General features: G+C 38.9%; 59 protein-coding genes, 6 tRNA genes, 1 rRNA gene, 2 pseudogenes and 2 riboswitches (1 of these 70 running past the window's edge). Of the genes and pseudogenes, 11 read left to right on the top strand and 57 right to left on the bottom strand.

Going from position 1 to position 57671, the window contains the following annotated elements:
- Window positions 1–634 carry the 3' end of an ABC transporter ATP-binding protein gene (locus tag KQI66_RS02495; protein WP_216427126.1) on the top strand. Its footprint begins 1130 nt before the window's first position, so the window shows 634 of its 1764 coding nt (coding positions 1131–1764); the start codon falls outside the window, past its left edge; its stop codon occupies window positions 632–634.
- Between the two features lie 52 nt (window positions 635–686).
- A riboswitch (FMN riboswitch) is annotated at window positions 687–799 on the top strand.
- Window positions 800–936: 137 nt separating this feature from the next.
- Window positions 937–2325 carry an MATE family efflux transporter gene (locus KQI66_RS02490; protein ID WP_216427125.1) on the top strand — a complete coding sequence of 463 codons (1389 nt, stop codon included), beginning with the start codon at window positions 937–939 and terminating at the stop codon, window positions 2323–2325.
- A 67-nt stretch (window positions 2326–2392) separates the two neighbouring features.
- Here the strand turns inward: KQI66_RS02490 and KQI66_RS02485 are convergent, their stop codons facing one another.
- The 3 genes from KQI66_RS02485 to KQI66_RS02475 form a co-directional block, all read right to left on the bottom strand.
- The gene (locus KQI66_RS02485) at window positions 2393–2647 is read right to left on the bottom strand and encodes a heavy-metal-associated domain-containing protein (RefSeq protein WP_216427124.1); all 255 of its coding nucleotides are present in this window, start codon (window positions 2645–2647) and stop codon (window positions 2393–2395) included.
- Window positions 2648–2670: 23 nt separating this feature from the next.
- A complete protein-coding gene (locus tag KQI66_RS02480; RefSeq protein ID WP_216427123.1) occupies window positions 2671–2985 on the bottom strand; it encodes a metal-sensing transcriptional repressor in 315 nt (104 codons plus the stop codon).
- Between the two features lie 227 nt (window positions 2986–3212).
- Window positions 3213–5147: an oxidoreductase gene (locus KQI66_RS02475; RefSeq protein WP_216427122.1), complete on the bottom strand. Its 1935-nt coding sequence runs from the start codon at window positions 5145–5147 to the stop codon at window positions 3213–3215.
- A gap of 149 nt (window positions 5148–5296) precedes the next feature.
- Here KQI66_RS02475 and KQI66_RS02470 point away from each other — a divergent pair, with 149 nt between their 5' ends.
- Window positions 5297–5668, top strand: coding sequence for a winged helix-turn-helix transcriptional regulator (locus KQI66_RS02470; RefSeq protein ID WP_216427121.1), 372 nt, complete (start codon window positions 5297–5299; stop codon window positions 5666–5668).
- Window positions 5669–5688: 20 nt separating this feature from the next.
- Here KQI66_RS02470 and KQI66_RS02465 read toward each other — a convergent pair whose 3' ends face one another.
- The 20 genes and pseudogenes from KQI66_RS02465 to KQI66_RS02370 form a co-directional block, all read right to left on the bottom strand.
- Window positions 5689–6357, bottom strand: a complete 669-nt coding sequence (locus tag KQI66_RS02465) for a YoaK family protein (protein ID WP_216427120.1) — start codon at window positions 6355–6357, stop codon at window positions 5689–5691.
- Window positions 6358–6454: 97 nt separating this feature from the next.
- Entirely contained in the window at window positions 6455–6973 is a 519-nt protein-coding gene (locus KQI66_RS02460; protein ID WP_330654970.1) for an HAD-IC family P-type ATPase, read from the bottom strand.
- 38 nt (window positions 6974–7011) lie between these two features.
- On the bottom strand, window positions 7012–7248 hold the full coding sequence (locus tag KQI66_RS11475; RefSeq protein WP_330654969.1) for a hypothetical protein: 237 nt from the start codon (window positions 7246–7248) through the stop codon (window positions 7012–7014).
- A 132-nt stretch (window positions 7249–7380) separates the two neighbouring features.
- A pseudogene (locus KQI66_RS02455) lies at window positions 7381–7651 on the bottom strand (metal-sensing transcriptional repressor).
- A gap of 163 nt (window positions 7652–7814) precedes the next feature.
- On the bottom strand, window positions 7815–8909 hold the full coding sequence (locus KQI66_RS02450; RefSeq protein WP_216427119.1) for an iron-containing alcohol dehydrogenase family protein: 1095 nt from the start codon (window positions 8907–8909) through the stop codon (window positions 7815–7817).
- A 164-nt stretch (window positions 8910–9073) separates the two neighbouring features.
- Window positions 9074–10147 carry a branched-chain amino acid aminotransferase gene (locus KQI66_RS02445; protein ID WP_216427118.1) on the bottom strand — a complete coding sequence of 358 codons (1074 nt, stop codon included), beginning with the start codon at window positions 10145–10147 and terminating at the stop codon, window positions 9074–9076.
- Window positions 10148–10550: 403 nt separating this feature from the next.
- The gene (locus tag KQI66_RS02440; RefSeq protein WP_216427117.1) at window positions 10551–11126 is read right to left on the bottom strand and encodes an alpha/beta hydrolase; all 576 of its coding nucleotides are present in this window, start codon (window positions 11124–11126) and stop codon (window positions 10551–10553) included.
- Window positions 11098–11289 carry a hypothetical protein gene (locus tag KQI66_RS02435; RefSeq protein ID WP_216427116.1) on the bottom strand — a complete coding sequence of 64 codons (192 nt, stop codon included), beginning with the start codon at window positions 11287–11289 and terminating at the stop codon, window positions 11098–11100. Before KQI66_RS02435 ends, KQI66_RS02440 begins: the two co-directional genes overlap by 29 nt.
- 53 nt (window positions 11290–11342) lie before the next feature.
- Window positions 11343–12347: an asparaginase gene (locus KQI66_RS02430; protein ID WP_216427115.1), complete on the bottom strand. Its 1005-nt coding sequence runs from the start codon at window positions 12345–12347 to the stop codon at window positions 11343–11345.
- A gap of 114 nt (window positions 12348–12461) precedes the next feature.
- Window positions 12462–14122: pseudogene (locus KQI66_RS11545) on the bottom strand (acetyl-CoA carboxylase carboxyltransferase subunit alpha).
- Window positions 14123–14137: 15 nt separating this feature from the next.
- Window positions 14138–15484, bottom strand: a complete 1347-nt coding sequence (locus KQI66_RS02415; protein WP_216427112.1) for an acetyl-CoA carboxylase biotin carboxylase subunit — start codon at window positions 15482–15484, stop codon at window positions 14138–14140.
- A 59-nt stretch (window positions 15485–15543) separates the two neighbouring features.
- Window positions 15544–15966 (bottom strand): 3-hydroxyacyl-ACP dehydratase FabZ, encoded by a 423-nt coding sequence (gene fabZ, locus KQI66_RS02410; protein WP_216427111.1) that lies wholly within the window; start codon window positions 15964–15966, stop codon window positions 15544–15546.
- A 10-nt stretch (window positions 15967–15976) separates the two neighbouring features.
- Complete coding sequence (gene accB, locus KQI66_RS02405; RefSeq protein ID WP_216427110.1) at window positions 15977–16444, bottom strand: acetyl-CoA carboxylase biotin carboxyl carrier protein; 468 nt, start codon at window positions 16442–16444, stop codon at window positions 15977–15979.
- 2 nt (window positions 16445–16446) lie between these two features.
- Complete coding sequence (gene fabF / locus KQI66_RS02400) at window positions 16447–17691, bottom strand: beta-ketoacyl-ACP synthase II (RefSeq protein WP_216427109.1); 1245 nt, start codon at window positions 17689–17691, stop codon at window positions 16447–16449.
- 10 nt (window positions 17692–17701) lie between these two features.
- Window positions 17702–18433 carry a 3-oxoacyl-[acyl-carrier-protein] reductase gene (gene fabG, locus KQI66_RS02395; RefSeq protein ID WP_216427108.1) on the bottom strand — a complete coding sequence of 244 codons (732 nt, stop codon included), beginning with the start codon at window positions 18431–18433 and terminating at the stop codon, window positions 17702–17704.
- A gap of 15 nt (window positions 18434–18448) precedes the next feature.
- Window positions 18449–19378, bottom strand: a complete 930-nt coding sequence (gene fabD / locus KQI66_RS02390; RefSeq protein WP_216427107.1) for an ACP S-malonyltransferase — start codon at window positions 19376–19378, stop codon at window positions 18449–18451.
- Between the two features lie 61 nt (window positions 19379–19439).
- Window positions 19440–20384: an enoyl-[acyl-carrier-protein] reductase FabK gene (gene fabK, locus KQI66_RS02385; RefSeq protein ID WP_216427106.1), complete on the bottom strand. Its 945-nt coding sequence runs from the start codon at window positions 20382–20384 to the stop codon at window positions 19440–19442.
- A gap of 21 nt (window positions 20385–20405) precedes the next feature.
- Window positions 20406–20627: an acyl carrier protein gene (locus KQI66_RS02380; protein ID WP_216427105.1), complete on the bottom strand. Its 222-nt coding sequence runs from the start codon at window positions 20625–20627 to the stop codon at window positions 20406–20408.
- A 70-nt stretch (window positions 20628–20697) separates the two neighbouring features.
- Window positions 20698–21678, bottom strand: a complete 981-nt coding sequence (locus tag KQI66_RS02375) for a beta-ketoacyl-ACP synthase III (protein WP_216427104.1) — start codon at window positions 21676–21678, stop codon at window positions 20698–20700.
- Window positions 21678–22139 (bottom strand): MarR family winged helix-turn-helix transcriptional regulator, encoded by a 462-nt coding sequence (locus KQI66_RS02370; protein WP_216427103.1) that lies wholly within the window; start codon window positions 22137–22139, stop codon window positions 21678–21680. The genes KQI66_RS02375 and KQI66_RS02370 overlap by 1 nt, the downstream gene beginning before the upstream one ends.
- A 695-nt stretch (window positions 22140–22834) precedes the next feature.
- Here KQI66_RS02370 and KQI66_RS02365 point away from each other — a divergent pair.
- Both KQI66_RS02365 and KQI66_RS02360 read left to right on the top strand, forming a co-directional pair.
- Entirely contained in the window at window positions 22835–23614 is a 780-nt protein-coding gene (locus KQI66_RS02365) for a sensor histidine kinase (protein ID WP_216427102.1), read from the top strand.
- 5 nt (window positions 23615–23619) lie between these two features.
- Window positions 23620–24432 carry a response regulator gene (locus KQI66_RS02360; RefSeq protein WP_216427101.1) on the top strand — a complete coding sequence of 271 codons (813 nt, stop codon included), beginning with the start codon at window positions 23620–23622 and terminating at the stop codon, window positions 24430–24432.
- Window positions 24433–24973: 541 nt separating this feature from the next.
- On the opposite strand, the gene KQI66_RS02355 is transcribed toward KQI66_RS02360, so the two are convergent.
- The 8 genes from KQI66_RS02355 to KQI66_RS02320 all read right to left on the bottom strand — a co-directional run bounded on the left by KQI66_RS02355 (window position 24974) and on the right by KQI66_RS02320 (window position 32284).
- Entirely contained in the window at window positions 24974–26260 is a 1287-nt protein-coding gene (locus KQI66_RS02355) for a DUF4317 domain-containing protein (protein WP_216427100.1), read from the bottom strand.
- 79 nt (window positions 26261–26339) lie between these two features.
- Window positions 26340–26567 carry a PspC domain-containing protein gene (locus KQI66_RS02350; protein ID WP_216427099.1) on the bottom strand — a complete coding sequence of 76 codons (228 nt, stop codon included), beginning with the start codon at window positions 26565–26567 and terminating at the stop codon, window positions 26340–26342.
- On the bottom strand, window positions 26560–27264 hold the full coding sequence (locus KQI66_RS02345) for a JAB domain-containing protein (RefSeq protein ID WP_216427098.1): 705 nt from the start codon (window positions 27262–27264) through the stop codon (window positions 26560–26562). The genes KQI66_RS02350 and KQI66_RS02345 overlap by 8 nt, the downstream gene beginning before the upstream one ends.
- Window positions 27265–27286: 22 nt before the next feature.
- Window positions 27287–27766 (bottom strand): DUF402 domain-containing protein, encoded by a 480-nt coding sequence (locus tag KQI66_RS02340; protein ID WP_216427097.1) that lies wholly within the window; start codon window positions 27764–27766, stop codon window positions 27287–27289.
- Between the two features lie 17 nt (window positions 27767–27783).
- On the bottom strand, window positions 27784–29229 hold the full coding sequence (locus KQI66_RS11470) for a tetratricopeptide repeat protein (RefSeq protein ID WP_216427096.1): 1446 nt from the start codon (window positions 29227–29229) through the stop codon (window positions 27784–27786).
- 6 nt (window positions 29230–29235) lie between these two features.
- Window positions 29236–29397 (bottom strand): hypothetical protein, encoded by a 162-nt coding sequence (locus tag KQI66_RS02330; RefSeq protein ID WP_216427095.1) that lies wholly within the window; start codon window positions 29395–29397, stop codon window positions 29236–29238.
- Entirely contained in the window at window positions 29397–30695 is a 1299-nt protein-coding gene (locus tag KQI66_RS02325) for a bifunctional folylpolyglutamate synthase/dihydrofolate synthase (RefSeq protein WP_216427094.1), read from the bottom strand. The genes KQI66_RS02330 and KQI66_RS02325 overlap by 1 nt, the downstream gene beginning before the upstream one ends.
- A gap of 269 nt (window positions 30696–30964) precedes the next feature.
- Entirely contained in the window at window positions 30965–32284 is a 1320-nt protein-coding gene (locus tag KQI66_RS02320; RefSeq protein WP_216427093.1) for a lactate racemase domain-containing protein, read from the bottom strand.
- 433 nt (window positions 32285–32717) lie between these two features.
- Between KQI66_RS02320 and KQI66_RS02315 the strand changes: the two genes are divergently transcribed.
- The 3 genes from KQI66_RS02315 to KQI66_RS02305 are packed head-to-tail and all read left to right on the top strand — an operon-like array spanning window position 32718 to window position 34313.
- Window positions 32718–33314, top strand: a complete 597-nt coding sequence (locus tag KQI66_RS02315; RefSeq protein ID WP_216427092.1) for a chromate transporter — start codon at window positions 32718–32720, stop codon at window positions 33312–33314.
- Complete coding sequence (locus KQI66_RS02310; RefSeq protein ID WP_216427091.1) at window positions 33311–33862, top strand: chromate transporter; 552 nt, start codon at window positions 33311–33313, stop codon at window positions 33860–33862. Before KQI66_RS02315 ends, KQI66_RS02310 begins: the two co-directional genes overlap by 4 nt.
- Before the next feature lie 40 nt (window positions 33863–33902).
- Window positions 33903–34313, top strand: a complete 411-nt coding sequence (locus KQI66_RS02305; RefSeq protein WP_216427090.1) for a peptide deformylase — start codon at window positions 33903–33905, stop codon at window positions 34311–34313.
- A 44-nt stretch (window positions 34314–34357) separates the two neighbouring features.
- On the opposite strand, the gene KQI66_RS02300 is transcribed toward KQI66_RS02305, so the two are convergent.
- From KQI66_RS02300 to sdaAB, 5 genes are all read right to left on the bottom strand, one after another.
- A complete protein-coding gene (locus KQI66_RS02300) occupies window positions 34358–35074 on the bottom strand; it encodes an SAM-dependent methyltransferase (RefSeq protein ID WP_216427089.1) in 717 nt (238 codons plus the stop codon).
- A gap of 125 nt (window positions 35075–35199) precedes the next feature.
- Entirely contained in the window at window positions 35200–35580 is a 381-nt protein-coding gene (locus KQI66_RS02295) for a flavodoxin domain-containing protein (protein WP_253287633.1), read from the bottom strand.
- A complete protein-coding gene (locus KQI66_RS02290) occupies window positions 35580–36191 on the bottom strand; it encodes a TetR/AcrR family transcriptional regulator (protein WP_216427088.1) in 612 nt (203 codons plus the stop codon). The genes KQI66_RS02295 and KQI66_RS02290 overlap by 1 nt, the downstream gene beginning before the upstream one ends.
- Before the next feature lie 179 nt (window positions 36192–36370).
- Window positions 36371–37252 (bottom strand): L-serine ammonia-lyase, iron-sulfur-dependent, subunit alpha, encoded by an 882-nt coding sequence (gene sdaAA / locus KQI66_RS02285; RefSeq protein ID WP_330654965.1) that lies wholly within the window; start codon window positions 37250–37252, stop codon window positions 36371–36373.
- An 11-nt stretch (window positions 37253–37263) separates the two neighbouring features.
- Window positions 37264–37923, bottom strand: a complete 660-nt coding sequence (sdaAB, locus tag KQI66_RS02280) for an L-serine ammonia-lyase, iron-sulfur-dependent subunit beta (RefSeq protein WP_216427086.1) — start codon at window positions 37921–37923, stop codon at window positions 37264–37266.
- A gap of 131 nt (window positions 37924–38054) precedes the next feature.
- Here sdaAB and KQI66_RS02275 point away from each other — a divergent pair, with 131 nt between their 5' ends.
- Window positions 38055–39683 carry a hypothetical protein gene (locus KQI66_RS02275; RefSeq protein WP_216427085.1) on the top strand — a complete coding sequence of 543 codons (1629 nt, stop codon included), beginning with the start codon at window positions 38055–38057 and terminating at the stop codon, window positions 39681–39683.
- 60 nt (window positions 39684–39743) lie between these two features.
- Here KQI66_RS02275 and KQI66_RS02270 read toward each other — a convergent pair whose 3' ends face one another.
- The 13 genes from KQI66_RS02270 to KQI66_RS02210 form a co-directional block, all read right to left on the bottom strand.
- Window positions 39744–41258 carry a glycosyltransferase gene (locus tag KQI66_RS02270; protein WP_216427084.1) on the bottom strand — a complete coding sequence of 505 codons (1515 nt, stop codon included), beginning with the start codon at window positions 41256–41258 and terminating at the stop codon, window positions 39744–39746.
- A 138-nt stretch (window positions 41259–41396) separates the two neighbouring features.
- The gene (locus KQI66_RS02265; RefSeq protein ID WP_216427083.1) at window positions 41397–42170 is read right to left on the bottom strand and encodes a type III pantothenate kinase; all 774 of its coding nucleotides are present in this window, start codon (window positions 42168–42170) and stop codon (window positions 41397–41399) included.
- A complete protein-coding gene (gene coaBC, locus KQI66_RS02260) occupies window positions 42154–43368 on the bottom strand; it encodes a bifunctional phosphopantothenoylcysteine decarboxylase/phosphopantothenate--cysteine ligase CoaBC (RefSeq protein ID WP_216427082.1) in 1215 nt (404 codons plus the stop codon). The genes KQI66_RS02265 and coaBC overlap by 17 nt, the downstream gene beginning before the upstream one ends.
- 32 nt (window positions 43369–43400) lie before the next feature.
- A complete protein-coding gene (gene panC / locus KQI66_RS02255) occupies window positions 43401–44249 on the bottom strand; it encodes a pantoate--beta-alanine ligase (protein WP_216427081.1) in 849 nt (282 codons plus the stop codon).
- Window positions 44246–45091, bottom strand: coding sequence for a 3-methyl-2-oxobutanoate hydroxymethyltransferase (gene panB / locus KQI66_RS02250; protein WP_216427080.1), 846 nt, complete (start codon window positions 45089–45091; stop codon window positions 44246–44248). Before panB ends, panC begins: the two co-directional genes overlap by 4 nt.
- Window positions 45066–45941 carry a Rossmann-like and DUF2520 domain-containing protein gene (locus tag KQI66_RS02245; protein WP_216427079.1) on the bottom strand — a complete coding sequence of 292 codons (876 nt, stop codon included), beginning with the start codon at window positions 45939–45941 and terminating at the stop codon, window positions 45066–45068. The genes panB and KQI66_RS02245 overlap by 26 nt, the downstream gene beginning before the upstream one ends.
- 261 nt (window positions 45942–46202) lie before the next feature.
- Window positions 46203–47306, bottom strand: a complete 1104-nt coding sequence (locus KQI66_RS02240; RefSeq protein ID WP_216427078.1) for an iron-containing alcohol dehydrogenase family protein — start codon at window positions 47304–47306, stop codon at window positions 46203–46205.
- Between the two features lie 21 nt (window positions 47307–47327).
- Window positions 47328–48605: an AAA family ATPase gene (locus tag KQI66_RS02235; RefSeq protein WP_216427077.1), complete on the bottom strand. Its 1278-nt coding sequence runs from the start codon at window positions 48603–48605 to the stop codon at window positions 47328–47330.
- Between the two features lie 41 nt (window positions 48606–48646).
- Complete coding sequence (locus tag KQI66_RS02230) at window positions 48647–49228, bottom strand: ATP-binding cassette domain-containing protein (RefSeq protein ID WP_216427076.1); 582 nt, start codon at window positions 49226–49228, stop codon at window positions 48647–48649.
- The gene (locus tag KQI66_RS02225; RefSeq protein WP_216427075.1) at window positions 49209–49985 is read right to left on the bottom strand and encodes an ABC transporter permease; all 777 of its coding nucleotides are present in this window, start codon (window positions 49983–49985) and stop codon (window positions 49209–49211) included. Before KQI66_RS02225 ends, KQI66_RS02230 begins: the two co-directional genes overlap by 20 nt.
- Complete coding sequence (locus KQI66_RS02220; protein ID WP_216427074.1) at window positions 49972–50988, bottom strand: ABC transporter substrate-binding protein; 1017 nt, start codon at window positions 50986–50988, stop codon at window positions 49972–49974. Before KQI66_RS02220 ends, KQI66_RS02225 begins: the two co-directional genes overlap by 14 nt.
- A complete protein-coding gene (locus tag KQI66_RS02215) occupies window positions 50985–51668 on the bottom strand; it encodes a Crp/Fnr family transcriptional regulator (protein ID WP_216427073.1) in 684 nt (227 codons plus the stop codon). Before KQI66_RS02215 ends, KQI66_RS02220 begins: the two co-directional genes overlap by 4 nt.
- Window positions 51669–51787: 119 nt before the next feature.
- On the bottom strand, window positions 51788–52351 hold the full coding sequence (locus KQI66_RS02210; protein WP_216427072.1) for a manganese efflux pump MntP: 564 nt from the start codon (window positions 52349–52351) through the stop codon (window positions 51788–51790).
- A 185-nt stretch (window positions 52352–52536) separates the two neighbouring features.
- On the opposite strand from KQI66_RS02210, the gene KQI66_RS02205 reads away from it, so the two are divergent.
- Complete coding sequence (locus tag KQI66_RS02205; protein ID WP_216427071.1) at window positions 52537–53943, top strand: APC family permease; 1407 nt, start codon at window positions 52537–52539, stop codon at window positions 53941–53943.
- Window positions 53944–54063: 120 nt separating this feature from the next.
- Window positions 54064–54163: riboswitch (SAM riboswitch) on the top strand.
- Window positions 54164–54228: 65 nt separating this feature from the next.
- Window positions 54229–55401: a methionine adenosyltransferase gene (gene metK, locus KQI66_RS02200; RefSeq protein WP_216427070.1), complete on the top strand. Its 1173-nt coding sequence runs from the start codon at window positions 54229–54231 to the stop codon at window positions 55399–55401.
- Between the two features lie 43 nt (window positions 55402–55444).
- Here metK and KQI66_RS02195 read toward each other — a convergent pair whose 3' ends face one another.
- From KQI66_RS02195 to rrf, 8 genes are all read right to left on the bottom strand, one after another.
- Window positions 55445–56809: an 8-oxoguanine deaminase gene (locus KQI66_RS02195; RefSeq protein ID WP_216427069.1), complete on the bottom strand. Its 1365-nt coding sequence runs from the start codon at window positions 56807–56809 to the stop codon at window positions 55445–55447.
- A gap of 98 nt (window positions 56810–56907) precedes the next feature.
- Window positions 56908–56980 (bottom strand) — tRNA-Val (locus KQI66_RS02190).
- A 3-nt stretch (window positions 56981–56983) separates the two neighbouring features.
- A tRNA-Asp gene (locus KQI66_RS02185) sits at window positions 56984–57060 on the bottom strand.
- A gap of 15 nt (window positions 57061–57075) precedes the next feature.
- Window positions 57076–57149, bottom strand: a tRNA-Ile gene (locus KQI66_RS02180).
- Between the two features lie 17 nt (window positions 57150–57166).
- A tRNA-Thr gene (locus KQI66_RS02175) sits at window positions 57167–57239 on the bottom strand.
- 9 nt (window positions 57240–57248) lie between these two features.
- Window positions 57249–57320, bottom strand: a tRNA-Glu gene (locus KQI66_RS02170).
- Between the two features lie 18 nt (window positions 57321–57338).
- A tRNA-Asn gene (locus KQI66_RS02165) sits at window positions 57339–57410 on the bottom strand.
- A gap of 15 nt (window positions 57411–57425) precedes the next feature.
- Window positions 57426–57543 (bottom strand): 5S ribosomal RNA (gene rrf, locus KQI66_RS02160).
- Between the last annotated feature and the right edge of the window lie 128 nt (window positions 57544–57671).

Below are 57671 nucleotides of genomic sequence, written 5' to 3'. Positions count from 1 at the left end.
AGTAGCCATTGTAGGTCCTACCGGCTGCGGAAAAACTACATTAATAAATCTGCTTATGCGATTCTACGATGTCGACGACGGAAGCATAAAGGTCAGCGGAACAGATATACGTGACATAACAAGAAAAAGCCTGCGTTCAAACTACGGTATGGTTTTGCAGGACACCTGGCTCAAAACAGGAACAATACGTGAAAACATAGTAATGGGCAAGCCGGACGCTACCGACGAAGAAGTTATTGCCGCCGCAAAGGCATCACACGCCGACAGCTTTATAAGAAGACTTTCGGACGGTTACGACACATTTATAACCGAGGACGGCGGAAATCTTTCACAGGGACAGAAACAGCTTTTGTGTATTACAAGAGTTATGCTTTGTCTGCCTCCAATGCTCATACTTGATGAAGCAACCTCATCAATAGATACACGAACAGAGTTAAAAATACAGCATGCCTTTTCAACAATGATGAAGGGCAGAACAAGCTTTATAATAGCTCACCGACTTTCCACAATACAGGACGCAGATGTCATTCTGGTTATGAAGGACGGACACATTATAGAACAGGGCAACCACGAAGAGCTGCTTGCCAAAAACGGCTTTTATGCAAAGCTTTATAACAGCCAGTTCTCATTATAAAGACATTGACAATTTTGTCCAAACTGCTATAATCAAAATATAATTAAATATTGTTTTTCTTCGGAAATGAGAATTATCTCTACTGGCAGTAACAGCCTGCGAGCGTTAAGCTAATCCGTTGCAAGCACGGAGCCAACAGTTTTGTCTGGATGGGAGAAGAAAGCTTTGCAAGGCTGAAAGCTCCTTTATATTTCTGAATTATTTAAACGCAGTCAGCATTCAATCTTGCATATTAAGATTTATGACTGCGTTTTTGTTTTGCACAAATATTCGGAAACCAATTAAAAAAGGAGGTAATTTTCATGAAAGAATCAAATCAGACAAATAATGAACAAAATAACCCGCTGGCATCTGCACCGCTAAAGTCACTGCTGCTTAAATACTCAATACCGACAACAATTACTCTCATGGTAAACTATCTTTATAATATCGTTGATCAGATTTTTGTCGGTCAGGGTGTAGGTGTAACCGGAATGGCGGCAACAAATGTGGCATTTCCTTTGGTTATTCTTGTAAATGCCATTGCACTTCTTCTCGGTGACGGCTGTGCCGCAAACATGAGCTTATGCCACGGCGCAGGAAACAAAGAAGAAGCCGACAAAACTGTCAGCCATTCTGTTACGCTTATCATATTAAGCGGTTTATTAATCTTACTGTTATGCAAAATATTTGCATCGAAAATAGTTATACTGTTCGGCTCGACAGCAACAGCCTACGAACAATCTCTTTCTTATCTTAATATAATTGCTTTCGGTATACCCTTCCAGCTTATGTGTCCGGCCTTTACCGCAATCATTCGTGCCGACGGTTCACCAAAATATACAATGAAATGTATGATAATAGGTGCGGTTATAAACCTTATTCTTGATCCTATATTCATATTTAATTTTAAATTAGGTGTAGCAGGTGCGGCTATTGCTACCGTTATCGGTGAAGTTGTTTCCGGTTTAATGTGTCTGCTTTATTTAAGAAATATGAACACCGTTACAATAAATAAGCAGGATTTGTTACCTACACCGAAGCTGACAAAAAAGATATTATCCCTCGGATTTCCGAGCCTGCTCACCCAGTCACTTACAGCATTTGTACAAATCATAATGAATAATCTCATGCGTAAATACGGTTCGGCTTCAATTTACGGTAGCGACACCGCTCTTTCTGTATATGGAATGATAGTTAAAGTATATCAGATTTCACATTCTATGTTTGTCGGAGTATCTTCTGCGATACAGCCTATAAACGGCTTTAACTACGGTGCAAAAAATTATAAGCGTGTACACGACTGCTATAAGCTCGCCGCAAAAACAGCATTAACAATATCCACAGTATGGTTTATTATATTTATAGTATTCCCTAAATTTATAGGGAGCTTATTTGTATCGGATGATTTAATTTATCTGGATTGTGCAGAGCATTTCTTCAGAATTTATATGGGCGCTTTCTTTTTATACGGAATAAATATGACAACGGCCTCATTTTTCCAAGGGATAGGCAAGCCAAAACGTGCGCTTCTTATCCCTCTGTCACGACAGGCATTGTTTTTAATTCCGTTATCATTGATTTTATCTTCACGTTTCGGGCTTTACGGTGCATTGTTGGCTGTTCCTATAGCTGATATATTGGTTTTTATTGTAAGTATACTTCTTATAAAATCTGAATTTAATTCATGGAGAAAAAGCGATTTATTATAATCAAAAGTCCACAGTAGTTGATATTTTTTATCAATGACTGTGGACTTAATTTATTTTATGTTAATTTTTATCTTCCGAAAAGTGAAAATCCTTTTTTCTTATAGGGTTCTGTCTTTATTGAAAGTACTCTGTAACCTGTATCGTCAATTGCTTTTTTGAGTCCTTCCTCATCAAGCGGCTCTTCCGTAATTATTTCCGTTGTTCCTTTGCTGTGCGATGATGATACCTTTTTTACATCAGCAAATTTTCTTACAGCGTCATTAACATGGCTTTCGCACATACCGCACATCATTCCGTCGATTTCCAAAGTTGTCTTAATCATAAAAATTACCTCTTTTCATAGAATTATTTCATAAGCTTACGAAGCGTATCCACAAGCTCATCAACAATTTCCTCATTGCCGTTTTTAATATCTCTTGTTACACAGCCCTTTATATGATAGGAAATAAGCTCTCTGTTAAAGGCGTTTATTGCCGCATTGGCCGCTGACGACTGCTGAAGAATGTCGTTGCAATAAGCATCATATTCAATCATAGATTGAAGGCCTCTTATCTGCCCTTCAATTCGCTTAAGGCGGTTAAGCAAAGCTTTTTTCTGTGCATCTGTACGCATTGTTTTCTTTTCTTCCTTGCAACACATACAGCACTCTTTTTCTTCCATACCATTCCTCCTTAATACTCCCTCCGAGTATATTTTGGATTATATACCCCCATAGAGTATATGTCAATACATACGAAACAAAAATTAATCATAGCCAATAGTAAATGGTTATGATTCTGAATATTAATCGTCAATTATTAAAAAAATAAAATATTATTTCTGACCAATTTACCTATTTTAAAGCCAAAAGGGCGGCAAACGCCGCCCCAAGATTTTTTATTATTCAATTACATATCAAATGCGTAAGCCTTAGTAAATCCGTCCTTTGTTGCATTGTGGATTCTTCCTCCCTTATTTGCGTCGCCTATAACAACTACGTTTGCAAATTCTTTTTCGTATTCCTCAACAAGTCCCTTGACGGGTGCAACTCCGAGAGAAACAACAACATTGTCACAAGGTATTTCCTTAACCGCACCGTCAGCAAGGCTTTCAACAACAACAACCTTATCCTTAATTTCGATAAGCTTATGAGCTGTGTATGTTTCGGGTTTATGAGACATTATGTCAGCAACAATGTATTTTCTGATAGGCGGAAATACACCGGGGCCGATGTCGGCAAGCATTTCAACTGCCGCAAGCTCTGAACCTTCATCGCCAAGCTTTTCAAGAACCTCAAGACCTGTAAGTCCTGTTCCGACAACAACTGTTTTTCCTGTAAGCTTAACCTTATTGAGAAGCACATCTTCGGGAAGATATACATTTGCTCCGTCAATGCCCTTTATAGGAGGAACAACCGGTTTTGCACCGCAGGCAATAAATACTCCGACAGGATTGTATTTATGGATATTTTCGGGAGTAGCCTCTGTGTTAAGCACAACATTTACGCCGGCTTTTTTCACAAGGATTTCCATTGTCTTTACATATTCGGTAATAACCTGCTTGCCCTTTGCTTTGTCGGCAACATTTAATGTACCGCCGAGCTTATCGGATTTTTCGATAAGTGTTACATTATAGTTATTCTTAGCAAGCATCATAGCCGCTTCCATACCGCCGGGGCCTCCGCCGATAACAACAACCGATTTTCTCTTGCCGTTCTTTTCGATATTTTTATAGATATATTCAACGCCAAGCATAGGGTTAAGTGAACACTCGATAGGCATATCTGCCATAAGTCTTTCACGACAGTACATACAGCCGATACATTTAACGATTTCTTCGGGGCGGCCTTCTCTTGTCTTTCTTACGAAATCGGGATCTGCAAACTGAGAACGTCCGAGTCCGACAAAATCGCATACGCCTTCCTCAAGAAGCTCTTCTGCCCAGTCGGGATTTTTGATAGTATTTGTTGCAATAACGGGAACCGACATATTTTCCTTGAATGTCTTTGCAATGTGCTTTTTCCAACCTGGAACAAATGAATAAGGATCGCAGTTTGCATCGCCGTTCTGAGCACAGCCGTTGGAAATATTGATATAGTCAATTTTGCTTTCAAGTATTTTTGCGATTTCCATGTTGTCCTCAAGTGTCATCTGGCCTTCTACCATTTCGTCACCGCAGATTCTTATGCCTACAACAAATTCAGGTCTTACAACCTTTCTTATGCCGTCGATTATCTCTAATGCAAAACGTGCTCTGTTTTCGGCACTTCCGCCGTATTCGTCTGTACGTTTGTTGTAATATTTGCTGAAGAACTGTGCAATAAGATATGAATGTGCTCCGTGGAGCTCAACTCCGTCATAGCCTGCCTTCTGGCATCTTACTGCCGCATCAATAAATTTCTGCTGAACGGATTTTATTTCTTCAACTGTCATTTCCTTGGGAACTGCCGCACCGGGAGCCGCAGGAACACCGCTGGGTGAAAGCGACTGTCTGCCTGTAAGTGCCGGCTTTGATGTCATTCCGCCGTGGTGGATCTGTGCAAATATTTTACAGTCATATTTATGTACCGCATCCGTAAGTCTTTCAAGACCGGGAATGTGATAATCTCTTGCGGCACGAAGATTTCCTATTGTAGGAATACTGTCTATATCGTCAACGCCTGTATATTCGTTTATGATAAGTCCTATTCCGCCCTTTGCTCTTGCCTCGTAATAAGAAATAAGTCTGTCTGTTGCTATGCCGTCCTTGTCGGCGTATACAGTACCCATAGGCATCATAGCACATCTGTTTTTGATTGTTATTTTACCGATTTTACCTTTTTCAAAAAGCTTTTCATAACTCATTTTCCTGACTCTCCCTTCTTTTCTTTCTAACCTCATTTTCTTGATAAAAATTATAATTGGTGATAATATTATTTTATATTAAATTATCAAATTATCAAGAATGTACTTTTTTGAAATATACTATCCTTTTTGAAAGTATGGTGATATAAATGGAGAACTCTAAAATAAATTCCTACCACTGCACCGTTGAAGCCGCAATGGACATCATCGGCGGAAAATACAAGGCTATAATATTGTGGCATTTGATAAAGGACGGAACACTGCGTTTCAGCCAGCTCCAAAGGCTTATTCCGCAGGCAACGCCGAAAATGCTCAGCAGTCAGCTTAAGGAGCTTGAAGCAAACAATCTTATTGTGCGTGTACTTTATCCGGTTGTGCCGCCGAAAACCGAATATTCACTTTCCGAGTTCGGAAAAACACTTATCCCCATAATAACCGCCTTAAGGGATTGGGGCAGTCTGTATTTTGAGCATATGAATGTGCAAAATCCCTGTGAAAACGAAAAATCCACAGATATTTGATTATACCTGTGGACTAATTTTTATTTTTTATTTTTATTTTCTCTGTCATCAAACATAATTATAAATGAAATAAGAAGCAACACCGAGCTAAATAAAATAGCCCTTATTCCAAATACATTTACAAGAAAATTTCCCAAAACAGCACCTATAACAAAGAAAATTATAACACCGTAATAAATTATACTGCTTTTCAGCTTTTCTCTGTTTCTATATCTTATATATTCATATATATTTTGCGTTCCGCTTCTCAGATTACCAAGACACATTGTTGTTGCCAATGCCCTTCCGTGTATTTTACGGAAGCTTTCCACCTGAACACCGCATACAAGCGATATAAGACTGCTCGCAAGAAGATTAAGATCCGTCGGGATAAAAGCAACAAAAAACAGCATTATCGATTCAATAAGTACAGCTGTCTGTCGCCAATGAAGTCTTTTACCAACCTTTTTCCTTGCTGCCTCTGCAAATATTATTCCCACAACAAAGGCTACAATAGGACAAAAATAATTAAATGCCGTACTAAAATTTCTTTCTGCAACATTTATTGAAAACAAAATTATATTTCCGGTCTGACCGTTCGCAAATACCTTATCACGCATAACATACGAATATGCGTCCATCATACCGCCCGACAATGCAAGTGCAATGCCAAGCTCTATTGATTCCGATGCCTGTTTTGCTCTGTCCATATTACATCACCTCCGCTATAGTGTTATATGTGGATATTATAACATCTATCGGCGGAAATATAAACAATTTTATATTACAGAAGAAGCCATTTTACTATCATTTTTTACTTCTCCATTTCAAAAGCAATGCCGAATTGATTATTACCGCTACCGAACCTGCGTTATGTACAAGTGCTCCTACAACAGGATTCAGCTTACCTGTTATGTCAAGAACAATAGCCACAAAGTTCAATATCATTGAGAATATAAAATTGTATTTTATTGTTCTCATCATTTTTCTTGAAAGACCTACCAAATGCGGAAGCTCCTTTATATCATCATTCACAAGTGCTATGTCTGCCGCATCAATGGCAATATCACTGCCTATACCACCCATAGCTATACCGACATAGGCTTTTTTAAGCGAAGGTGCATCATTTACGCCGTCACCTATCATACAAACCTGTTCGTTTTCGGACTGATATTTGTCAATCCAATTCATCTTATCCTCAGGTAAACAACCGGCATGAACGTCCTTTATTATTCTTGCTGTATGCGGTGTAAGATGAACAAGCTTTTCAATGCCTTCCCTTGCCTTTGCAACGGTAAGCTCTTCAAGCAGAGCACCGAGCTGCATAATAAAAGCAACCTCGCCTGCGGCAAAGTTTTCGCCAATTATAACCGATGCAATAAGTGCAGAACGTCCGCTTTAATATCAAACGCGGTCACAAGACCTATTACAGCCTCAAGAATAATAGGTATTCCGCAAAGCACTATGGCAATATAAGCGGCATCAAACGGCAGCTTTATTGCTCCTGTCATGCTTATAACCAACGCTATCGCCGATATAACAAGAAAAGTTATATCCTTTTTTATGCCTCCCTTTTCAAGAAACTCTTCAAGTTTTTCCATATATGTATTTGCTCCTTCCTATACCTATAGAGGTATATGTTGTCAACATGTATTTACAAAAAAATACGCCCATATGTAAAAATATAGCTTGTATATTCTCACATACGGACGTATCAAAAATCCGGTTAATATTTAATTCATGTTTGCGAAACGTTCAACGGCCTTTGTAAAGCTCTCTATTGTCTTGTCGGCATCACCATGCTCAATGCCGTCCCTTACGCAATGCTTGATATGTCAGCACAACCTGTCCGACCTTATGCAAAGCCGATTTTGCAGCATTTATCTGCGAAAGCACATCTTCGCAGGGAATATCCTCATCAACCATTCTGTCTATCGCCTGAACCTGACCGATTATTTTTTTCAACCTTCTGTGCAGATTGTCGGAATCCATACACTGTTTCATAAATCACACTTCCATTATACCCTTATAGGTATAATTTATTATCCAACATAGTTTTATAAAAGTCAAGGCTAACGATTTTATATAAACTAAGAAGGCAGTCAACTGCCTGACCGCCTTCTTGCTTTTCCCCTAAAATATATATGAATTATCCATATATCAATAATTATTTAAAGCATTTGCCTCTTTCGCTGCATTCTCTGATAGCTGCAATGAATTTTTCCTTTGTTAATTCATAAGGAACACAAGTCCATTCCTTTGTGATAGATGATCTTTCTGCAACTGCGGGAAGGTCTGCATCTGTAAGTCCGATGTCTTCCATACATACAGGAAGTCCCATTTCTTTGTGGAATGCCATAATTCTGTCGCATTCGGCATAGTTCTTATCATATGTAAGAAGTACAAGGCTGCCGAAAGAAACGATTTCGCCATGTAAATGGTTTTTGATACAGTTAGGAATAACTGATGTACCATTGTAGAAGCCATGAGCGATTGAGCTATTATAGTAATAATCGTTTTCTGTTGTCATAAAGTTTGAAACATAACCTGTTGTAATGATAATATCAAGAACAACCTGTTCAAGTTCGTAAGAAACGGCATTGTTTTTGCAATCTTCATAAGCCTTTTTACCGTACTCGATAAGGGGATCGATACAGATTTTGCTCATTGCATTTCCCATTAAAGGTGTATGAGATGCTTTGTGGCCTCTTATTGAAAGCTCTGCTTCAAGCTCTTTTGAAATACAATCGCCGATACCTGCCCAGAAAAGATGATCGGGTGATTCAGCAATAATCTTTGTATTGATAAAAATATGATCTGCGGGCTCAATGCCGTAGAAATAATTGTTTACGCTTCCGTCCGGATGATAAATAACTGCGATTGATGTTGATGCAGCACAGTTAGAGCCGATTGTGGGAAATGTGAATAAAGGTTTATCCAACTTCTCTCTTACTACCTTACAAGTATCCATAACTCGGCCACCGCCTACTGCGAAAATCATATCCGCATTCTTTACAGCGTCCATTGCAATAAGAGCATCAGCATTTTCATATGTTGCCTCTCCGCCATACCATACAAAATCAGTTATTTTTACATCAGAACCAGCTATACCTTCTAACAGTGCATCTTTTACCTTAGCCATTGCTGTTTTTCCTCCGATAACAACGGCTGTTTTTCCATATTTTCTTGTGGCCCAGGGAATCTCCTTGTAACATTCAGCTCCCACAGTATAATTTGGAATAAAAATGTGGTAATCTTTCATTTCAATGCACTCCTTTAAGTTGATTTTTATTAGTTGGTATAGTTATTCTTAGTTGGTTTTTATTAGTTGATTATTTTAACTGCCATGCACCCTATGGCTTATCATAAGGTGCCGGCTATATAGCTTTTTTATTATCTTTTTTAAAATTTCTTACATTATATATATCAGTTCTTTTTGATGGGTACTGTCCAACCGAATGTATCCTCTGTTCTGCCCCACTGGATTCCTGTAAGTCCTTCATAAAGTGTGTGGCAAACCTCTCCGATTTCGTTGTTGTTGATTTTGTAATCAACGCCTTCATAATGAAGAACACCGATAGGTGAAACAACTGCTGCTGTTCCTGTTCCCCAAGCTTCCTCAAGAGTACCGTTCTTAACTGCATCAACAACCTCTTCTGCTGAAATAAGTCTTTCTGTTACCTTGTAACCCTTTGATGTAAGGAACTCGATTGCGCTCTTTCTTGTGATACCCGGAAGAACCGAACCTGTAAGCTTAGGTGTGATTACTTCGCCGTTGATCTTGAACATTACGTTCATTGAGCCAACCTCTTCGATATATTTCTGGTGAACACCGTCAAGCCAGAGAACCTGTGTAAAGCCGTTTTCTTCTGCAACGTGCTCTGCTCTGTTGCTTGCTGCGTAGTTACCGCCAACCTTGCAATCTCCTGTACCGCCTCTGATTGCACGAACATCATGCTCTTCAATTGCAATTTTTACAGGTTTAAGACCTTCTTTGTAGTAGTTGCCTACGGGACATGTGATGATCATGAATTTTGCTTTTTTGATTCCGTGAAGTCCGATGGGCTCATCACATCCGAATTCAAAAGGTCTGATATAAAGTGATGTTCCGGGATCTGAAGGTACCCAGTCCTGCTCGAATGTAACGAATGTTTCGATTGCTTCAAGAACTGTTGCTGCATCGATATGAGGAAGACAAAGTCTGTCAACTGATTTTTCCATACGTTTTGCATTTTCGCTCGGTCTGAAAAGCTGACATGTACCGTCTGCCTTTCTGTATGCCTTTAATCCTTCGAATGCACCTGCACCGTAGTGAAGGATTGTTGAACCGGGATGCATTGAAATGGGTCCGAAAGGAACGATTCTTGCGTCATGCCAGCCCTGTCCGTCATCATAATCCATGATGAACATGTGGTCTGTAAATATATGTCCGAAGGGAAGGTCTGCTCCCTTACCGGGTTTAGTTTTAGGTGTCTGTGTTTTCTCGATTCTTATTTCCATGATTTTTTCTCCTCTCGTTAATACCCTCTGAATTTTTTCTTTTTCTTCTTTCTTTTTTCGCCTGCATGAAAAAAGGACTTACAGCTATACGCCGTAAGTCCGAAAAAAACAAATTTTGAAATTATCCTTCTGCCGGAATTTTCTATGTATCAATCACATAAACATGCGTAAGATACATGGCAATCAAGAACATTATCATCAACTGTTTTTTCTGCACGACACATAGCACTAATGCTTCTAATGACAATAATTAGTGAGCAAATAATGCTAATAATTGATAGTATGCAGATAATGAAACAAGCTGCTGACATATTGTTCTTTCTCCTTCCTGAATAATTTTGTTATATACTAACACTTGGATTTACCTTTGTCAATAATATTTTACAAATTTTTTTAATATTTTTTATTTGAGTGCCTCAAGGAACATTGCCGCACGCCTGAATGCTTCATGTCTTTCCTCTTCCGGAACTATGCTGTGTCCGCCTGTTTCCGGTCTGTAAAGCTCCTTTATTTCCGAGAAAATGCTGTCATATATCTTCTGTGCACTATCCGGATCGGCAACAGCGTCATTCTTCGCCTGTATTATTATCGCCGGGCATTTTACCTGTGTCATAAAGCCGGCCTCTCTTATAATAGCCATAAGTTTTTCAAGTTCCTTAAATATATTTACGGCTATATCCTCATAATGTATATGATACTGTTTGAATAAACCAACTTTTCCGTCCATAGGTCTGTGGAAATAAAGCTGGTCTTCGGGATATTCCGCTGTCATAAATGTTCCTTCACAAAGTCTGAGCGGTGACAATACCAGAATAATTCCGGCAATTTCCGGATGCTTTGCGGCAAGATAAAGCGAAAGGCAGCCGCCTGTCGAAAGTCCGCCGACAAAAACCTTATCATAATGCTTTTTGAGATACTGATAATCGTTTTCAGCCTTTATTATCATGTTCTCACAGGTTGTATGCAGCAAATCCTCCATATGTACCGTGTCCGGCAAGGTTTACACTCCAGACCGAATATCCGTAGTCATTTAAAAATTTTGCCATTGGTATCATCTGTGCCGCTCCGGATGTAATTCCGTGAATAAGAAGAACCGCAATTCCATTTGTACCTTCGTAAAATTTTTGATCATTTGTCTGCATAAAAGCCTAAATATGTCTATATGTAAAACACAAAAGTATTATTTCGTAAACATTTACTGTTGTTTCCAGAGAATGTCCTTATTTACTGTTTTATAAAAAAGCTCTTTTATCTCCTTTGGATTTTTGGTCCTTCCCAATATCCACATCATTTTTGTTACTGCAGCCTCAAGCGTCATGTCATAGGTTTCAAGAAGTCCAAATTCCTTTTTGATATTTCTCCCGACCTCATAGACCGTCATGTTGCTGCCTTCATTTGTTACCTGTGTTGCAACAACAACCGTTTTACCCATATCCGTCCAATGGCTTACGGCATTATAAAAATCGCTGTTTTCATAGCTTGGCAGTCCTCCAACGCCAAATGATTCTATTATGACCGCATCATAATGCTCTGCCATATAATCCAGCAGAGATGCATCCGTAGCCGGAATAAGCTTGAGCAGAGCCACATTTGTATCCAGTGAATGACTGAATTCAACGGGTATATTTTCGCTTTCATCTGTTATATAATAAAGAATTTTCTGCTCCTGAACAGTTGCCATATAGGGAAAATTTATGCTTGAAAAAGCGTTGTAGCTCTTTGTTCTGACCTTTTTTCCTCTTGTTCCTGCTATTACCTTTCCGTCAAAAACAATATTTACATTGCTTGAGCGGTCGCTTGACGCATATCTTAAGCTGTCGGTAAGATTTATCCTTGCATCGGTATTTTCCATGTCTATGGGCTTTTGAGCACCTGTAATGACGATTGGCTTTGATGAATTCTGTATGAGATAAGACAGTGCCGCTGCTGTATATGCCATTGTGTCGGTTCCATGACATATAACAAAACCGTCATATTTATCATAATTTTCCTCAATTGTTTCCGCCATTTTCAGCCAGTGCTTTGGTTGCATATTTGTGCTGTCTATATTCATTATCTGAACGCTGTCTATATCGCAAAAGCTATTAACATCGGGAACATACGAGGCTATTTCCTCAGAAGTGATTACAGGCTTAAGACCTTCGTCGCTTCTTTTGCAGGCAATAGTTCCGCCGGTACCGATAAGCAATATTTTTTTCATATTTTACACCTCGATATTTCATAATATTACAGATATCGTAAACATACATTCATTTGTTGTCAATAATTTATTGCATAAAAAATCAGCCATTATTTCTAATGACTGACTTAAAAATCATTCGCTGAATTCACCGAATTTTCTGAATCTGTTGTATCTGTTTTCAAGAAGTGTATCCATATCAAGCTTATTTAACTCATTAAGTTTTTTAATAAGCTCTTTTTTCATAATCTCCGTTGTAAACTGAAGATTGTTTGCTATACCGTTTGATGCCTCAGGTATTATTTTTTCAATAACGCCCAGTCTGTAAAGATCCTCCGGCGTGAGCTTTAATAAATCGCAAGCCTCTGCCGCTCTTGAAGAATCCTTCCAGAGAATACTTGCAAACCCCTCAGGAGAAAGCACCGCATACATACCGTTTTCAAGCATCCAGACTTCGTCTCCGACAGCAAGTGCCAATGCACCTCCACTGCCGCCTTCGCCGATAAATATACTGATTATGGGCGTTTTAAGCTCCGCCATTTCAAACAGGTTTCTTGCTATGGCTTCTCCTTCGCCTCTTTCTTCCGCACCTATGCCACAGTACGCTCCCGGCGTATTTACAAGAGTTATGATAGGTCTATGGAATTTTTCAGCCTGTTTCATAAGCCTTAACGCCTTGCGATAGCCTTCCGGATTAGGAGAGCCGAAATTTCGCTTTATATTTTCTTCCAAGGTATGACCTTTTTCAACACCGATTACCGTTACAGGCATACCATTTAATGTGGCAATGCCGCCGATTATAGCTTTGTCATCGGCGAAATATCTGTCTCCATGGAGTTTAATAAAATCGTCAAATATATTTTTTATAAATTCCGATGCTCTCGGTCTTGTGACAAGACGTGCCGTTTCAACCTTTTTATATGCCTCGCTCATTGTCACACCTCCTTATATCCATGCAGTCTTAACAGCTTTGCAAGAACCATTTTGAGATATTTTCTCTTGACGATTTTATCAACAAAGCCATGCTTAAGCTGAAATTCTGCCGTCTGGAAGCCTTCTGGAAGCTCCTGTCTTATTGTCTGCTCAATAACTCTCTTTCCGGCAAAGCCTATTGTTGCTCCCGGCTCGGAAAGTATTATGTCGCCGAGCATTGCAAAGCTTGCTGTTACTCCGCCTGTTGTGGGATCTGTAAGCACAGTTATATAGAGAAGGCCTTTGTCCGAATGTCGTCTTACAGCGGCACTTATTTTTGCCATCTGCATAAGAGATATAATTCCTTCCTGCATTCTTGCACCGCCGGAGGTTGTAAACACTATGATAGGGAGCTTTTCCTCCGTTGCTTTTTCAAAGGCTCTTGTTATTTTTTCGCCTACAACCGAGCCCATACTGCCCATCATAAAGTTGCTGTCCATAACACAGAGTATTATTTCTATGCCTTCTATACGGCATTTTCCCGTAACAACACCCTCTTTAAGCCCACTTCTTTCCTGTGCGTTTTTTATTATTTCATCATATTTCGGAAAGTCTATGGGATTGAGCGATGTAAGCCCGGCATTGAATTCCTCAAAGCTGTTTTCGTCACAGGTAATGGCTATTCTATCCATTGCGCCTATTCTGAAATGGCCTCCGCATTCCGGACAGATCTTATATTCGGTAAGCTCCTTCTGATAAATTGTTTTTCCGCAATGAGTACATTTTACCCATGTTCCGTCCGGTATTTTGGGAAGCTCTTTAAGTTCGCTTTCCTGCGAGCGGACAATATTTATATATGTTTTTTTCTTTTTAAAAAGGTTCATAAAATCAACCTCCGATTATCCGAGTATTTCCTTTTCGATAAATGATGTGTCAAATTCTCCTGCTATATAACTCGGATTATTTAGAATACTTTCCTGGAACTCAATATTTGTATCTACTCCCTTTATAACAAACTCATAAAGTGCTCTTCTCATCTTTGCTATAGCCTCGTTTCTGTCCTTACCGCATGTAATTACCTTGGCTATCATGGAATCATAAAACGGAAGTATATCACAGCCCTCATAAACTGCACTGTCTACTCTTACGCCAATTCCACCGCCTGGAATGAGAAGAAAATCTATTGTTCCCGGAGAGGGTGCAAAATTCTTTTCGGGATTTTCCGCATTGATACGACATTCAATGGCATGTCCTGTTATTTTTACATCCTCCTGTTTGTAGCCCAACGGATTGCCCGATGCAATGTTAAGCTGTTCCTTAACAATGTCTATACCAGTTACCATTTCGGTTACGGGATGTTCAACCTGAACTCTTGTGTTCATCTCCATAAAATAGAAATTACCATCCTTGTCATAAAGAAATTCTATCGTTCCGGCGCCCTTATAACCGACAGCCTTTGCCGCTCTTACAGCAGCCTCGCCCATTGCCTTTCTTGTTTTATCATCAAGCTTGGGTGAAGGAGCCTCCTCAAGCACCTTCTGGTTTCTTCTCTGTATTGAACAATCCCTTTCTCCGAGATGTATTACATTGCCGAAATCATCACCGAGTATCTGTATTTCAATATGTCTTGCATCAACAATGACCTTTTCCATGTATATTTCATCATCACCGAAGGCAAGACTTGTTTCAAGCTTTGCACTTTCATAGGCATTCTTAAGTTCTTCCTTTGAGTGTGCTATTCTTATGCCCTTTCCGCCTCCGCCGGCTGATGCCTTTATCATTACCGGATAACCAAGCTTGTCGGCAAGCTCATATGCCGCCTCTATGCTTTCGACTGTTCCGTCACTTCCGGGAATTACATTTACTCCTGCCTTTATCATAAGATCTCTTGCATGGGATTTGTTTCCCATTTCATCAATGGTCTTTGCATCAGGCCCAATAAATTTTATATTACATTCTTCGCACATCTCGGCAAAAATGCTGTTTTCCGAAAGAAATCCAAAGCCGGGATGAATCGCCTGTGCATTTGTAAGCACCGCCGCACTGATTATGTTCTGCATATTGAGGTAGCTGTCCTGAGCCTTTGCCGGTCCAATACACACTGCTTCATCGGCAAGCTGAGTATGTAAAGCCTCTCTGTCCGGTTCGGAAAAGACCGCAACAGTGGCAATACCAAGCTCTCTGCATGCTCTGATGATTCTAACCGCAATTTCTCCACGGTTAGCAATAAGTACCTTATTAAACATCGTATTACCTCGAATAATATGATTTACGGTTTATAAGTAAACCGTATTAAACCTTGCTGTCAGCCTATCATGAATGTAAGCGTTGCCTCTGCGACCTTTTTGCCGTCCACATATGCAACGCCTGCGCCTATTCCGGCATTTCCTCTAAGCTTTGTAAAAGTTACCTCAAGTCTGAGTGTATCTCCGGGAACAACCTTTTTTCTGAATTTAGCCTTATCAATAGCTCCGAAGTAAGGTGTTTTTCCCTTGAACTCGTCCATACTGAGTATTGCAACCGCTCCTGCCTGTGCCATAGCCTCAACAATAAGCACACCGGGCATTACAGGCTCACCGGGATAATGTCCCACAAAAAACGGCTCGTTCATTGTAACATTCTTGATTGCAACTATCTTTTCTCCTTCAACAATCTCCTCAACTCTGTCAATAAGCAAAAATGGAGGTCTGTGAGGTATTATTCTCATAATTTCATTTATATCAAGCATTTTGTTCTCCTTATACAATTCTGAAAAGAGGCTGTCCGAATTCGACTATCTGCTCGTTGGAAACAAGAATTTCATCAACAACTCCGTCAAACTCACTTGTTATCTCATTCATTATTTTCATTGCTTCAATTATGCAGACAACCTCGCCTTTTTTGACCGTGTCACCTTTTTTCTTGAAGGCAGGTGAACCCGGCTTAAGGCTTTCGTAAAATGTTCCGACAATAGGAGATTTTATTATATTGCCTTCCTTTTTCTCTGTCTTTGTTTCGGAAATCGGCTCGCTTTCTTCCTTTGCCTGAACCGGTTTAACCGTTTCCTCATACTGAATAGGAGCAGAAGAAATCTGTTTATTTTCGCCCAGCTGAATATTATCGCTTTTGCTCATGGAAATATTTACATCACCTGTGTTAAGCTGAAAGTATTTAAGCTCGGAGTCATTTACAATTCCGATTAACTCCTTAATTTCATTGAAGTTCATTTTTATCTGTCCTCCCATTTTTTAAGGCATAAAACCGCATTATGTCCGCCGAAGCCGAGTGAATTGGAAAGAGAATATTCTATCTCTGCCTCTCTGCCGACATTGGGAACATAATCAAGATTGCATTCCGGATCCGGCTCTGTATAACCTATTGTAGGAGGTACAAAGCTGTTTTCCATTGCTTTTATACATGCTATCGCCTCAACAGCTCCGGTTGCACCGAGAAGGTGTCCTGTCATGGATTTTGTTGAGCTTACGGGAATTTTATATGCCGCATCGCCCATAGCCTTTATGATAGCAAGTGTTTCGGCAACATCATTGGCATGTGTACCCGTTCCGTGTGCATTAATATAACCAACCTGTTCGGGCTTGATACCTGCTTCTTCCATTGCCATTGTCATTGCGTTTGCCGCACCTTCTCCGTCGGGACATGGTGATGTAATATGGTAAGCATCGCATGTAGCACCGTAGCCGACAACCTCACCGTATATTTTTGCACCTCTTGCAAGTGCGTGCTCAAGCTCTTCGAGAATAAGAACTCCGGCACCGTCACCCATTACAAAGCCGCCTCTGTTTTTGTCAAATGGCTTTGAAGCGTCCTTAGGATCGTTACTCTTTGAAAGTGCTGTAAGGCTTGTAAATCCGGCAACACCGGCTCTTGTTATTGCGTGCTCCGCACCGCCGGCAAAGGCTACATCAAGATAACCATGCTTGATTGCTCTGAAGGCTTCGCCGATACTGCTTGTTCCTGTTGCACAGGCAGTAACTATCGACTGGCATACGCCCTTTGCACCGTATTTAATTGCAATGTTTCCTGCCGCCATATTTCCGATAAGCATAGGAATGAACAACGGGCTTATTCTGTCCGGACCTTTTTCGTTCATTCTGCCTATCTGATCCTGTAATGTCTGAAGTCCGCCGACTCCCGAACCTACAACACAGCCGAATTTCATTGGATCGCCAACTGTTTCCTCGGTAAGTCCGCTCATTTCATATGCCTGTGCTGCGGCAACAAGAGCAAATATAGAAAACAGGTCGTTTCTCTTAAGCTCTTTCTTGTGCATATATTTTTCTATATCGAGATCCTTTATTTCGCCGGCAATTTTAACGGCAAAATCCGTTGTGTCGAACTGCTTTATAAAATCAATTCCGCATACTCCGTTTTTAATGCTTTCCCAAAAGCTGTCCACATCATTTCCTACCGGAGTAACGGCACCCATACCTGTTATTACACATCTTCTGGACATAATTTCCTCCTTAGTTCATTACCATACCGCCGTCTACATTTATAACCTGTCCGGTTATATAGCGGTTTTTGGCAAGAAATACACAAACCTCGGCAACCTCATCGGCATTGCCGAAGCGTTTAAGCGGTATCGAAGCAAGCATCTGGTTTTTAACCTCATCACTTAAAACCTCTGTCATATCTGTTTCGATAAAGCCGGGTGCAATGGCATTGCAGGTAACTCCTCTTGCGGCAAGCTCCTTTGCCGTTGCTTTTGTAAGACCGATAACTCCGGCTTTTGATGCGGCATAGTTTGCCTGTCCGGCATTTCCGATAAGACCAACAACAGATGACATATTTATTATTGCTCCGGCTCTCTGCTTAAGCATTATATTTGACGCAAATCTTATGGTATTAAAAGCACCCTTAAGGTTTGTTGAAATAACACTGTCAAACTCGTTCTCGCTCATTCTCATAATAAGCATATCTCTTGTAATTCCGGCGTTATTCACAAGAACATCAACACTGCCAAATTTTTTCTTAGCCTCTTTTATAAGCATTTCCGCTTCGTCAAACTTACTTACATCTGCTTTGAACGGCATACATTCAACGCCATAGCCTTCTATTTCCGCAATAAGCTCATCGCTAACATTACTTCTATAATTGAGAACTATATTACAGCCTTCCTTTGCAAATCTTATTGCCGTTGCTCTGCCTATGCCCTTTGCGGCTCCTGTTATGACAGCGGTTTTTCCTTTAAGCATTTTTCCTCCGATCCATCACTTTTCAAGCTTTTTAAGTGCATTTTCAAGTGATTTCATATCCTTAACGTTTATTATTGTTACATTCTTAAGTATTCTTTTTACAAATCCGCTGAGCGATCTTCCAGGCCCGATTTCGATAAATGTATCTACTCCGAGCTCTCCGAGAAGCTCAATGCTCTGCTTCCATTTAACCGGATTCATAACCTGTTTTGTAAGAAGTGGTACAATATCCTCTTTGTTTTCTATAATATTTCCTGTCACGTTGCTTACAACGGGAATGTTCATTTCGTTTACTTGCATTTTTGCAAGCTCAACGCCAAGCTTATCGCTTGCCGGTTTAAGCAGTTTAGTATGGAAAGGGCCGCTTACGGTAAGCTTAACCGTCATTTTGGCACCTTTTTCCTTACAGATTTCCGCCGCCTTGTCAACAGCCGCATTCTCACCGGAAATAACAAGCTGTCCCGGTGCATTGTAATTTACGGCAGAAACACAGCCTATTGAGGACGCTTCTTCACAAGCCGCTTCAACCTCACTGTCCTCAAGTCCGAGTATTGCACACATGCCGCCTACTCCGTTTGGAACAGCCTCTGCCATAAATTTTCCTCTTTTTGTAACAAGCTGAACCGCTTCTTTAAAATCAAAAACACCGCTTGCAACAAGTGCGGAATATTCTCCAAGGCTTAAGCCTGCCACATAATCCGCCTTTATTCCTTTTTCCTCTAATATTCTTAACGCCGCAATGCTCATTGTGAGTATAGCCGGCTGAGTATTTTCTGTTTTATCAAGTTCTTCTTTATTGTTAAAGGCAATATCTCTAATGGAAAATCCAAGAGCCTCGTCTGCCTCATTAAATACCTTTTCAGCACATTCGAAATTTTCGTAAAAATCCTTGCCCATTCCGACAGTCTGGTCACCCTGACCGCTGAATAAAAATGCCGTTTTCATAAAGCTAACCTCTCTGATTATATATATGGGGTGATTAATCACCCCATATATCTTTCGTCTATTATTTACTGTATAATTCGGCTGTATTTTTCATTATCTGAATAAATTCGCCATACATTTCTTCAATTATTTCCTTACAGGTTTGTTCCTTCTTTACAAGGCCCGCAATCTGTCCCGACATAACTGAACCGTTATCAACATCGCCGTCCACAACGGCCTTTTTCAATGCTCCTCTGCCAAGCTCTTCAAGCTCTTCGGCAGACGCATTTTTCTTTTCGAGAGCCTCATAAGCTCTTGCCATTTTGTTTTTGATTACACGAACAGGGTGTCCTGTGGAGTTTCCTGTCGTTGTTGTATCAATATCTTTAGCCTTAATAATTTTTGCCTTATAGTTGGGATGTACATTACATTCCTTTGCAACAAGAAATCTTGTTCCGATCTGTACTCCCGATGCACCGAGCATATAAGCCGCCGCAATTCCTCTGCCGTCGGCAATTCCTCCTGCCGCAATAACCGGAACATCAACAGCGTCAACAACCTGAGGCACAAGTGCCATTGTTGTTGTCTTTCCGACATGACCGCCGGATTCTGTTCCTTCGGCAATAAGAGCGTCTACTCCGTCCTTAACCATCATTTTTGCCATGGCAACCGACGGAACAACGGGAATAACCTTAACTCCTGCCTCTTTGAACTTTTTCATATATTTTCCGGGGCTTCCCGCACCTGTTGTTACAATAGGTACTTTTTCCTCGCAGATAACCTCAACTATCTGCTCAACGAACGGCGATAAAAGCATTACGTTGACAGCATAAGGCTTGTCTGTCATTTCTTTAAGTCTGCGTATTTCCTGTCTACAGCCTTCTCCGTCAAGGTGTCCTGTCGCAAGAACGCCGAGTCCGCCTGCATTTGAAACCGCAGCCACAAGGTCGGCATCGGAAATCCATGCCATTGCTCCCTGTATTATAGGATATTTAATTCCAAGAACCTTGCAGATGTCTGCATACATAACTTATTCCACCTTAAAAAATTATTTGTTTTCTTCTACGAATTTAACTGCGTCTGCAACTGTAACGATTGCTGTTGCATCTTCAACCTTAACATCGAATTCATCTTCGATTTCGCTGATGATCTGGAAAAGGTCGAGTGAGTCTGCATTAAGATCGTCTTTAACCTTTGTTTCAAGTGTAATTTTGTCTGCCTCAACACCTAACTGATCTGCAATAATGTCTCTGATTTTTTCGAATACCATTTTAAATTCCTCCGTAAATTCAATATTGTTTTTTATTTTTATATTAATCAATAGTTATCTACTGATTTTATCAGATTTCAATAAGCATACTGCCCCATGTAAGGCCGCCGCCGAAGCCGGAAATAATTATTTTATCTCCTTCCTCAAGAAGGTTTTTTTCGAACATTTCGTTTAAAGCTATCGGTATGCTTGCTGAAGACGTATTACCGTATTCATAAATATTAAGATAAAACTTTTCAACAGGCATTTTCAGTTTTTTTGCTATGAATTTTACAATTCTTTCATTTGCCTGATGCGGCACAATATATTTAATATCATCAGCCGTAATATTGTTTTCCTCCATAAGCTTTTTAATGCTCTTTGGAATTCTTCTTGTGGCAAAATCAAATATTTCTTTGCCGTCCATGCGGATTTTTATATCTTCCACACTTTCGACTTTTTTTACATCATTAAACACATTGGAAGGTGTACATCTTGCATCGGTAAGGGCAAAGCCCTTTGCTCCGTCACTCATTACATCCTCTGCAATTACTCCCGGCTTTTCACTTCTTTCTATAAAAGCACCGCCGCTGCCATCACCGAAAAGCACACAGGTGCTTCGGTCTGCCCAGTTTACATGCTTTGAAAGCACCTCCGAGCCTATAACAAGGGCATTTTTAAATGCTCCGGTTTTTATAAACTTATCTGCAATCGACATTCCGAACACAAAGCCCGAACAGGCGGCACTTATATCAAATGCCATTGCATTTACAGCACCGATATTTTTCTGTACTATACATGACACAGAAGGAACATTGTAATCCGGAGATATTGTTGCCACAACAATAAGTTCTATATCCTCCGGATTTATATTTCCTTTCTCTAATATCATTTTTGCCGTTCCTGTTGCCAGATCCGATGTATCCTCACCTATGGATACATGCCTTTGGCATATTCCCGTTCTTGATTTTATCCATTCATCATCGGTTTCAACTATATTTGCAAGCTCGTCATTTGTAACCGTTCTGAGCGGTATACATGAGCCTGTTGCCTTTATTTTAGAAAAATACATTATTTTGCTCCTTTATCAATATTATATTTTTCCTTTAAGAAATAATCGAGTTTGAAAAGAGCACTGACCAGTACATTTTCCTCTTCCTCGTTCAAGCCGCTTATCGATGCCTCAACAAGATCGCTGTGGAATTTTTCATGTATACGGAACAGAACTCTTCCCTGCTTACTAAGCTTTACATATACAACTCTTTTATCGCTTTCGGAACGCTCTCTTTCGACAAAGCCTTTTTTAACAAGGTTATTTATAGCAACAGTAAGAGTTCCTACAGTGATATTAAGTTCTCTTGCAACCTCGCTCATTGTTTTTTTCGTATGAAGACCTATTGCTTCAACAGTATGAACCTCTGTAATGGAAACATTATTAAATGCACCTTCCCTGAGAGATTTTTCCTCAATGGTAAGAATGTCATTAAAGGTTTCAACCAAAAGCCTATTAATAATTTCGTATGATTTTTCCATTTCAATACCTCGGTTCAAAAATACTTTGATAATCAAAGTTTGATAATCAAAGTATATTTCCTCAATGCAATTTAGTCAATAGTTTTTTTGTTAATAAATTATGAACAAACTATAAACAGCATAAAATAGACGAATTTATATGAAAATCTGTTATTATATAAATGTCGATGTCGATATAGTATATTTAAAAAATCTTTTTGTCTGTTTTAATATTATATATTTACAAGTATTGTAAATTATGATAAAATATTGATATATAATATAACATCACAGAGGGACACATCATGGTTACTACATACATTTTTTCACTTCTTATTCTGGTGGTTTTATTAATTCATTCTGTTTTTTACGACCGCCGTTCTTCAAAAATCAAATACCCAATGCTTGTTCTGCTTATTTCGGAAATGCTTGCATTTACATTTTTCGATGCAAGTATATTTCATAATAATTTTTTATTTTCGTGCTTTAGAATTTGTTTCTTATTTGTAATGCTTCTGTTTACATTCAATTATTTCTATGCAATAAACGAATATGAGCCGAAAAAAGTAATGATCCTGTTTTATTCTTGTGTTTTTCTTATAGTTGTCTGCTCAATTATAAATATACTTTGCTCGGCAAAATCGCTTATATTGGTATTTAATCCACTGATTATTGCCGCTTTGTTTATGATTTTACTGTCGATTTTTTATATGATTATGTTTTCAAAAAACATATTAAACACTAAGGAACTGATAGCCGCCATTGCTTCTACTGTTCTTCAAATTCCGGCAGTATTATCGGCGTTTAGCATAATCAGTGATGATATCTTTTATCCTTCTGCCACATTATCGATGATAATACTATATATGTTTGTACATACAAAATCTCCCAGAATGCCGGTAAATTCAAACCATCCGGAATTTGAAATGCTCATACATCAGCTAAGACCACATTTTCTTTTTAATGTACTTACAGCCATACAATCCATGTGTCATGGCAAGATACCGGCAGCAGAAAAAACAATAATAGAAATTTCAGAATTTCTCAGCATAAATCTTCAGGCACTTAACAAAACTACCTTAATTCCGTTTAAGCGTGAATTTGAACAAATATTAAACTATTTCAGTCTTGAAAAAATTCGTTTTGGAAATAAACTTAATATAGAATATGATATACAGACTTATAATTTTTCGGTTCCGATACTTTCTATACAGTCCATTGTGGAAAATTCCGTAAAACATGGGATAATGAAAAAAGGAACGGGCGGAACTGTCTACATAAGTGTATCAGAAATAAACAATCATATAATTATTGTTATAAAGGATAACGGTGTCGGCTTTGACATTTCCGTTCTTAACCATGAAGCCACAAAGGCTTCTAACAAAAGCATTGAACATGTTAAACAATGTATTGAAGATATGTGCAATGGGACATTATTGACTGAAAGTGTTCTCGGCATAGGCACTACGACAACAATAATAATTCCGAAAGGGTGATAGCAATGAAAATTCTTGCCGCCGATAATGAATTACCAGCTCTGAATATATTAGTAAACTCAATAATCGAAGCTGTTCCCGAAGCAGAAATACGAAGCTTCTCCTGTATAAATAAAATACTTGATTGTATCAAAAATAATAATTTCAAACCTGATGTTGCTTTTCTTGATATAGAAATGCCGGGTATGTCCGGATTGGAGCTTTCAAAAGTATTAAAAAAGCTATGTCCGAATGTAAACATCGTATTTATCACCGGCTTTTCTCAGTATGCACTCGACGCTCTTGAACAAAGACCAAGCGGTTATGTGCTTAAACCGGCAACAAAAGAGAAAATACTGGATGAACTTAACAATCTCAGACATCCTCTGAAACGCTTACAGCCTGAAAGAGAGATAAGCATACAGTGCTTTAGCAGCTTTGAGATTTTCTGCAATAAAAAGCCTATACAGTTTTTGCGTTCAAAATCAAAAGAGCTTCTTGCATATCTCGTTGACCGGAGAGGTGCAAGCTGTTCTGCCGCCGAAGTTGCGGCAATATTGTGGGACGACGGTATTTATGACCGATCAAGACAAAAGCAGTTTTCGGTAATACGCGCTGACATGATAAAATCACTTAAACAGGTAAATGCAGATAAAATAATAGTAAAATCAAGAGATTCTCTTGCAGTAAACACAACGCTTTTTGACTGTGATTATTATATGGCACTTGCCGGAGATGTTGCAGCAATAAATTCCTTTACCGGCGAATATATGATGCCGTATTCATGGGCAGAATATACAACCGGAATGCTTGTAAACAAATATGAAAAATTCATATAATTTGAATGCCCTGTTTTCCGAAAAACAGGGCATTCATTATTTAAAACAATCCACAAAAAATAATATGATACTGCCAATCATATTATTTTGTCACACAGCATAATTTTTATTTAATCCGTTCAATATCAAGGCACAAAACATTTCCCCAGATAATTATAAATTATGTATCAATCCGCTCACTCATTTAAACGATACAGAAAATTTATAACTGTTAATCTTCATTTTGTCACACAATAAAGAGCTATATAAAAGTATCCGAAAGGCAGTATCAATTAAAAGCATTAATAGAACCGGTTTTCTTTTATCCCCCGATCAAAAAAAACCGCTTCATATATTCCCTATATACAGCTTCTATTGATTTCGGATACACATAAAACCAATATGAATGGCTTTATGCTCTTTGTTTCTGCAACTGAGCTCATTATAGCATTCATATGTCAACAAATGTCTAACAAATATTAGTTAAATTCATATTTTATCGAAAAATTTTCCAAACACCATATACAACAGCTTAATTTTATACACAAATAACTATGTATTATTATATAACTGTATTCACTCCGTTAATTGATGTACTTTCGCCTTCCTCGACAGGAATAACTATGCACTTCTTTCCGTCTATTATTTCCGTCTTTATCTCTGTAAGCTTTGACTGAGAAACATTAAGAGATATATCGGCAGAAGCAAAATTTACATCAAGCGGTTCATCAGCATCAAACGATGTTTCATCTGTGTCAAAAGGAGGTTCATCATCAGCCGACTTTTTGTTTTCAAGCTGCTGTTTAAGCACATTTACCTGTTTTTCAAGCTCTACTGTTCTATCTCTTTTTGCACTCTGCTCAAGTGCCTTTTTATCAAGGAGATTTTTTGCCTCAGGCGGCTCTTCTCCGAAGGTTTCGTCATAGGCTTTTTCTATCTTGCCCTTTATTTCGTCGGAAATATCCGTATCCTCCATAAGTTCCTTAACCGATGAATTTGTAAGCATAAGCGGCTCTTTTGAACCGTAATTGAGTGCCTCTTCCTCCTCAATCATATAATTAAGATTCTTCTGGAGTTTTATGAACACTTCATTGCTCTGTTCATCATCGCCGATAACATTTTCAATAACCGATTTAAAGGTTTCTTTTTCCTCCGTACCGCTTCTTCTTGATTTACAGCCGAGTATTTCCTCCATAAATTCGGTATGAGTTTCTTTTGCGTCCTTTGTATAATACATGACAGCATGAATATCCGTACTTCTGTCTGTAAAAGCAGGATATAAAAATCCTACCTCCGGCATACCGACAACCCAATCTCTCATTCTTGCGCCAATTCTGTTTTCATCCTCACGATAACCGAGAGCCGCTTTGGAAAGCTCAACAGGGCATACAGCACAAAGGACATAATCATATACCTCTTCCGACTCATCAAGCTTGTTGTTATCGCTTGTTTTTATAACAACATCATAAGCATCATGGAAAAGCAGTATAAGATAATTTCCCGTATAGTCATATTTTTCGATTATCTTTTCATAAAGTCGGTCGAGAAGTGCCTCATTTTTAAGCTTACTGTCACGTATTCCAAGCAGAAAGCTTTGCATGCTGTCCTCGCCTTCTCCGACAGGTGCAAACTCAAGCTCCAAAAGATTGTTACCGATCGTTCCCGAAAGTGCCTTTTTCGCAATATCAAGATATTTAAAAAATTCCTCATCTTTTAAATTAAGAAATGTTTCATTTATTTTCAAAATAATATTTTTATTTCCGTCTACATAACAGCCACAAAGCTTTGTGAATGTACACGCCTCTTTTTTCATTCTGCGTTTCAGCTCAAGTATATCCTTTTTAGTCATGTATTTTTACCTCATCAAAATATTTTTTTGCAGAAACGAAAGCCTCTTTAAAATTCGGTTTAAAGAGGCCAATCGTTAATTATTTTTCTTTGTATTCACCGTCGATAATACCGTCATCTTCCTGAGGTATTATAAATATACAGGCAATGTAAAGAATAACTCCTATTCCCACCATAAAAAGCGTAAACAGTGCCCATATAATTCTGACCAGTGTAACATCCATTCCGAAGTATTCCGCAAATGCAAGGCATACTCCTGAAACCTTTCTTCCTTCAAGCGGTCTGACTAATTTTTTTGAATTACTCATTGTCATCTTCTCCTTTTTTACGAAGAATATGTTCTCCGGAAAAGCTGAGATATTCTCCGTTTGCAACTATAATATGGTCATTTAGTTCAATTTTTATTGCATTAAGTGCCCTTAGACACTCACCTGTAAACTTTATATCATTGAAGGACGGTTTTAAGCTTCCGCCGGGATGATTGTGTGCCAATATAATTCCGGATGCATTGTATTTCAGTGCCGTTGACACAACCTTTCTTATATCCACAAAAGCCGCATCTGCAAGACCTTCAGCTATACACACCGTCTTTATAACAGCCAGTGTACTGTTTAAGCAGATAACATAAAGCTGTTCAACAGGCGAATTATCAAGCAATGACAGTGCATATTCTCCGGCTATATGCGGCTTATCCAGCACAACCTTTGCACTCCATTTTTCAAACGCCATTCGGCTGTTTATCTCTCCGACAAGGCTGAGAAGAACAGCGGCATTTTCACTTATACCGCATATTTCGGCTATCTTGTCCGGTCTTTCCGATGTCAGTGCCGTAAGCGAACCGCCGAATTCGTCCAAAACTCTATGTGCCATAGGATTAGTGTCAACTCTCGGATAAGCATAATACAAAAGCATTTCAATAAGTTCATGGTTTTCGAAGCTTTCGGCACCATGCTCTATATATTTTCTCTTCATTCTGCTTCTGTGTCCGTTATGCTCGCCTGCCATAAAAACCTTTCCTTCAAAAATATTACACAAAAAATCTTTCTGTCATTTTACGCCATTCGCCGCTGTATATAATTCCGAGAAGGCTATTAAGATTTTCCATAAGCTCACAAACCGTTTCGGTGCTTATAATTCCGCTTTTGAGCGCCTCCGATACCTCATCAAGGTCGATAATCTCAGTTCTTCCGTCCGGATATATTTTTACATCGGCAAGCAGATCTGTAAAAATCCACTTGTTTTCATCTTTGTAATAATCACTGTGTATTATATCGCAATAGTAATACACAAGCTTTCCATTGTTATCCATAAATTTGCTTATTTTAAAGCCTTTATTGACAAATGTACATGATATACCATTAGAAAAATTCTTTTTAGGTCTGAATGTATCCCATTTTGTTACGATAACATCATCAGACATATACAAAATTTCATCTTTTTCAAGGGATTTTATTTCATCGGGTATATATCTTTTTCTGTACACACTCGGTTTATCCGATTTATTCATTTGTTTCACCTTCAATATTACTGCTCATTATCTCCATTAGATGTTTGTGAAGATGTCTGTGAAGAATTTTGTGTGCCTGTGCCGCTTCTTAAATTATCGAGCGAATTCTGCGCATTGACTGCCTGTGCCGAATTAGGATAATCACTAAGCACCTTTTCATAATATGAAATTGCGGTTGCGGTTTCTCCCAGACCTTCAGATGTTTTTCCGAGATAATAAAGCACCTCGCCTGTATAGCTTTCGTCTGTTATAAGGTCAAGACATTCGTTAAGTGTTGTCTTTGCATTTTCATAATTTCCTGCAAGATAATACATTTTGCCTTCGCTGAACAAATCCTCTGCGGCTGACGCAAAAGTACTCTCTCTTACTGTGTCATAAATAGCAATGTCCTCATCAGACAAATCGCTTATGTCTATATCCTTGATGAGGAGAGCTGCTTCCTTATTTTTTCCGTTTGCCAAAAGTGCATATGCTTTATTTATATTGCCAATCTTTGTTTGCAATGCAACAGCATTTTTGTATTTATCAACTTCCGACTTAAGATCGGCATTTTCGCTGACAAGCTCATCATAGCTGACAGTGCCGTCAGCACCGTTATAGGACTGATAGTTCTCCAAAGTCGTTTTAAGGTCATATATTTCCTTGCTTTTATTTTCAAGCATAGTCGGAAAAACAAGTGCAAAAAGCACAGCCGCCGTACATATAACACCGCCGGCAAACGAAATTATTTCCGGCTTTCCGATAATACCCTTTTCAAGGTTTTTATATGACATACGGCGTTTTCTTCTCGCCTTTATTTCATCGACAGTATCTTCTGTCTTTGTGTTTAAATCTGCCGCTGGAGTTACCTTGCTTCCAGGTGTTATCTCCTGCAAATATCTGAGAGCGGTCGGATTTTTCTTATCAAGATAAAGCACTCGTTTTACAAAAGGCTCTGCGGCTGTGTTGTTGCCGTTGGCCATGTTGCAGAGTGCCGCAAGGTTATATGCGTCCACAAACTTAGGATTGTATGATACCGCTTTTTTGAGCTGTATCAGTGCAAGGTCCTCGCTATGCTGGTTCATATACTGTATAGCAAGATTATATAATCTTATGGCGTCATTCATTTTTTCAAGTTCTCTGGCATTTTTCTGCAGCTTTTCCAGATACTCTGAGGCCGTTTTGTCCTTTTTATCAAGGTTTGAGCTGACAACCCATTCTCTGAGGGCGTTAGCGACAAGACCTTTCTCAAAATACACAAGTCCGAGAAGATTTCTCGCCTTTGTATTAAATTTATTAACCATAACGCTTCTTGAAAGATATTCAATCGCACCTGTCAAATCTCTTTCTCCCGCACATTTCAAGCCCGAATTATAAAGCTTGTCTGAAATATTTCTGGTTTTATTATAAAGCACTATATCAGTACCACAGCCGGGACAAACATTGCCGCTTTTAAATATGTAGCTGCAAACTGGACATTTCACGTTTTATTACTCCTTATCTCTGCTTGTTCTCGGTTTTGATTTATTATTGGCTATATACTGCATCAATTCAAACATATCTCTGAAATCTTCGGAATAAATAGAGTCCTCCATATCCTCAATCAACATGGCAGGCTCATATTTTTTAAGCTCATCTTTAAAGCTGAACATTATCTGTTACCTCCCATTATAACCGTACGCAAAGCACCTATAAGATAAAGTGAGCCTGTACAAAGCAGAACATCGTCTTTTCCTGTATTTTTATAGGCAAATGCGTAGGCTTCTTCTATATTTTCCAAACTAAATACGTTATCACAATATTTTTCGGCTATTTTCTTAAGTCCTTCGGCGGCAAGCGCACGACTGCTGTCCGGTTCGGTTATTATCACCGTATCAGCAAGCGGTATTATCTCCTCCGCCATTTTTTCATATTCTTTATCCGAAAGCACTCCCATAAGAAGAACTATTCTCTTTCCGGCAAAATATCTGTTTGCCGATTTAACAAGCATCTGTATTCCGTCGGGATTATGTGCTCCGTCTATAACAACAAGCGGCTCTCTTCCGCAGATTTCCATTCTGCCATGCCATACCGCTTTGGAAATTCCGTTTCTTATTGTATCATTATCGAGTTTAATTCCGCTTTCATTGAGTGCATATGCCGCCATAAGCACCAATGCACAGTTTTTTATCTGATATTCGCCGATAAGCGAAATATTGACATCATCAAATTCAAAATATTTATTTTTATATGATGCAACGGTTCCGTCTATTGTTTCGGCCTTTACATCTATAACTTCATCAGTATCATAATAAAGTCTGCTGTTTCTTTCATCACAAATATTTTTAATTACATTATAAACCTTTTTATCCTGATTATAAAGCACTGTCGGGCAGTCATTTTTAATAATTCCGCCTTTTTCAAAGGCTATCTTCTCGACAGTATCCCCGAGAAATTCCGTATGATCAAGGCTGATAGAAGCAATAACACTGAGAACAGGTTCTTCGATTACATTAGTAGCGTCAAATCTTCCGCCTAAGCCGACCTCAATAACGGCAATATCGACTTTTTCATCGGCAAAATAAAGAAATGCCATAGCCGTAAGCTGTTCAAAAACAGTCGGCATGCCTATGCCGTCCTTTTCCATCTCGTCGGCATATTTTTTAATTATGTCCATATAACGGGCAAAATCTTCATTGCTTATCTCCTTGCCGTTTATAACATATCTCTCGTTATAGCGTTCAAGATGAGGCGATGTATAAAGAGCCGTTTTATAGCCTGCCTCAATAAGTATTGACGTAAGCATTGAGCTTACCGAGCCTTTGCCGTTTGTTCCGGCAACATGAATTATTTTATATTTATTCTGCGGCTTTCCGAGTCTTTCGAGCATATTTTCAACACGCTCAAGTCCAAGCTTAGAGCCGAGTATATTCAGACTGTCTATATAGTTTAAAGCCTCTTTATAATCCAATTTGTTTTCCTCCGTGAATTATCGTATACTACGATAAATTCTAATATATATTAACAGTTTTGTACTTTTTTATCAACAACAAATAACTTTTATCAGATTAATGCCAAAATCGTTTTTGTACAGCGGAAGGCATTAGGAAACGATAGTCATGACAAGATTTCGACTTAATGACATTATTATAATGCAAATTTAATATTAATACAAATCAAAAAAGCACAGTTTCGGCATTGTTTTTGCAATGCCTTAACCGTGCTTAAAAATTTCAGATATTAAATTCTATCTACAATAAAGCCTTCATCATCAAATTCCATTTCATAAGGTCCTTCAACATATTTAATTTCAGGATGATTCTTAAGCTCTTCGTAAAGAGGTGCGGAAACTTCGATATGACCTGTTTCAAGAGTATTCTTGATTCTTACTATACGGGCATTCTTAAAGTCGATACCTGAGCAACATTTGATTGCTGTAACGATAGCTTCCTTATCGTTTTCTCTGTACATAGGAATACTTCCGCCTGAACCGAGAACAGTTGCTGTAACTACGTTTGTCCAAGTAGCATCCCAGTCAATGCTGTTAAGACATCTTCTTGTTGTGATGTTTGCAAGAGCTATACCTACACCTGAATGATGTGATTCAAGTGTAATACTTCTTACGAATATGTATCTGATTGTAGGAAGTCCGGGAAGTCCTCTGAATGTTTCGGACATATTTCTTCCTACTACGTTGGGATCCATACCGGAACCTGACATATTCTTACCGATTTCGTCAATTATAAGAAGGTCGATATTATCAAATTTGAAGTTAGGAATTTTCTCTTTAGCTTCCTGCTGAAGTTTTGCATCAACTGCGAGAGCATTGCTCTTATCGCACATTTCGATTGTACATATATCGTCATATGCATTCTGAACAACGCCGATACCAAATGCAAATTTAGCATTGTCAAGGAATACCTGACCAAGCTCAGGTAAAAGTCTGGGAATGTTCATATATCCAAGTGAATGGAACATTGATGCTCCGATGTGGTTTCCGAGACCGATAGCAACCATTTTGAAAAGACCGCTTTCATGAGGGCCTCTGAACTCAGTATGAGGTTTAACCTTATTAAAGAGAACGATACCGTCAGCCTCCATGGCAACCTTATCAACGTAAACGGGAGCACCGTTTGAAAGAGTTCCACAAACAACAACGTCCATACATGAAATAATAGGAACTTCCATTGTTTCTTCAGTTATTCCGAGACCTTCGAGAACTTCAACCTGTCCTTCTGCAGTAGCACCACCGTGGCTACCCATCGAAGGTACGATGAAAGGCTCTGCGCCCCATTCCTTAAGTGTGTCAAGAATAGCCTTAACCATATCGGGAAGGAAAGGAATACCTCGGCTTCCTACTGTAACCGCAATTCTCTTACCTTTGAAAGAATCCTTATCAACGCCCTGATATTCAGCCATCATTTTTCTGATGTATGCACCCGGATCGTCGATTTTATTTGAATCGTAGATCTGTGTCATTTTATACATCTTAGGAATTTCAACTGCTTCAAGGCCCTGGATAACTATATCCATCTTCGGAAAATTAATATACTGACTCATTTTAAATTACCTCCCTATTATAAATTAACCCTTATATAAGACAGGCTATGCTATCCCCATAACATAAAAATGCCTGCCACCTTGATAAAAGTATAACGCAGTCATTATATTATGTCAATGATTTTTGTATAATTTTACAAAATTCTGACTTAATTTTCTACCGTGTATATGTCATAATACATCATTTTATAGCTATATAATCATACATCACATACTATATACACATTTAGCTTCTCTATTTTTCAGCTGTTTTTGTATTATAACAACAAAATTTAACTTTGTTATTATGACATCAAGCAACTTCACCAACATAATTTTAAAGGTCATCATACAACGCTTAAAATCTGTCTTTAAATTTAACATAAATTATATTTACTGATACTCTCAAGCTGATTATACTTATACTATCAGTACAAATCAGGAGCTATATAAAATGAGAAAATCCAATGCAAATGAATTTATAAACGAAAATAAAAATCTTTACGCCACACTTTTTTCTTCGACATTCAAAATAAGTGCCTGCACCTTCGGTGGCGGATATGTAATAGTCCCTCTTATGAAAAAACGCTTTGTTGAGGAGCTCGATTGGATAAGTGAAACCGAAATGCTTGATTTTATATCCATATCCCAAAGTGCACCGGGACCTATTGCTGTTGATGTTGCCATTATGGTCGGCTATCATGTTTGTGGTCTAAAAGGTGCTGTAATTGCCGGAATCGGAACAATACTTCCGCCATTAATAATAATTTCCGTTATCTCACTGTTTTATAAACAGTTCCGAGACAACCGGTTTGTCAGCTTTGCAATGAACGGTATGCTTGCCGGAATTGCCGCAGTAATATGCAATGTCGTTATAGACATGGGAAAGCCGTTTTTCAAAAACAGAGATATATTTTCAATTATAATTATTGCCGCAGTATTCATAGCGGTTTATTTCTTTAAAATTAATATTCTATGGATTATAATAATATGTGCGGTATTGGGAATAATCAAAGGCACTGTCGGCTTAAAGGACGGTGAAAAAAGATGATATATATTCAGCTTCTATTGAGTATGTTTAAAATCGGAATTTTAAGCTTTGGCGGCGGTTATGTTGCAATACCGCTTATACAAAAGGAAATTGTTGAGCTTAACGGCTGGATTACGCTGACTGAATTTACTGACATAATAACCATTGCGGAGATGACTCCCGGTCCAATTGCCATAAATGCCGCAACCTTTGTCGGTATCAGAATTGCCGGAATCCCCGGTGCTTTAATTGCTACTTTCGGCTGTGCTCTTCCGTCCTGTATTATAGTTATAATACTTGCAAAAATATATTATAAATACCGACATCTTAACACAATGCAGAATATTCTTGCCGGACTAAGGCCTGCGGTAATCGCCATGATAGCTTCCTCCGGTGTTACAATAGCGTTGATGGCACTGTTCAAAAGCGGAATAAACATCAATTATATTTCGGCAGGCATATTTATAATAGGAATTTTCCTTTTAAGAAAATATAAGCTTAATCCGTTATATATAATGTTTGGTGCCGGAGCAGTCGGCATAATACTATACAGTCTGTTTCCGATGTAATATAAAATAATCAGATAACTTATTAAAGAGGTGTTTTAAAATGATTAGACCTATAATGAAGGACGTTATGTTCTTAAGCCGTAAATCCGAAAATGCGGTTCCGGCAGACATACATATTGCAGATGATTTAAGAGATACACTCAAAGCCCATAGCGAAAGCTGTGTCGGAATGGCGGCAAATATGATAGGCGTAAACAAAAGAATTATTGTCATAAACGTAGGTATTCTTTTCATAGAAATGTTCAATCCGGTAATATTGAAGCAGTCAATGCCCTACGAAACCGAGGAAGGCTGTCTGTCTCTTGTCGGCAAACGCAAAACAAAACGTTTTAACCATATTGAAGTAAAATATCAGGATAGGAATTTCAAAACCCATACGCAGGAATTTTCCGGCTGGACAGCCCAGATTATTCAACATGAAATTGATCATTGCGATGGAATAATAATCTAAAGTTTATGCCGAAGTCATAATGATTTCGGCATTTACATTTCTGCTTATTTTTTTCTTAAAACAATCTTTATAAAATTAAGATATCTTCCACCGCCAGCCTCCATAGATTTTCTGTCGCTTATCGCATATTCATTGTCCTGTTCCAGCCAGTCCTTCCATACCTCTTCATTACTTTCCATTTCTTTAATTTCAACTATTTCGGACATTTCACTTTCAGACACAATTTTTCTCCAGTAATCTATGTCGTGCATATATTCGAGCTGTTCCGGTGTCCATGAAAGCAAAAGCTCTTTCGGCAGATTATCGTGGCAGTCATGCCTCATTCCCGGAACTGCAATATAAACATATCCTCCCTTCTTAACAAACGGCATAAGCTTTTCATCAAGATAGCTCTTATCTCTTCCGAAATAATTATATGAATCCACAGAAACAACGGCATCAAAGAAATTTCTTTCAAAAGGCAGGTCTAAAGCATCGGCCTTAATAGGTATTATCTGTTCATCTGTCAGATTGTTCTCTTCAAAAAATTTTCTGTTTTCCTCCGGTTCACTCCATAAATCCGATGCGTAAACCTTAAATCCGTATTCTTTGACAAGGAATATGCTCGTTAATCCCTGTCCGCTACCTAAATCGCATACAACCGAATTCGGTTTTATTTTATTGTCCAAAAGCAACTCTTCCTCAAGCTTTATAGGATTAGGCCCCATTATTTTTGACATAAATTTCTGTATATTGTATTTTTCACTTTTTATGTATTTCATTACTTTTTCTCCTTAAACCATCTGAAAAAATCCGCAAGATTTTCCTCGCTTACATAGCTTCTTCCGTTTAACATCATGTCAAGCATTCTATCCTCATCTTCCGTTCTGTTCTTTTTGTCGGAAAGTCATTTACCTGCCGTTTTTACCATAACACTCATCATCAGCTTATAAACTCCGCTCAGCTTATTAATATCAAAGCCTCCCTGAAGTGTAAAAAGAGTTGTATCATGCGGTATATTGTTTTTGCATCTTACCTCTGCCGTCTGTGTTCCCGTTCCTCCCATGCCTACTGCACAAACGACTTTTATATCATATTTGCTTTTCGCCTTTTTATATCCTTTTATAGTTCCTGCCATAAGCCATCCAAGATAAATAACCTCATCTCCTGCAGAGAGCACTTTTTCTGCCTCATCAAGAGTATATGCCGGAATTATGGTCTTTTTTTCGATTATTTCAGCATATTCCTTTGTCGTTCCCGTATTTGATGTATATACTATTGCTTTCATTATAATTCACTCCCAATTTTAATTTTTTCGATAAATCTATCCAAATGACGTTCAAGCATTCCAAACACAGCCCTTTTATCCTCTGCATTGTCATAAATTCCATAGAGCATATACATAGGTGCATAAAATTCAATAGCAAGCTGTTCCGCCTCCAGCTCATTCTCCGCCATGCCTTCAAATATATCCTTCATATAATCCAAAGGCCCGTTTCCGAGATACTGATGATACATAGCAAGCATTTCTCTGCTTCTATACTGCTCGACAGTCAGCATTTTTCTGAATAATGACGAAAACTCCTCCTCTGTCCAATGACTAAACTGTGCTATCGCATATTTTTTAATTTTATCCAACGGCATATTTTTATATTTATCCACCGCATCACAGGCCGCCTCTTCCGGCATTTCATATTCAACGGCTCTCTCAAAATCCATCTCTTCCATTCTTTTTACTATGCTGTCGAATATATCCTTTTTGTTTTTATAATGCTTATACAATGCACCCTTTGTTATGCCAAGCTCTCCGGCAATCTCGCTGACCGAAACCGCTTCATATCCATCATTGGCAAATAACCGAAGTGCCGCAAGTAGAATTTTTTCCTTTGTATCTTCCATAAAATATCTCCTTAAAGCTTTAGTGAACGATTGTTTACTTATATTATAGTAAACGGTCGTTCACTTGTCAATAGAAAAAAATAAAAACACCTTATATTTACAAGTATACAAATACTCAAAATACTAAGGTGTTTATAAATTTTCAAAAAACTGATAATCAGTTTAAAACATACACGCCATTATTCTTCTCCGAATACCTGAACCTTAAGTCGTTTTCCTGTCGGTGTTGCGGCAAGACCGCCTTCACCTGTTTCCTTAAGGGCAGATGACATGGAATCTCCGACCTTCTTCATTGCCCATAATGTTTCATCAGCCGGTATGGCGCTTGTTATTCCGGCAAGTGCAAGCTCTGCCGCTGTAAATGCATTGGCAGTTCCCATTGCGTTTCTCTTTATACAGGGAATTTCAACAAGGCCTGCAACAGGATCACAAACAAGGCCGAGAATATTTTTTATAGCAATCGCACAGGCATCGGAAACCATCTGAGGTGTACCTCCGCACATTTCCGTTACTGCTGCCGCAGCCATTGCACTTCCGACACCGCACTCTGCCTGACAGCCGCCCTCTGCTCCGGCTATGCTTGCTTTGTTAGCCGCAACAAGACCTATTGCCGATGCTGTAAACATACCCATAACAACGTCCTTTTCGGGAATCTTTCTGTCGTCCATAACACTTAATATTGCAGCAGGAAGTATTCCGCATGAGCCGGCTGTCGGTGCAGCAACAATTTTGCCCATACAGGCATTTGTTTCCGATACCGCAAGAGCCATAATCATAGCGTTTCCGAATACCGGGCCGCATATGTTTTTGCCTGCGGCAACCTGTTCACGCATTTTCCATGCACTTCCGCCGGTAAGACCGCTGACTGAACGTGAATCCTTAACAATTCCCTTTTCAACCGCCTCTATCATAACCTTAAAGGATTTGTGCATTTTATTATACATTTCCTCAACACTGCATTCACGAGCCTCTGCCTGCTCCTTAATAACAAGATCGGAAATTCTGACATTTTCCTTTTCGGCAGCACTTACCAAATCTGCTATCGAATCATATTTAAACATCTGCATCCTCCTTATATTGCCCTGAGAAGTGTAGAGCTTATTACTTTGTCCATCTTCTTTATTTCTTCATTTATACCGTCCGGTATATCCGAATCCAATTCAATAATCATAACGCCGTTTCCGCCCTTAGGACTTCTTCTCAAATCAAAACGACCGATATTAATGTCATGCTCAGCAAGAATGCTTGTAACATCGGAAATCATTCCGGGAATATTTTTATGAAGCACTATAAGCGTTGTAAACTTACCTGTTATTTCCACAGGCGTTCCGTTTATATTGGTTATTATTATGTTTCCGCCGCCTATTGATGCACCCTGAACCTTAACTTTCTTTCCTGTATCACCCGTAAGCTCGATATAAGCCGTATTCGGATGTGAATTTTCTATTTCACAGACATGGAAATTAAACTCAAGTCCTCTTTCCTCGGCTGTTTCAAAACTGTATTTTAATCCCGGATCGTCAGTATCCATTCCGAGTATTCCGGCAATGATTGCTTTATCCGTACCGTGTCCTTTGTATGTTTTGGCAAATGAACCACTGAAATATATTTCAGCCTTAACAGGTGTCTCCCCAAGTATGTTGAGAGCATATCTTCCGATTCTTGCAGCTCCCGCTGTATGTGAGCTTGAAGGTCCTATCATAATAGGTCCTATAATGTCAAATACGTCCATAAAACTCCTCCTTTTTATTTATTATAAACTGAAATCAATTTCAGTGCAACGATAATCTATTTTTCTATGGATAAAAAACATCATAAATGCTATAATTATTAAATCAATTATTACAAAAGGAGGAAATACTTTTGGTATCGCCTAAAATCGAAGAAAAATTAAGCAACCTTTCGGCAGAATATATATACAACGAAGGAATAGGAAATCTTCTTCTGCTTGCAATAAGCTACACCGACAGAAAAAAAGGTGAAGACGGAGATATGCCATTCGGTATGCCGGAGGAAATCAAAAAAATACGTGACAAGGCCGACAGCTATATTCCGGAGCTTGAGGATATATTGGGAAACAATGAGCTTAGAATTTCAGCACTTAATGAAGTGCTTGAGCTTAAAAAACAGCTTGTTTCCCTTTACGGAAATGTATACGACTATTTTTCACAGTGGAATACTCTTTCACTTGCGGTAAACGATGAAACTGCCATAAGAAAATACAAGGAACAGCATTTGGCAGACAAAAAGGTTCAGTATGAGGTATTTTATACCGACTGCGTAAATTTCCTTACAGCATCGGAAAATATCGATGAATTAAGAAAATACACAGCACAGCTTCTCAAATGTATGCCTATGAGAATGGCGAGAGGCAGATTTTTCGACATTGTTCTCCGTTCATTGCGTGCCGCCTTTGCCGGAGCAACAGAAGAAACAATAACAAAATCAATAGATGCCTTCAAAAAAGGCTGTGCTCCCGTACTTGATAAAAATTACGGAAAGCTTTTCCCTGAAATAGCCGAATGGCTTGCGTCCAAAGCTGACCATATTCCGGCACATATGAGTGATGAGGAATTGGCAGATGAATACGAAGATTTCAACATGATGCTCGACACAATACAGCAGGCTGAGGACGGCTTTACAGCTCTTTATGATGACCTAAACTCACTCATAATAGTTCTCTATCTCAGCTTTACATTTGAAGAGCTTACCGAAAAGGACGCCGCATATGCCGACCTTTACCATGCCGTATGTGACATAATGACGGGCGAAACAAGCGAAGAAGAAGCCGAAGCACTTCTTGATACACTCAAGGAACAGCTTGAAGCCGCTTTTGAGCCGATAATCGATAAGGTAAATTCTATCAATGAAAAAGAGCTTGAGCTTATGGATAAAATCGGTACAATGTCTGAGCTTTCTGAGGAAACACAGAAGAGCATAGGTGCGGAAGGCTTTATAAGAGGAATTTATTACAGCAATATAAATGACGAGCTTTTCGATTTCGAAATAGACGAAAACTCTCCCGTTGCATCAAAGGAATTTTCGGAAAAGGTATTTGCGGAATTTATCGACTATATGCAGGAATATTACAAAACACTTCCCATGCAGACAAGAAAATCCAATATGCTTATACTCCTCGGCTCAATACCGGTTGCAATGGATATAGCCGACACAATAGATTATGTAAAATCATCTGTTGAAAACTGCATTGACGAAGAGCAGAAAATTCTCATTGTTGACAAAGCCGGCATGGTATTTGACGCCAACGGTTTCAGCTACGCAGATGAAGATTTCGATGATGATGAATGCGGATGCGATCACGACCACCATCATCATCACCATGACCATGATTGCGAATGTGGTCACGAGCATCACCACCATGACCATGATTGCGAATGTGGTCACGAGCATCACCACCATGACCATGACTGCGGTTGCGGACATGACCATCATCACGACCATGACTGCGATTGCGGTCACGACCATCACTAATGTATACAAAAAGAACCTACCGTTTGGCAGGTTCTTTTATTTTTCAGATTAAATATTCTATTATAAATATCTGTCCATATAATGCCAGATAATTTCCTTAGCTTCTTCTCTGCGTTCAACAAATTCGCTTTTTAATTCATTTTTCTTTTCGCTGAAATCCGTTTTAAACTGTTCGGTTCTAAGCAAAAGCTTTTTCTTGGGATTTTCTATGAAAAACTCCTGTCCCATTTCTTTATGCTTTTCAAACACTTCTTTAGCCTTTAAATAATTGCTTTCCATAAAACCGTTTGATACAACTTCACGCATTTTTTCGGCTTTAAAAAGGCCCTCGCATATTCCGCCTATTCCCGAAAGTGCATCGTCCGTAAACGAATATTTAGGAATATAATGTGGATTTCTGTAATTTTTTATTACTTCATAATATCTGTCATATGCTTTCTTAACGCTTGCGTCCCATGGAATATATATTTCGTTCATGGCATTTTCGCCTATCTCGTGTGCAAGACCGATATTGTTGATAAACCTTGTTATTGCCTCTGCCATAGCATCTTCGGTTTCCTCAATTATATATCCGTTTCTTTCGTGCACAATGTTTTCTGCGGCACAGCTGCCCTTTATGAGCACACTTCCCAATCCGCAAGCGGCCGCCTCACGCACAACAATTCCGTTTGTATCATATGTAGATGCAAAAAGGAACATATCTGCCATTGTATAATAAACTCTGAGTGTTTCCCTCTCATGCACAGCTCCGGCAAACACACAGCAGTCATCAATGCCTATCTGCTTAGTATATTCCTCCATTTCTTTTCCGTCGGCACCATTTCCGACAACAACCATATGGAATTTACCGCCGTGCTCCTTTACTGTTTTGAGTGCATTGAATATAAGCTTAAGTCCTTTGTACCACATAAGTCTGCCGACAAACAAAAATATCGGGTATCCGTCGTCTATTCCGAGATCTTTTTTAAGCTGAATTACCTTGTCATTGTCGGCTTTTCCCTTTGTGAAATCAACACCGTTTTCCATTACGATATAATCACCTTTATAACCCAGTGATTTAAGATTTTCTCCTGCACCTCTGCTTACAACCCATACTTCGTCACAGGCCTCAACATTTTTGACTATAAACTTAATCATAGCCTCCTGAAGAAGATTGGATTCAATGGCTTTTTTAATATCTATATCAAATTTTGTATGATAAGTGAATACAATAGGCACATTTACCTTTTCTCTGAGTGTTCTCGCAAGAACTGTTGACACAGCCGGGCAATGGCTGTGGATAATATTTATATTTTTATCCTCAACTCTGCCTATTGTTGCCGGCTCAAAAGGATATCCGGCTCTGTAACCGATTATGCCTGTTGTGTCGAAACTTTTATATCTTACAACATCAAATTTATAATTATCCGTAACATCAGGATATTCCGGAGTTGCAACAACAGCGTTTCCCAGTTCATTCTGTATTATGGTCGCATAATTAAAAACCGTATTTGCAACACCATCTATTACAGGCGGAAAAGAATCGTTGAGCAAACATACATTAAGCTTTTCTCTTTCATCAATTATATTATTCATTATTTTTTCTCCAATTTTTATTTTCAGCTTATTTTAGCATAAAAATATGAACAAATCTTTAATTAAATCCTAAAATCCATCATGAAATCACAAAAATATACAAAAACGACATAGTTTTTATACTATGTCGCTCAATAATCAATTATTATTGTTTGCTTTTTCCCAAAGCACACTAAGTCCCTTTGTAAGAAGGTCAGGCTCATACACTATTTCATGTCTGCAATACGGCGTTATAAGTCCGCCTATGCCGCCGGTTGCTATTATCCTTGCTTCATATCCAAGCTCGTCAAAAACTCTGTCGCATATCCCGTCTATCATTGCCGCATTGCCGTATATTATACCGCTTCGCATAGAATCCTCGGTGTTTTTGGCAAGAATACTTCCCGGCTTATCGAGCTTTATTTTAGGAAGCTTTGCCGTACATTCCGTAAGTGCCTTGAGCGATATTGATGCTCCGGGAGCAATTATACTGGCTATGTAACTGCCGTTTTTGTCTATTACAGAACAAGTAGATGCCGTACCGAGGTCAAATATAAGCATAGGCGGCTCATATTCATATAATGCGGCGACAGCATCAACAAGCATATCCTCTCCTACCTTATCTGGATTATCCATTTTAATATCAATTCCGAAATCAATATCCTTTCCAACGATATAAGCCTTTTTACCAATAAGCTTTTCGGCGGCAAAAGCCGTTTTTTCCGTTACACAGGGAACAACCGAGGAAACAACCGCACCTTTAAAATCGTCAGCATTAACCTTATTCAGCTTAAATATAAAATCAATATGTGATGCAATATCCTCTTCTGAATAATTCTTATCCGTCTTTATTCTTCCGGAGAATATTGTTTTAAAATTTCGTATTCCGCTTACAACTATATTGGAATTTCCTATATCAAGCGTTAGTATCATTCTTTTTCTCCTTAAGCTTTACAACCGCATTGATTATTTCGTCTGCAACTTCGTCCTTTGTCATAACAGGATAAGCAACAGCGTCATCCTTAGTAATTATAGTGATTATGTTTGTATCCACGCCAAAGCCTGCGTTTGCGTCCTTTATGCTGTTTGCAACTATCATGTCCGCATTCTTTTTATTGAGTTTTTTAACCGAATTTTCCATTAAATTCTGTGTTTCCATAGAAAATCCACAAAGTATCTGTCCGTCCTTTTTGTGCTCGCCGAGATATGCAAGAATGTCCTTTGTTCTCTCAAGCTTGATTTCGTTCATACCGCCGTTTTCCTTTTTAATTTTTTCATCGCTTACCGTAACAGGGCGGTAATCAGCAACAGCGGCAGATTTGATGATTACATCTGCGTCTTCGCTTTCTTTAACAACAGCATTGAACATATCCTCTGCACTTTCAATGTTGACCACCTTAACATTATCTGGCGGAGCAATAGAAACCGGACCGCTTATAAGTACAACATCCGCACCTCTGAGAGCCGCTCTTTTAGCAAGTGCATAGCCCATTTTTCCGGTTGAACGGTTAGAAATAAAACGAACCGGATCAATAGCCTCTCTTGTAGGGCCTGCTGTGATTACAAATTTCTTGCCTATCAAGTCCTTTTCGGCAAGGCTTTTTACTATGCTGTCAAATATAACATTTACATCGGCAAGCTTACCGTCACCGTTATCTCCGCAGGCAAGGTGTCCGCTGGCAGGAGCAATAAATTCATAGCCGTAATCCTTGAGCTTAGCTATATTGTCCTGAACAATTCTGTTGTGGTACATTCTTGTATTCATTGCCGGAGCAACAAGCTTTGTACATTCAGCCGCCATAATTGTTGTTGAAAGCATATCGTCCGCAATGCCGTTTGCAATCTTTCCGATAATGTTTGCACTTGCCGGAGCAACAACAAAAACATCTGCTTTCTTTGCAAGAGAAATATGCTTTACGTCAAATTCAAAATCTCTGTCGAATGTATCAACAAGGCATTTATTTGATGTAAGAGTTTCAAATGTAATAGGATTTATAAAATTACAGGCATTGGCTGTCATTATAACATGAACCTCCGCATGCTGTTTAACAAGCATACTTGCCACATCAGCCATTTTGTAAGCCGCAATGCTTCCCGTAACGCCTAATACAACCGTTTTTCCCTTTAACATAGAATTATCCTCCTGTCAGCCTTCGCCGAATATTATTCTGTAATAAAATTATCTATTAATCTTGTTTTTCCGATATAAACCGCTTCGGCAAAAAGCGCCTTTTTGCCGTCACTAATAGATAATACATTCTCAACATCATCTAAGTCAACAGCTTCTACATAATCTATTTTTGCAAGAGGCTCTTTTTCTATAAGTTCCTTCATTTTGGAAACAATTTTCATTGTATCCTTTTCGCCATCGGCAACCATTTCCTGTCCAAGCTTAACCGCCTGTGAAAGAACCAGTGCCGCCTTTCTTTCTTCTTCTGAAAGATATGTATTTCTTGAGCTCTTTGCAAGTCCGTCCTTTTCACGAATTATGGGACAGCCTACAATTTCCACCGGCACATTCAAATCTCTTACCATTCTTCGGATAACGGAAAGCTGCTGTGCGTCCTTCTGACCGAAATACGCTCTGTCCGGTGTAACTATATTGAAAAGCTTAAGTACAACCGTACATACTCCCTTAAAATGAACAGGTCTGCTTTTTCCGCAGAGGTTTTCCGTTACTCCTGTTGTATTTACATATGTAGTAAAGTTCTCACCGTACATTTCTTCTGCCGTAGGATTGAATACTGCCGCCGCTCCGGCCTTTTCAAGTACCTTGCAGTCTCTTTCAAAATCTCTCGGATAGCTTTCGAAATCCTCATTCGGGCCGAACTGTATCGGATTTACGAATACGCTTGCCACAACAATATCGTTTTCCTTTGCAGCTCTTTTTACAAGGCTTTCATGGCCTTCGTGCAGATAACCCATTGTAGGAACAAGAGCTATTGTTTTGTCGTTTTTTCTTTTTTGGTTTACATATTTTCTTACTTCTTCTACCGTATGGAATACCTTCATATTATTTCAACCTCTTTTCTGAGCTCAAGCATAATGTCGTCCGAAATTTTATACTGATTGCATTCTGCCGGAAAAACTCCGTCCTCTACTTCTTCCATATAATCGGCTATTGCCCTTTTCATTTCCTTGCCTATTTCTGCATAGCGTTTAACGAATTTAGGTGTAAAATCCGAAAACATTCCGAACATATCCTGATTAACAAGTATCTGTCCATCACATTCAGCTCCGGCTCCGATTCCTATTGTCGGAATGTTTATGCTGTTTGTTATAATCTCGGCTACGCTTGACGGTATTCCTTCGAGAACAACCGCAAAAGCGCCTGCCTCTTCTACATTTTTTGCATCTTCTATCAATTTTAAAGCCGCTTCTCGGCTCTTTCCCTGTATTTTAAAGCCTCCGAAAACATTTACCGACTGCGGTGTAAGTCCGATATGTGCCATTACCGGTATTCCGGCATCTGTTATTACCTTTATCTGCGGACAAACCGATGCACCGCCTTCAAGCTTTACCGCATCCGCACCGGCCTCCTTCATCAGTCTTCCGGCATTTTCAAGTGCCTGTGCCGTTGAAATCTGATAAGACATAAACGGAAGATCAATAACAACAAGTGCATTTTTTGCACCTCTTGATACTGCCGAACCAAATGTAATCATATCCTGCATTGTTACGGGTATTGTGTCCTCATAGCCAAGCATAACATTGCCGAGCGAGTCACCGACCAATATTCCGTGTATTCCTGCCTCGTCCATTAATTTTGCCGTTGAATAATCATATGCTGTAAGCATAGATATTTTTTTACCGTCTTCTTTCATTTTCTTAAATGTCAGAACAGACTGTTTCATTTCTAATCTCCCTTTTCAAATATTTTTTCATATATTTGTAGTCTGCATTTTCATTCTTCAATTCGCCCATTTCACAAAGTCTTAGTGCCAAAAGCTCATATAAAAGTCTGTCATATCCGTTTAGGCAGTCTATATGTGATTTAACCGTTGACATATCCCTTCTTTCAACCGGGCCGGTCAAAGCATTGATACTTCCGTATTCTGCGGCACTTCGGGCATTATTGATAAACAGCGGAACGATTATCTTTTCCGTCTGCTCATCATTAAAACCACATTTGCGGAGATATTTTTTTGCAGTGTAAAGCAAGGCATTCACATGATTGCTTGCCGTAACGGCGGCAGCATGATAAAGTGCCTTTTTCTCTTTTTCGATAACCGCATAGCTGTTTCCGAGCATCGAAATAAAAGAGCAAACCTCATCAAGTCTGTCCTTACTGCCTTCGATTGTAAAAAAAGCTTTATTAAGTTCTTTGTAGGAATCAAATTTAGAATAAATAGCAAAAATCGGGTGGATTGAATAACCGAACGCACCTGTCCGGTCAATATCGGAAAAAATGCCGGAAGATAATGCACCGCTGGTATGGCACACAATCTTATCCTTCAGAGGAAAATTTTTGATACCGTCCCAAATCTCGCCTATGGCATTATCGGGTACAGTCAAAAACAGAGTATCACTATGCCGAACCAAATCTTCGACATCAGAGTAACACATTGAATTTGTAAATTTTGCCGCAGTTTCCGCCGACTTTGGATCTCTGCTCCAATAGCCGACAAGTCTGACATTATTTTCGGAAAAATATTTTCCGAGTGTAAAGCCGACCTTTCCTGCTCCTATAAAACCTATCCTCATAAAACCACCTCTTTCAATAAGGTGACACAAGCAGGCATAATGCCTGTATACAGTCACATTCCCAAGGATATGTGCTAAGTGTTTATTTCCATGAGGGATAAAATTTTCCGACGGTATAGTTTCCGAAAGAATACTACCCAAATGCAGTATAACAAAGGGCTTTTTCGTTGTAAACACATCTAACAAACATTTAACAAACTAATTGAAATGTAAAACGGAGTATGCAAAATACATACTCCGTCGAAATATCCTATTTTATTTTTAATATACCATCAAGCTCTTTCTGTACATCTCTCTTACCTGCTCTCTTGTAAGCGGGAACGGATGGAGTGCAAGCTTTCCGGGTGTTGCCATAAGTGCATCTGTGTATCTGTCAACATCTGCCTCTGTAAATTCTTCCTTAGGATCAAGTATTGATTTAAGGAAGCCGTCAAAGTCGGCAAGTGTATCAAAGCCGAGAATAGAAAGCATTTTGTTTACCTTTGTCTGATCCTCGAAAAGTTCAAGATATGCTCTTGTGAAAATAGCATTTGCACGACCGTGAGGAATATGCTTTTCATATGTCGGCATATATCCACAGGCATGAGGAAGTGATGTTCCTGCCTGAGCAATAACAATACCGGCTATTGTTGACATAAGCAAAAGCTTTTCTCTTATTTCCAAATTAAAATCAAGCGCCTTTATTGCCGGAATACACTCTTTGAATATTTCAAAACCGCTTTCGGCAAATTTGTCATTCATATAGTTTGCTTTCTTTGATGTATAGCCCTCGATAAGATGTGTAAGTGCGTCTATGGCGGTATTTACCGTTACCTTATCCGAAAGGCTTTCGGTATACTTTGCATCAAGGAATGCAATATCTGCAAAGGTCTTCTGTGCCGCACCGTTTTTTGTACCCTGTTTATGGAGTGTGAATACGGCATACTGTGTTGTTTCTGAGCCTGTTCCGGCTGTTGTGGCTACTTCCGCAACGGGAACATGCTTAAGCGGTTCGGCAGCCATAAGTGCCTCTGCCTCTTTATCTGGATTTGCAATAAGGAATGACGCACCCTTTGCCGCATCCATAGGCGAACCACCGCCGATACCGATAACAAAATCAGCACCTTCGGCAACACCCTTATCGGCAGCACGTTTTATTGTTTCAAGTGAAGGATTTTCCTCTACCTCATCGAAAACCGACCATTCAATGCCTACTCCGTCAAGTGCGGCAGTTACATCAGCCAAAGAACCGTTAATCTTTGCGGAATGTCTTCCCGTAAAAATCAATGCTCTTTTTCCGAGTGCTTTAAAAGCCTCTTTGTTTTCGATTATGCAGTTTCTTCCGAAATATACCTTCGTCGGCATATAAAATGTAAATGCGTTCATAAACCTTTGCCTCCCGTAAAATTATTCTCTTCCTCTTATTACAGTCTCAGCATAAAGGAATTCACGGACTGCCTCCTGAATATCCTCGCAGGTAAGACTTGTGAGCTGTTTCTTTTCGGCACGTTCTCTTTCACCTTCACTGGCAAAATCATGGTGGTTCATTTCCCATTCAATGTATCTCTGTGCCGCAACTGACATGGCATGCTCAAGAAGTCTTCTTGCCTCACGTCCGTTTCCGAAGTTAGGCGCATGTATTCTGTCCTCAAAGAACGGTTTAAGTATTTCTCTCCAGCCGTCCTCTATATTGTAGTTTACATTGCTTGCAAGAAGCTCAAAAATATCCAGCATTTCATCTGCATTATAAGATGAGAAGTTGACCGTAAAGGTTATACGGCTGCTGATGCCGGGATTTTCGTCAAGGAATCTCTTCATCTTATTCTGCTTTTCGTCAATATCTCCGCCATATCCGGCAAATATTATAAGCTTGTCATAGCTGTGCTCTTCAACCTCAATACAAAGCTGTGCCAAAGCCTCCTGTGAAAAGCTGTCTGTTTTTGCCGCTTCATTATAGTTGACCAGTGAATATGCCTCGTCAATTATTATTATATCATTATCTGTGAAAATGTCATGTACTCTTGACGCAGTTTGACCGACATATTTTGCTTTGAGCTGTGTACCGGTAACATATACCGTTCTGTGTCCGCTCAAAACACCTTCTTCGCTCATCATTCGTGCAAAATATCTTGCCGAAGTTGTTTTTGCAGTTCCCGGAGGTCCAATAAAAGCAAAAACCTTATGTATGTCGGCTGTATTTATGTCGTACATTTTTCTTTTCTGGCTGTATGAGAAAACAGCTCCGAGCTTGCAGAGCGTTTCCTTCATTTCTTCCTGTCCGACAATGTTTTTGCACAAATCACGATATGCGTCTGTGTCCTTTGTGTATACACATCTTGCGTCAAGCTTGCCTTCCTCAAGAAGGTGCTTTCCGTATACAACGTACTTTTCAAGAAAATTATGCTCGTCTTCGTTCAGCTCTTTGAAGAACAGACTTCTTCTGTCCTTAAAGTCAATATCCTTTACAAGATCAACATAATTTACCTTATCTTCATCGAAATTTCTCGGTTCGCCTTCTTCGTTTGTAGGCTGAACGTCATACCAGCCGTCGATTTTAAGCTGTTCTCTGTAAAGCTTATATATTTTGTCAACACAGGCATCTGCTTTCGTTTTTGAAAATCCGGTAGCAAAAACCGCATTGTCATAGCCTCTTTTTTCAAAAACAGCAATCTGTTTTTTATTCATAGTCATCACCCATCTATATTTTAACAAATAATCTGTATTAGTCAATAATAATTATCATATATATATATTATTTCTGCATTTAATTTTTTTGCTTGATTTATGTCATGTGTAACAATAATGCACACTTTATTTTCAATATAAGTTTTTAAAAATTCTATAATCCTATCAATTCTTTCTTCATCAATGCCATTAAACGGCTCATCTAACAAAAGCATATCTCCATCAAAAGCAACCGCTCTTGCAACAGCGATTCTTTTCTTCATTCCTCCGCTCATCTCATTTGGATAAAGCTTGAGAAATTCGGTTATTCCGCATACATCGGATATTTTTCGGGCAAGCTCGGTGTTTTTTGCCGAAAGCATTATGTTTTCCTCTGCTGTACAGCTTTCCAACAGCCTGTCCTCCTGAAAAACAACAGCGGTATGTGCTATTTTTTCTGTTATTATTTTCCCTTTATCAGGCTTAACCAGTCCTGCCGCAATGTTTATCAGCGTAGTTTTTCCACAGCCGCTTTCGCCAAAAAAACAAACCGGATTTCCCTCTGTTATTTCGGCAGAAAAATTCTTTATTACATCTTTTTCATTATAGCATTTATACACGCTGTTAAAAACAAGTTTTTTCATTTTTTGTCTCCTTTTTGCATTCTGCCGCATTTACGAGCCTTATAACAATTTTTTCGAATATTATGCTTAATATTATTATAACCGCTGTCCATGCAAAAAGCTGAGATGTTTCAAGATAAACCTTTGCATCATAAAGCTTACTTCCGAGCGCATATTTAGGACTTCCGATAACCTCTGCGGCAACGCCGCTTTTCCATGCAAAGCCGGCTCCGGATATTATTGCGGAACGCATAAACGGCATAATCGACGGTATGTATATTTTTTTGAGCTTAACCGAAAAAGAATATTCAAATATTTTTGCCATTTCCAATATTTTTTCATCGACTGATTTAATTCCTTCGCTCACATTTCCCCATACAATGGGTGCGGTAGCAATAAACGAAATAAAAACAGGAACCTGTCCGGACTTCATCCATGCCAGTGCTATTATTATAAACGACGCAACCGGTGTGGATTTTATTATATTTATAGCCGGCTTCAAAAGCATATATATAGTCTTATTTGCACAGGTTATTACTGCCGCAATAATTCCGACTGCCATTCCTATAAAAAATCCGCAGGCTACCCTCACAAAGGACATTACTATCGTTTTATAAAAAACAGCCGTTTGGAGCATTTCAATAAGCGCATTAAAAGTATCGGCAGGAGATGCGATAAGCACATCCCTGCCGACAATTACACAGACTGCCTGCCACAAAGCAAGCCAGAACACTGCCGTTATTAAAATTTTAAAATATCTGTTATCAGTTATTTTCATAATAAAAATCCTCTGAAGGAATACTGCCTCCGACTGCCTTGGGATTTGCGTTATAAAGCACAGCATATAATCCGTTAAGCATAGCTTTCATGTTTTCTCCGTCCTCAAAAACAATATTGCAATTCGGAATTGCTTTTTCAGCCGCAGCAGCAGATGCCATAATTTCATATTTTTCAACAAGCTGAGCCGCATCCGAAACATTGCTGTTTACATAATCAATGCTTTCCGCATATTCCTTAATAAATGTCTTTACCGCACCTTCATGCTCATTTAAGAAATCGTTTCTTACAATAACACAGCCCATTGCAAGATCGCTGTCGCTTACCTTGTTCCATTCCTCTGTCATATCAAGAGCAATTCTTAAATCCGGATTTTTCATTGTTACTGCCGTAACATTAGGCTCGGGAAGAAGAGCAATATTAGCTGTTCCGTCTGCTATTGCCGTTGCAACCTCTGCGTGCTCCGACATATATTCAATGTCTACGTCAGTAACATTATTTTTTTCAAGAACATAATCCATTACATATTCGGGAACAGCTCCCTGACCTGATGAATAAACGGTCTTTCCTGATAAATCGTTTATGCTGTTTATACTGTCACCGTTTTCAACCACATAAAGCACTCCGAGAGTATTAACTCCTATAACGGAAATACCGCCCTCTGTTTTATTGTAAAGCACAGCCGCAAGATTTGTCGGAACTGCCGCAATGTCAACCTCTCCGCTTATTATTTTTGCGGTAACATCATCTGCCGCAGATGCAACGGAAATATTATAATTGCCTTCTGCCTCTCCGTTTTTGCTCTTTTCCATAAGCTCAACAGCTCCTATTCCCGTAGGTCCTTTGAGCATAGCCACATTTATTGTAACATCATCTGTTGTTTCTGTCTGTGTATTCTGCTCCGACTGCTGATTATCTGCCTTATCCGCATTTCCCGATGAGCAGCCTGCAAACAAACCGCATACAACAACTGCCGTAACTACCGCACTTAAAAATCTTTTCATTTCAGTTCTCCTTTGATGTAAATTTTTTTACCGGACTTATCAATAAGTCCCTGTGCCTTAAAATCATCTAAAATTCTGTAAAGAGACGCTCTGCCTATTGATAAATACTCCGCAAGCCGGCTGTAACTCTGTATTGTCAGCTCATATATACCTTCACCATTCGGAGCCGCATTTATTCGGATATATTCTTTTATTCTTTCCTCTGCGTTTCCGGCAGAAAATATATCAAGCCTTTTGTTCAGAAAAACAAGCGAATCTGAAAGATAAGTCATATAATTGAGCATAGTTTTTTCGGATATTCTAAACATATCCTTCAATACTTCATCGGAAACAAACAGTATTACGCATTTTGTTTCTGCTCTCAGCTCTGCGATGTATCTTTCTGATTTGCTGAAAACAGCCGCACCGCCGAAGGCATTTCCGACTTTAAGATAATTGATTAAAACCTCTCCGTTTTCCTTGTACTTATTAACGCTGATTTTACCTTTAAGTATTATGCCAAGGCTCTTTTCAAAGCTTTTATAGCTGTATATACAGTTATTTTTCTCAAAAACGGCATATTTAAGTCTTTCGTCCGATAAAATTTTATTCACCGTTTCTTCATCAACATATTGAAAGAGAAAACATTGTTTTATAAGTTCAAAGTATTTTTCTTTTTCCTTAGTGTTCTCAATAAGCATATTTACCTCTATTTTGTATTATTTAAGACAGAAACGAGTATAACACATTAAAATACTATATTCAATATCAAATCGGACAAATAAAAACCACAGAACATAAATATTCTGTGGTAAAAATTTTATCCTATTATATTTAAGTGTTCAAGCAGTATTTTTACACCTATACAAATAAGCACAAGGCCTCCTAAAAATTCAGATTTTGATTTATACTTTGCTCCGAATATACTTCCTATTTTGACTCCGACAGCAGAGAATATAAAAGTTATAACGCCTATAAATATAACTGCCGAAACAATGTCAACATCAAGAAATGCAAATGTAACACCAACCGCAAGTGCATCTATACTTGTTGCAACAGCCAGCGGAAGCATTGTTTTAAAATCAAATGAAGCATCAAGATTTTCCTCTTCATTGCTTCTCGACTCCTTTATCATATTAAGACCGATTATCACCAACAGCACAAATGCTACCCAATGATCTATTTCGTTTATCATTGCCTGAAATTTTATTCCGAGCAAATATCCTATCGTAGGCATAAGTGCCTGAAAACCGCCAAAATATATGCCAGCTGTTATCGAATGAATCGGTTTTACTTTACCAACCGTAAGCCCTTTACATATTGAAACTGCAAATGCGTCCATGGATAAACCAACCGCAAGAATAAACAGCTCAATAATCCCCATAATATAATTACCCCTTCTCTAAAAACACAACTCATGTAAATTATTTATTCCGCCGATTATATCAAACATCATTTGAGTTAGTCAACAAGAACAAAATTAGATTGAATATTATATTTGACTATTAGATCTTTTATGCATATAATAGCAAAGTATCTCTAAAAACCAGAAGGAGGATAAAATAAATAATGGGGCATAAATTAGAGAAAAAATACGGTCTGCTTACAGCCATGTGTATGGTAATAGGTATTGTTATAGGAAGCGGCGTATTTTTCAAAGCAGAAACTATTTTAACAGCAACCGGAGGACATCTTTTAACCGCCATAGCTGCATGGACTGTCGGCGGTCTTATTATGATTGCTTGTGCATACACATTTTCAATAATGGCAACCAAATATGAAAAAGTAAACGGCATTGTGGATTATGCAGAAGCAACTATGGGCAAAACCTATGCTTATATTTTGGCATGGTTCATAACATTTATGTATTATCCTACGGTAGCCACTGTTGTTGCATGGGTATGTGCAAGATACACCTGCGTACTTGTCGGTATACCGGATATAACAGGTGGTGCGGCAATGCTGCTCACAGGAATGTATTTATGTTTAAGCTATGGATTAAATGCACTTTCTCCAAAGCTTGCCGGAAAATTTCAGGTAGCAACAACAATAATAAAGCTTATTCCGATTGCACTTATGATAATACTCGGTATATATACCGGTATCAAAAGCGGAGTTCTTGTGCATAACTTCAGCCAAGCACCCTCGATAGAAGAAATTCTTTCGGTAAAACCGGATTATGTTCCCGTGGAAAAGCCTTTTCTCACAGCTCTGGTTTCGGCATCATTCGCTTTTGAAGGCTGGATAATAGCTACATCAATAAATTCAGAGATAAAAGACAGCAAAAGAAATCTGCCTATTGCTCTTGTAAGCGGAACATTAATTATTTCGATTGTATATATTCTCTATTATGTAGGACTTGCCGGAGCAGCCGATAACTTAACAATGATAGCCGGAGGAGAAACAGGCGCAAAAATAGCATTTACAAATATTCTCGGTCCATTCGGTGCAATAATGCTCATGGTCTGCATTATAATTTCTTGTATGGGAACTCTCAACGGCTATATGCTCGCAAGCGTAAGAGGTATGTATTTCATCGCCGTCAGAAACGAAGGTCCTAATCCAAAGCTTTTTTCAAATGTAGACAGTGCAACCGGCATGCCTACAAATTCAGCAATAGTTGGACTTATCGTGTGCATATTATGGCTTGTATATTTTTACGGAGCAAAGCTCGCACCTGAATCATGGTTCGGTCCTGTTGTATTTGATCCATCAGAAATAACAATAATAACTCTTTATGCAATGTATATACCCATATTCGTCAGAATGATTAAAATGGAAAAGGATTTAAATGTTTTCAATCGTTTTATTATGCCTGTGCTTGCGATAGCCGGAAGTACATTCATGGTTATTGCCGCAGCAATATCAAACGGCACAAAGGTAGTTATTTTATATCTTATAATATTTGTTATTATAACTGTTATAGGCATGCTTCTCAAAAAACCGAAAAACAGCAATCAAATAGAAGAGATATAATAAAATCAATGATTTGCTATACAAACCATATGTCATGACATAATATTGGACATAAAATTGCATTTGGGTAATGACAAACATATAGCCTTCCTGTATAGTTTTTAATTGAAGAAAGTTTACATCTTATCAAGAGTGGTAGAGGGACAGGGCCCAATGAAACCCGGCAACCGGCATATGCACGGTGCCAATTCCCCCGCATTTTTTTTGCGGAAGATAAGTTTTAATAAAAAAGCCCTTGAGGGCTTTTTCTTTTACCTCTCGAAATTTAGAAAGGAAGATTTTTAAATGGCAAGAAAATTATTTACTTCTGAATCGGTAACAGAAGGACATCCCGACAAAATGTGCGACCAGATTTCTGACGCAATACTTGATGCATTACTCGAACAGGACCCCATGTCAAGAGTTGCATGCGAAACAACAACAACAACAGGTATCGTTTATGTAATGGGTGAAATTACAACAAAGGCTTACGTTGACATTGAAAAAATAGTTAGAGACACAGTAAGAGAAATCGGTTATGACAGAGCTAAATATGGTTTTGATTGCGATACATGTGCAGTTCTTACAGCTATTCATGGTCAGTCACCCGATATTGCTATGGGCGTTGACAAAGCGCTTGAGCAGAAAACAGGTACAGATACAAGCGAATTTGACACAGGTGCAGGCGACCAGGGTATGATGTTTGGTTTTGCATGTGACGAAACAGATGATTATATGCCTATGCCCATCGATCTTGCTCATAAGCTCACGAAGAAGCTTACAGAGGTTCGTAAAAACGGTACACTTTCATATTTAAGACCAGACGGAAAATCACAGGTTACCGTTGTATATGAAGATGACAAACCTGTTGCTGTTGATACAGTAGTTATTTCAACACAGCACGATCCTGAAGCAACTCAGGAACAGATAAAAAAAGACATCATCGAAAAAGTTATCAAAGCAGTTATTCCTGCCGAGCTTTTAAGCGATGAAACAAAATATTACATCAACCCGACAGGACGTTTCGTTATCGGCGGACCTCAGGGCGACAGCGGACTTACAGGAAGAAAGATTATCGTTGATACATATGGCGGATATGCTTGCCACGGCGGCGGTGCTTTCTCAGGAAAGGATCCCACAAAGGTTGACCGTTCAGCTTGCTATGCTGCTCGTCACGTTGCTAAAAACATCGTTGCAAGCGGTATCGCAAAGAAATGCGAGGTTCAGCTTGCATATGCAATCGGTGTTGCAAAACCCGTTTCAATACTTATCAACACATTTGGCACAGGAAAGATTTCAGACGAAGAAATCACAAAGCTTGTTGAAAACAACTTTGATTTAAGACCTGCCGCAATTATCAAGAACTTCGACCTCAGAAGACCTATCTACAAGCAGACAGCTGCTTACGGCCACTTCGGACGTAATGACCTTGATCTTCCTTGGGAAAAGTTAGATAAAGTTGATGTATTCAAATTATAATTAAAAATTAAGAGTGCAGCCATCAGACTGCACTCTTTTCTTATCAATTTCTTTTGTATAAAAGTTCTTTAACCTTTCTATTTGCCTTATAAACAATTTTTTCTTCATCTATGCCTGTCAATATACCTTTTTCGGAAATAAGCTTTCCTGCGGCAAATACATAGTCAGCCGGTTTATTATATCCGGTAGTTGCAATTAAATTAGCCGGATCCGTAAATGTTCCAACCATGTCAAGACCATTGCTGTCAATAACAAAAAAATCTGCTGCTTTGCTGACACTTAACTCGCCTATATCCGTTCTGCCTAAAACAGCCGCACTGCCCTTTGTCGCTGTCTTAAGTATGTCATAACCGCTCGGAGCTTTATTGCTCGAATTTAATCTGTGAAGAAGATATGCAGAACGAATTTCAGCAAGCAAATTTGAGCCATCATTTGATGCACTTCCGTCTACCGCAAGACCGACATTTATGCCCATATTAAGCATTTCCGGCAATCTGCATACACCGGATGCAAGCTTCATATTAGATACAGGGCAATGTGCAATTCCGGTTCCGGTTTCTTTAAGAAGCTTTAATTCATCATCATTAAAATGAATACCATGAGCATACCATACGTCATCGCCTACCCAGTCAACCGACTCCATAAACTCAAGCGGACGTTTTCCAAGTTTTTCTATGCAGAATCTTTCTTCATCTTTTGTTTCCGCAACATGAGTATGCAGTCTTACTCCATAAGCTCTTGCCAGTTTAGCCGACTCCTTTAGTAATTCCGGAGTTACACTGAACGGTGAACACGGAGCCAAAGCAATATTGTGCATAGAAAATTTTGACGTATCATTATATTTTTCTATAAGTCTGGCACTATCAGCAAGAATATCATCTATATTCTGAACCAAATCATCGGGCGGAAGGCCACCGGCACTTTTACCAAGTGACATACTTCCTCTTGATGCGTAAAATCTTATACCAAGCTCATCTGCCGCCTCAAATTGTCTATCAATGAAATTTTCCGAACCATTAGGAAAAACATAGTGATGGTCAAAACAAGTCGTACAGCCATATTTAATAAGTTCACCGAGTCCTGTTAATGAACTCAGATAAATAGCCTCCTCATCTAAGCCGCGCCATATTTCATAAAGAGCAGTAAGCCAGTCAAAAAGCTCCATATTTTGAACTGTACTTAAATTTCGCGTAAATGTTTGATAAAGATGATGATGTGTGTTGATAAGTCCGGGAAATACATATTTTCCTTCCATATCATACACCCTATCAGCCTTCAAATCGTTATTCAAACTGCCTATTTTAATAATTTCGCCGTTTTTAATATACATATCGGCATTATACAATATATCATCATTGTCGTTGCACGTTATTATCGCCGCTGCATTTTTAATAAGTAAGCTACTCACATTATCGCTCCTTTTCAATATATTAATATAATCCTATCACACGAAATTAATTTAAGCAAACAAAAAAGGCCAATGAAAAACATTGACCAAAAGAAAAATGGGAGTTACAGGGCTCGAACCTGTGACCCTCTGCTTGTAAGGCAGATGCTCTCCCAGCTGAGCTAAACTCCCAAATGGCGACTCAGAAGGGGCTCGAACCCTCGACCTCCGGCGTGACAGGCCGGCGCTCTAACCAACTGAGCTACTGAGCCATATAAAATTTTAAGTGGGTCTTCAGGGACTCGAACCCGGGACCGTCCGGTTATGAGCCGGATGCTCTAACCAACTGAGCTAAAGACCCAAAATATCCTACATAAAAGCCGATGAACGGACTCGAACCGTTAACCTGCTGATTACAAGTCAGCTGCTCTGCCAATTGAGCCACATCGGCATTTTATAATGACCCGACCGGGAATCGAACCCGGGTTACAGCCGTGAAAGGGCCGTGTCTTAACCGCTTGACCATCGGGCCATATTATTTTTTAAGAAGCTCCCCAAGTAGGGTTCGAACCTACGACCCTCCGGTTAACAGCCGGATGCTCTACCGCTGAGCTATTGAGGATCATTTTTATTTTGTTTCCGGCAGCCACTTACTTTCCCGGGCCGTCTCCAGCCAAGTATCATCAGCCGCCTGCGTCTTAACCGTCGTGTTCGGGATGGGTACGGGTGTTTCCCACAGGCGCATCGCCACCGGAAATTCTTCCTGCTCTTTCAAGCACCTTCAAAACCGAACATGTACTTACTTCATCAATTCTATCACACATCTTTCCTTTGGTCAAGCCCTCGACCTATTAGTATCAGTAAGCTAAACACATTACTGTGC

This window comes from Anaerotignum sp. MSJ-24 (assembly GCF_018918145.1).
GTDB lineage: Bacteria > Bacillota > Clostridia > Lachnospirales > Anaerotignaceae > Metalachnospira.
Note: the sequence above shows the minus strand (reverse complement) of the source record. Positions and strands in the feature narration are given on the sequence as shown.

Bases quoted from the DNA above. Each gene is read 5' to 3' on its own strand.
- KQI66_RS02415 (WP_216427112.1), bottom strand. From the start codon at position 15,484: ATGTTTAATAAGGTACTTATTGCTAACCGTGGAGAAATTGCGGTTAGA.
- KQI66_RS02465 (WP_216427120.1), bottom strand. From the start codon at position 6,357: ATGGACAGAGCAAAACAGGCATCGGAATCAATAGAGCTTGGCATTGCA.
- fabK (WP_216427106.1), bottom strand. From the start codon at position 20,384: ATGTATGCAGACATCTGCAAGGTTCTTGGAATTAAATATCCTATAATA.
- sdaAB (WP_216427086.1), bottom strand. From the start codon at position 37,923: ATGGACGTATTTGACATTATAGGACCTATTATGATAGGACCTTCAAGC.
- fabD (WP_216427107.1), bottom strand. From the start codon at position 19,378: ATGAAAACGGCATTTTTATTCAGCGGTCAGGGTGACCAGACTGTCGGA.
- fabF (WP_216427109.1), bottom strand. From the start codon at position 17,691: ATGTCCAGAAGATGTGTAATAACAGGTATGGGTGCCGTTACTCCGGTA.
- KQI66_RS02485 (WP_216427124.1), bottom strand. From the start codon at position 2,647: ATGATTAAGACAACTTTGGAAATCGACGGAATGATGTGCGGTATGTGC.
- KQI66_RS02235 (WP_216427077.1), bottom strand. From the start codon at position 48,605: ATGAATAAAAAACAGATTGCTGTTTTTGAAAAAAGAGGCTATGACAAT.
- KQI66_RS02470 (WP_216427121.1), top strand. From the start codon at position 5,297: ATGGAGAACTCTAAAATAAATTCCTACCACTGCACCGTTGAAGCCGCA.
- KQI66_RS02240 (WP_216427078.1), bottom strand. From the start codon at position 47,306: ATGAACGCATTTACATTTTATATGCCGACGAAGGTATATTTCGGAAGA.
- KQI66_RS02215 (WP_216427073.1), bottom strand. From the start codon at position 51,668: ATGCTTATTGAGAACACTAAGGAAAAAGAAAAATACTTTGAACTTATA.
- KQI66_RS02315 (WP_216427092.1), top strand. From the start codon at position 32,718: ATGAGAAAATCCAATGCAAATGAATTTATAAACGAAAATAAAAATCTT.
- KQI66_RS02225 (WP_216427075.1), bottom strand. From the start codon at position 49,985: ATGAAAATAACTGATAACAGATATTTTAAAATTTTAATAACGGCAGTG.
- KQI66_RS02380 (WP_216427105.1), bottom strand. From the start codon at position 20,627: ATGGTATTCGAAAAAATCAGAGACATTATTGCAGATCAGTTAGGTGTT.
- KQI66_RS02210 (WP_216427072.1), bottom strand. From the start codon at position 52,351: ATGGGGATTATTGAGCTGTTTATTCTTGCGGTTGGTTTATCCATGGAC.
- KQI66_RS02330 (WP_216427095.1), bottom strand. From the start codon at position 29,397: ATGTTCAGCTTTAAAGATGAGCTTAAAAAATATGAGCCTGCCATGTTG.
- KQI66_RS02290 (WP_216427088.1), bottom strand. From the start codon at position 36,191: ATGGAAGATACAAAGGAAAAAATTCTACTTGCGGCACTTCGGTTATTT.
- KQI66_RS02305 (WP_216427090.1), top strand. From the start codon at position 33,903: ATGATTAGACCTATAATGAAGGACGTTATGTTCTTAAGCCGTAAATCC.
- metK (WP_216427070.1), top strand. From the start codon at position 54,229: ATGGCAAGAAAATTATTTACTTCTGAATCGGTAACAGAAGGACATCCC.
- KQI66_RS02340 (WP_216427097.1), bottom strand. From the start codon at position 27,766: ATGAATAAATCGGATAAACCGAGTGTGTACAGAAAAAGATATATACCC.
- coaBC (WP_216427082.1), bottom strand. From the start codon at position 43,368: ATGTTAAAGGGAAAAACGGTTGTATTAGGCGTTACGGGAAGCATTGCG.
- KQI66_RS02295 (WP_253287633.1), bottom strand. From the start codon at position 35,580: ATGAAAGCAATAGTATATACATCAAATACGGGAACGACAAAGGAATAT.
- KQI66_RS02440 (WP_216427117.1), bottom strand. From the start codon at position 11,126: ATGGAGGATTTGCTGCATACAACCTGTGAGAACATGATAATAAAGGCT.
- KQI66_RS02360 (WP_216427101.1), top strand. From the start codon at position 23,620: ATGAAAATTCTTGCCGCCGATAATGAATTACCAGCTCTGAATATATTA.
- KQI66_RS02445 (WP_216427118.1), bottom strand. From the start codon at position 10,147: ATGGAAATAAGAATCGAGAAAACACAGACACCTAAAACTAAACCCGGT.
- sdaAA (WP_330654965.1), bottom strand. From the start codon at position 37,252: ATGTTTAAATATGATTCGATAGCAGATTTGGTAAGTGCTGCCGAAAAG.
- KQI66_RS02450 (WP_216427119.1), bottom strand. From the start codon at position 8,909: ATGAAAGATTACCACATTTTTATTCCAAATTATACTGTGGGAGCTGAA.
- panB (WP_216427080.1), bottom strand. From the start codon at position 45,091: ATGAAACAGTCTGTTCTGACATTTAAGAAAATGAAAGAAGACGGTAAA.
- KQI66_RS02460 (WP_330654970.1), bottom strand. From the start codon at position 6,973: ATGCAGCTCGGTGCTCTGCTTGAAGAGCTTACCGTTGCAAAGGCAAGG.
- KQI66_RS02365 (WP_216427102.1), top strand. From the start codon at position 22,835: ATGTTTTCAAAAAACATATTAAACACTAAGGAACTGATAGCCGCCATT.
- KQI66_RS02435 (WP_216427116.1), bottom strand. From the start codon at position 11,289: ATGCAGACAAATGATCAAAAATTTTACGAAGGTACAAATGGAATTGCG.
- accB (WP_216427110.1), bottom strand. From the start codon at position 16,444: ATGAACTTCAATGAAATTAAGGAGTTAATCGGAATTGTAAATGACTCC.
- KQI66_RS02320 (WP_216427093.1), bottom strand. From the start codon at position 32,284: ATGAGTCAGTATATTAATTTTCCGAAGATGGATATAGTTATCCAGGGC.
- KQI66_RS02265 (WP_216427083.1), bottom strand. From the start codon at position 42,170: ATGATACTAACGCTTGATATAGGAAATTCCAATATAGTTGTAAGCGGA.
- fabG (WP_216427108.1), bottom strand. From the start codon at position 18,433: ATGCTTAAAGGAAAAACCGCTGTCATAACAGGAGCCGCAAAGGGCATA.
- KQI66_RS02220 (WP_216427074.1), bottom strand. From the start codon at position 50,988: ATGAAAAGATTTTTAAGTGCGGTAGTTACGGCAGTTGTTGTATGCGGT.
- KQI66_RS02480 (WP_216427123.1), bottom strand. From the start codon at position 2,985: ATGGAAGAAAAAGAGTGCTGTATGTGTTGCAAGGAAGAAAAGAAAACA.
- KQI66_RS02350 (WP_216427099.1), bottom strand. From the start codon at position 26,567: ATGAGTAATTCAAAAAAATTAGTCAGACCGCTTGAAGGAAGAAAGGTT.
- KQI66_RS02300 (WP_216427089.1), bottom strand. From the start codon at position 35,074: ATGAAATACATAAAAAGTGAAAAATACAATATACAGAAATTTATGTCA.
- panC (WP_216427081.1), bottom strand. From the start codon at position 44,249: ATGAAGGTATTCCATACGGTAGAAGAAGTAAGAAAATATGTAAACCAA.
- KQI66_RS02430 (WP_216427115.1), bottom strand. From the start codon at position 12,347: ATGAAAAAAATATTGCTTATCGGTACCGGCGGAACTATTGCCTGCAAA.
- KQI66_RS02355 (WP_216427100.1), bottom strand. From the start codon at position 26,260: ATGACTAAAAAGGATATACTTGAGCTGAAACGCAGAATGAAAAAAGAG.
- KQI66_RS02370 (WP_216427103.1), bottom strand. From the start codon at position 22,139: ATGGAAAAATCATACGAAATTATTAATAGGCTTTTGGTTGAAACCTTT.
- KQI66_RS02230 (WP_216427076.1), bottom strand. From the start codon at position 49,228: ATGAAAAAACTTGTTTTTAACAGCGTGTATAAATGCTATAATGAAAAA.
- KQI66_RS02375 (WP_216427104.1), bottom strand. From the start codon at position 21,678: ATGTATTTTTCTAAAATAAAGGCAACAGGCTCATGTATACCGCTCAGA.
- KQI66_RS02310 (WP_216427091.1), top strand. From the start codon at position 33,311: ATGATATATATTCAGCTTCTATTGAGTATGTTTAAAATCGGAATTTTA.
- KQI66_RS02205 (WP_216427071.1), top strand. From the start codon at position 52,537: ATGGGGCATAAATTAGAGAAAAAATACGGTCTGCTTACAGCCATGTGT.
- KQI66_RS02475 (WP_216427122.1), bottom strand. From the start codon at position 5,147: ATGAGTTATGAAAAGCTTTTTGAAAAAGGTAAAATCGGTAAAATAACA.
- KQI66_RS02245 (WP_216427079.1), bottom strand. From the start codon at position 45,941: ATGAGGATAGGTTTTATAGGAGCAGGAAAGGTCGGCTTTACACTCGGA.
- KQI66_RS02345 (WP_216427098.1), bottom strand. From the start codon at position 27,264: ATGGCAGGCGAGCATAACGGACACAGAAGCAGAATGAAGAGAAAATAT.
- KQI66_RS02490 (WP_216427125.1), top strand. From the start codon at position 937: ATGAAAGAATCAAATCAGACAAATAATGAACAAAATAACCCGCTGGCA.
- KQI66_RS11475 (WP_330654969.1), bottom strand. From the start codon at position 7,248: ATGGAAAAACTTGAAGAGTTTCTTGAAAAGGGAGGCATAAAAAAGGAT.
- fabZ (WP_216427111.1), bottom strand. From the start codon at position 15,966: ATGCTTGATATAAATGAAATTATGAGAATAATACCTCACAGACCTCCA.
- KQI66_RS02270 (WP_216427084.1), bottom strand. From the start codon at position 41,258: ATGAATAATATAATTGATGAAAGAGAAAAGCTTAATGTATGTTTGCTC.